At 33.7% G+C, this 57,671-nt stretch carries 49 protein-coding genes (2 of these 49 only partly in view); 15 read left to right on the top strand and 34 right to left on the bottom strand.

What is annotated here, in order from left to right; translation table 11 throughout:
• The 4 genes from ACIDC4_RS04120 to ACIDC4_RS04105 form a co-directional block, all read left to right on the top strand.
• A protein-coding gene (locus ACIDC4_RS04120) for a T9SS type B sorting domain-containing protein (RefSeq protein ID WP_412041868.1) crosses the window boundary here: on the top strand, positions 1-265 show its 3' portion. The gene continues 2,384 nt to the left of window position 1, outside the view; the window shows 265 of its 2,649 coding nt (coding positions 2,385-2,649); its start codon lies off the left edge, out of view; the stop codon is at positions 263-265.
• A gap of 32 nt (positions 266-297) precedes the next feature.
• On the top strand, positions 298-1,227 hold the full coding sequence (locus ACIDC4_RS04115; protein ID WP_412041867.1) for a PorP/SprF family type IX secretion system membrane protein: 930 nt from the start codon (positions 298-300) through the stop codon (positions 1,225-1,227).
• 10 nt (positions 1,228-1,237) lie between these two features.
• Positions 1,238-3,409 (top strand): OmpA family protein, encoded by a 2,172-nt coding sequence (locus ACIDC4_RS04110; RefSeq protein WP_412041866.1) that lies wholly within the window; start codon positions 1,238-1,240, stop codon positions 3,407-3,409.
• 382 nt (positions 3,410-3,791) lie between these two features.
• Positions 3,792-4,274, top strand: a complete 483-nt coding sequence (locus ACIDC4_RS04105) for a hypothetical protein (protein WP_230036462.1) — start codon at positions 3,792-3,794, stop codon at positions 4,272-4,274.
• A 393-nt stretch (positions 4,275-4,667) separates the two neighbouring features.
• Here ACIDC4_RS04105 and ACIDC4_RS04100 read toward each other — a convergent pair whose 3' ends face one another.
• Entirely contained in the window at positions 4,668-5,048 is a 381-nt protein-coding gene (locus ACIDC4_RS04100; RefSeq protein ID WP_065448298.1) for a DUF1573 domain-containing protein, read from the bottom strand.
• 266 nt (positions 5,049-5,314) lie between these two features.
• Here ACIDC4_RS04100 and ACIDC4_RS04095 point away from each other — a divergent pair, with 266 nt between their 5' ends.
• From ACIDC4_RS04095 to ACIDC4_RS04085, 3 genes are all read left to right on the top strand, one after another.
• Entirely contained in the window at positions 5,315-7,951 is a 2,637-nt protein-coding gene (locus ACIDC4_RS04095) for a valine--tRNA ligase (RefSeq protein WP_412041865.1), read from the top strand.
• Between the two features lie 219 nt (positions 7,952-8,170).
• Positions 8,171-9,226, top strand: coding sequence for a glycoside hydrolase family 18 protein (locus tag ACIDC4_RS04090; protein WP_412041864.1), 1,056 nt, complete (start codon positions 8,171-8,173; stop codon positions 9,224-9,226).
• Complete coding sequence (locus tag ACIDC4_RS04085; protein WP_412041863.1) at positions 9,186-11,462, top strand: hypothetical protein; 2,277 nt, start codon at positions 9,186-9,188, stop codon at positions 11,460-11,462. The genes ACIDC4_RS04090 and ACIDC4_RS04085 overlap by 41 nt, the downstream gene beginning before the upstream one ends.
• A 147-nt stretch (positions 11,463-11,609) precedes the next feature.
• On the opposite strand, the gene ACIDC4_RS04080 is transcribed toward ACIDC4_RS04085, so the two are convergent.
• The 6 genes from ACIDC4_RS04080 to ACIDC4_RS04055 all read right to left on the bottom strand — a co-directional run bounded on the left by ACIDC4_RS04080 (position 11,610) and on the right by ACIDC4_RS04055 (position 21,985).
• Positions 11,610-12,926 carry an APC family permease gene (locus tag ACIDC4_RS04080; protein ID WP_412041862.1) on the bottom strand — a complete coding sequence of 439 codons (1,317 nt, stop codon included), beginning with the start codon at positions 12,924-12,926 and terminating at the stop codon, positions 11,610-11,612.
• A 143-nt stretch (positions 12,927-13,069) separates the two neighbouring features.
• Positions 13,070-13,435 carry an HIT family protein gene (locus tag ACIDC4_RS04075; protein ID WP_412041861.1) on the bottom strand — a complete coding sequence of 122 codons (366 nt, stop codon included), beginning with the start codon at positions 13,433-13,435 and terminating at the stop codon, positions 13,070-13,072.
• Positions 13,436-13,647: 212 nt separating this feature from the next.
• Entirely contained in the window at positions 13,648-15,954 is a 2,307-nt protein-coding gene (locus tag ACIDC4_RS04070; RefSeq protein ID WP_412041860.1) for a TonB-dependent siderophore receptor, read from the bottom strand.
• A 271-nt stretch (positions 15,955-16,225) separates the two neighbouring features.
• Positions 16,226-16,951, bottom strand: coding sequence for a hypothetical protein (locus ACIDC4_RS04065; protein ID WP_412041859.1), 726 nt, complete (start codon positions 16,949-16,951; stop codon positions 16,226-16,228).
• 174 nt (positions 16,952-17,125) lie between these two features.
• Positions 17,126-19,555, bottom strand: coding sequence for a TonB-dependent siderophore receptor (locus ACIDC4_RS04060; protein ID WP_412041858.1), 2,430 nt, complete (start codon positions 19,553-19,555; stop codon positions 17,126-17,128).
• A gap of 108 nt (positions 19,556-19,663) precedes the next feature.
• On the bottom strand, positions 19,664-21,985 hold the full coding sequence (locus tag ACIDC4_RS04055) for a TonB-dependent siderophore receptor (RefSeq protein WP_412041857.1): 2,322 nt from the start codon (positions 21,983-21,985) through the stop codon (positions 19,664-19,666).
• A gap of 258 nt (positions 21,986-22,243) precedes the next feature.
• Between ACIDC4_RS04055 and ACIDC4_RS04050 the strand changes: the two genes are divergently transcribed.
• Positions 22,244-23,404, top strand: coding sequence for an MFS transporter (locus ACIDC4_RS04050; protein WP_412041856.1), 1,161 nt, complete (start codon positions 22,244-22,246; stop codon positions 23,402-23,404).
• 1,041 nt (positions 23,405-24,445) lie between these two features.
• Here ACIDC4_RS04050 and ACIDC4_RS04045 read toward each other — a convergent pair.
• From ACIDC4_RS04045 to ACIDC4_RS04020, 6 genes are all read right to left on the bottom strand, one after another.
• Entirely contained in the window at positions 24,446-24,922 is a 477-nt protein-coding gene (locus ACIDC4_RS04045) for a DUF6265 family protein (RefSeq protein WP_412041855.1), read from the bottom strand.
• 320 nt (positions 24,923-25,242) lie between these two features.
• A complete protein-coding gene (locus ACIDC4_RS04040) occupies positions 25,243-27,552 on the bottom strand; it encodes a type IA DNA topoisomerase (protein ID WP_412041854.1) in 2,310 nt (769 codons plus the stop codon).
• Positions 27,553-27,735: 183 nt separating this feature from the next.
• Entirely contained in the window at positions 27,736-28,809 is a 1,074-nt protein-coding gene (locus ACIDC4_RS04035) for an acyltransferase family protein (protein WP_412041853.1), read from the bottom strand.
• Between the two features lie 116 nt (positions 28,810-28,925).
• Positions 28,926-29,552 carry a DUF6934 family protein gene (locus tag ACIDC4_RS04030; protein ID WP_488381127.1) on the bottom strand — a complete coding sequence of 209 codons (627 nt, stop codon included), beginning with the start codon at positions 29,550-29,552 and terminating at the stop codon, positions 28,926-28,928.
• An 80-nt stretch (positions 29,553-29,632) separates the two neighbouring features.
• Complete coding sequence (locus ACIDC4_RS04025) at positions 29,633-30,061, bottom strand: copper resistance protein NlpE N-terminal domain-containing protein (RefSeq protein WP_412041851.1); 429 nt, start codon at positions 30,059-30,061, stop codon at positions 29,633-29,635.
• Positions 30,062-30,333: 272 nt separating this feature from the next.
• Entirely contained in the window at positions 30,334-30,570 is a 237-nt protein-coding gene (locus ACIDC4_RS04020; protein WP_078008293.1) for a helix-turn-helix domain-containing protein, read from the bottom strand.
• Between the two features lie 114 nt (positions 30,571-30,684).
• Here ACIDC4_RS04020 and ACIDC4_RS04015 point away from each other — a divergent pair, with 114 nt between their 5' ends.
• Complete coding sequence (locus tag ACIDC4_RS04015; protein ID WP_412041850.1) at positions 30,685-31,023, top strand: hypothetical protein; 339 nt, start codon at positions 30,685-30,687, stop codon at positions 31,021-31,023.
• Between the two features lie 321 nt (positions 31,024-31,344).
• Here the strand turns inward: ACIDC4_RS04015 and ACIDC4_RS04010 are convergent, their stop codons facing one another.
• The 6 genes from ACIDC4_RS04010 to ACIDC4_RS03985 form a co-directional block, all read right to left on the bottom strand.
• Positions 31,345-32,130: a hypothetical protein gene (locus tag ACIDC4_RS04010; RefSeq protein WP_412041849.1), complete on the bottom strand. Its 786-nt coding sequence runs from the start codon at positions 32,128-32,130 to the stop codon at positions 31,345-31,347.
• A 157-nt stretch (positions 32,131-32,287) separates the two neighbouring features.
• On the bottom strand, positions 32,288-32,932 hold the full coding sequence (locus tag ACIDC4_RS04005) for a hypothetical protein (protein WP_412041848.1): 645 nt from the start codon (positions 32,930-32,932) through the stop codon (positions 32,288-32,290).
• Between the two features lie 189 nt (positions 32,933-33,121).
• On the bottom strand, positions 33,122-33,679 hold the full coding sequence (locus ACIDC4_RS04000; protein ID WP_412041847.1) for a hypothetical protein: 558 nt from the start codon (positions 33,677-33,679) through the stop codon (positions 33,122-33,124).
• Positions 33,680-33,762: 83 nt separating this feature from the next.
• On the bottom strand, positions 33,763-34,239 hold the full coding sequence (locus ACIDC4_RS03995; protein WP_412041846.1) for a hypothetical protein: 477 nt from the start codon (positions 34,237-34,239) through the stop codon (positions 33,763-33,765).
• Between the two features lie 82 nt (positions 34,240-34,321).
• The gene (locus tag ACIDC4_RS03990) at positions 34,322-34,609 is read right to left on the bottom strand and encodes a hypothetical protein (protein ID WP_412041845.1); all 288 of its coding nucleotides are present in this window, start codon (positions 34,607-34,609) and stop codon (positions 34,322-34,324) included.
• A gap of 33 nt (positions 34,610-34,642) precedes the next feature.
• Entirely contained in the window at positions 34,643-35,494 is an 852-nt protein-coding gene (locus tag ACIDC4_RS03985; RefSeq protein WP_412041844.1) for a TIR domain-containing protein, read from the bottom strand.
• Between the two features lie 525 nt (positions 35,495-36,019).
• Here ACIDC4_RS03985 and prfA point away from each other — a divergent pair.
• Both prfA and ACIDC4_RS03975 read left to right on the top strand, forming a co-directional pair.
• On the top strand, positions 36,020-37,096 hold the full coding sequence (gene prfA / locus ACIDC4_RS03980; RefSeq protein WP_065449322.1) for a peptide chain release factor 1: 1,077 nt from the start codon (positions 36,020-36,022) through the stop codon (positions 37,094-37,096).
• A gap of 129 nt (positions 37,097-37,225) precedes the next feature.
• Positions 37,226-39,343, top strand: a complete 2,118-nt coding sequence (locus ACIDC4_RS03975; protein ID WP_412041843.1) for a DUF5723 family protein — start codon at positions 37,226-37,228, stop codon at positions 39,341-39,343.
• A gap of 265 nt (positions 39,344-39,608) precedes the next feature.
• On the opposite strand, the gene ACIDC4_RS03970 is transcribed toward ACIDC4_RS03975, so the two are convergent.
• From ACIDC4_RS03970 to ACIDC4_RS03920, 11 genes are all read right to left on the bottom strand, one after another.
• Complete coding sequence (locus tag ACIDC4_RS03970; protein ID WP_412041842.1) at positions 39,609-39,980, bottom strand: hypothetical protein; 372 nt, start codon at positions 39,978-39,980, stop codon at positions 39,609-39,611.
• Positions 39,981-40,002: 22 nt separating this feature from the next.
• Positions 40,003-40,386 carry a hypothetical protein gene (locus ACIDC4_RS03965; protein WP_412041841.1) on the bottom strand — a complete coding sequence of 128 codons (384 nt, stop codon included), beginning with the start codon at positions 40,384-40,386 and terminating at the stop codon, positions 40,003-40,005.
• 35 nt (positions 40,387-40,421) lie between these two features.
• Positions 40,422-40,706 carry a YtxH domain-containing protein gene (locus ACIDC4_RS03960; RefSeq protein WP_412041840.1) on the bottom strand — a complete coding sequence of 95 codons (285 nt, stop codon included), beginning with the start codon at positions 40,704-40,706 and terminating at the stop codon, positions 40,422-40,424.
• 45 nt (positions 40,707-40,751) lie between these two features.
• Positions 40,752-40,904: a lmo0937 family membrane protein gene (locus ACIDC4_RS03955; protein ID WP_109746162.1), complete on the bottom strand. Its 153-nt coding sequence runs from the start codon at positions 40,902-40,904 to the stop codon at positions 40,752-40,754.
• A 36-nt stretch (positions 40,905-40,940) separates the two neighbouring features.
• A complete protein-coding gene (locus ACIDC4_RS03950) occupies positions 40,941-41,588 on the bottom strand; it encodes a porin family protein (protein ID WP_412041839.1) in 648 nt (215 codons plus the stop codon).
• Positions 41,589-41,655: 67 nt separating this feature from the next.
• Complete coding sequence (locus ACIDC4_RS03945; RefSeq protein ID WP_412041838.1) at positions 41,656-42,177, bottom strand: DUF4142 domain-containing protein; 522 nt, start codon at positions 42,175-42,177, stop codon at positions 41,656-41,658.
• Between the two features lie 685 nt (positions 42,178-42,862).
• Positions 42,863-44,647, bottom strand: a complete 1,785-nt coding sequence (locus ACIDC4_RS03940) for a sensor histidine kinase (protein ID WP_412041837.1) — start codon at positions 44,645-44,647, stop codon at positions 42,863-42,865.
• A 10-nt stretch (positions 44,648-44,657) separates the two neighbouring features.
• Complete coding sequence (locus tag ACIDC4_RS03935; protein ID WP_055098384.1) at positions 44,658-45,107, bottom strand: response regulator; 450 nt, start codon at positions 45,105-45,107, stop codon at positions 44,658-44,660.
• 21 nt (positions 45,108-45,128) lie between these two features.
• On the bottom strand, positions 45,129-45,680 hold the full coding sequence (locus ACIDC4_RS03930; RefSeq protein ID WP_173970931.1) for a helix-turn-helix domain-containing protein: 552 nt from the start codon (positions 45,678-45,680) through the stop codon (positions 45,129-45,131).
• 157 nt (positions 45,681-45,837) lie between these two features.
• A complete protein-coding gene (locus ACIDC4_RS03925) occupies positions 45,838-46,023 on the bottom strand; it encodes a CsbD family protein (protein ID WP_055098382.1) in 186 nt (61 codons plus the stop codon).
• A 106-nt stretch (positions 46,024-46,129) separates the two neighbouring features.
• Positions 46,130-46,603 carry a Dps family protein gene (locus tag ACIDC4_RS03920; RefSeq protein WP_412041836.1) on the bottom strand — a complete coding sequence of 158 codons (474 nt, stop codon included), beginning with the start codon at positions 46,601-46,603 and terminating at the stop codon, positions 46,130-46,132.
• A gap of 162 nt (positions 46,604-46,765) precedes the next feature.
• On the opposite strand from ACIDC4_RS03920, the gene ACIDC4_RS03915 reads away from it, so the two are divergent.
• From ACIDC4_RS03915 to ACIDC4_RS03905, 3 genes are all read left to right on the top strand, one after another.
• Positions 46,766-48,949: a DUF5723 family protein gene (locus tag ACIDC4_RS03915; RefSeq protein WP_412041835.1), complete on the top strand. Its 2,184-nt coding sequence runs from the start codon at positions 46,766-46,768 to the stop codon at positions 48,947-48,949.
• 115 nt (positions 48,950-49,064) lie between these two features.
• Positions 49,065-49,922: an orotidine-5'-phosphate decarboxylase gene (pyrF, locus tag ACIDC4_RS03910; protein ID WP_412041834.1), complete on the top strand. Its 858-nt coding sequence runs from the start codon at positions 49,065-49,067 to the stop codon at positions 49,920-49,922.
• Between the two features lie 290 nt (positions 49,923-50,212).
• On the top strand, positions 50,213-51,013 hold the full coding sequence (locus tag ACIDC4_RS03905; protein WP_412041833.1) for an ABC transporter substrate-binding protein: 801 nt from the start codon (positions 50,213-50,215) through the stop codon (positions 51,011-51,013).
• Positions 51,014-51,251: 238 nt separating this feature from the next.
• Here ACIDC4_RS03905 and ACIDC4_RS03900 read toward each other — a convergent pair whose 3' ends face one another.
• The gene (locus tag ACIDC4_RS03900) at positions 51,252-52,172 is read right to left on the bottom strand and encodes a helix-turn-helix domain-containing protein (protein ID WP_412041832.1); all 921 of its coding nucleotides are present in this window, start codon (positions 52,170-52,172) and stop codon (positions 51,252-51,254) included.
• A 77-nt stretch (positions 52,173-52,249) separates the two neighbouring features.
• Positions 52,250-53,260 (bottom strand): aldo/keto reductase, encoded by a 1,011-nt coding sequence (locus ACIDC4_RS03895; protein WP_412041831.1) that lies wholly within the window; start codon positions 53,258-53,260, stop codon positions 52,250-52,252.
• Between the two features lie 1,025 nt (positions 53,261-54,285).
• On the opposite strand from ACIDC4_RS03895, the gene ACIDC4_RS03890 reads away from it, so the two are divergent.
• Positions 54,286-55,779, top strand: coding sequence for a catalase (locus ACIDC4_RS03890; protein WP_412041830.1), 1,494 nt, complete (start codon positions 54,286-54,288; stop codon positions 55,777-55,779).
• Positions 55,780-56,363: 584 nt separating this feature from the next.
• Here the strand turns inward: ACIDC4_RS03890 and purU are convergent.
• Together purU and ACIDC4_RS03880 are read right to left on the bottom strand one after the other, a co-directional pair.
• Positions 56,364-57,218, bottom strand: coding sequence for a formyltetrahydrofolate deformylase (purU, locus tag ACIDC4_RS03885; RefSeq protein ID WP_412041829.1), 855 nt, complete (start codon positions 57,216-57,218; stop codon positions 56,364-56,366).
• A gap of 105 nt (positions 57,219-57,323) precedes the next feature.
• A protein-coding gene (locus ACIDC4_RS03880; protein ID WP_412041828.1) for a DUF4197 domain-containing protein crosses the window boundary here: on the bottom strand, positions 57,324-57,671 show its end. 375 nt of this gene lie beyond the right edge of the window; only the last 348 of its 723 coding nucleotides appear in the window; the start codon falls outside the window, past its right edge — the gene reads right to left on this strand; it ends in the stop codon at positions 57,324-57,326.

Genomic DNA, 57,671 nt, shown 5'->3' with positions numbered 1-57,671 from the left:
TTCGCCAAATGGAGATAATGTAAATGATACTTTCAGAATTCCTGATATTGAATATTTATACCCGGATTATACGCTTGAAATTTTCAATAGATACGGAAATGTAATGTTTAAAGGAAATGCAAATAAACCCAATTGGGACGGAAGAAATTCTGAAGCTGCAGGTTTTGGAGACGGAATAGCGCCAAACGGAGTCTATTTTTATATTGTCAATTTTAATAAAGACAATAGAAAAGCACAGCAAGGCCGACTTTACCTCAATAGATAATTCCTTTTTATATTATTTAATATAATTTTCAAATGAAAAAAATACCACTTTTTATACTTTTTCTCTTTTATATAACATCAGCCTCAGCCCAGCAAGATCCGGAATACACACATTATATGTACAATATGAGTGTAGTAAATCCCGCGTATGCTACGGGAGTTCCTGCCATGTTAAATCTTGGAGGATTATACAGAACACAATGGGTTGGAGCCGTAGGAGCGCCAAAAACTTTTACCTTTTTTGGTCATACTGCTGTTACAGATAAAGTTGAAGTGGGTCTTTCGTTAGTTTCTGATGATATTGGAGACGGCGCTAAAAAGGAAAATAATTTTTATGCTGATTTTGCTTATGTCCTGAATCTTGGCGGAAAAAATAAACTTTCGTTAGGATTGAAAGCGGGTTTTACTTCGCTGCAAACCAATTTTAACGGATTCAAATTTACTGATACACAAACAGATTTGGCTTTCGCCGAAAATATAAACGTCACCAGACCCAACATTGGAGTAGGAGCGTATTATTTTAGAGATAATTTCTATGTGGGTTTATCGGCACCAAATTTACTGAGTTCTAAGCATATCGAAGAAAAGTCCGGAATCAACGCCTACGGATCAGAGGCTATTCATACTTTTTTAACTGCAGGATATGTTTTCCAGATCAATGATAGGGTCAAACTAAAACCGGCATTTATGTCGAAGTTTGTTCCCGGAGCACCAGTTTCTGTAGACCTTACAGCAAATGTTTTGTATAATAATAAATTTGAATTGGGAGCAGCTTACAGAGTAAATGATGCAGTAAGTGCTTTAATGAACATCAATGTTACGCCATCGCTTAGAGTAGGTTATGCATACGACCATACGCTTTCGAATATGGGACAGTTTAATTCCGGTACGCACGAAATTATGTTGCTTTTTGATTTGGATTTATTAGGAAAAGGATATGATAAATCACCAAGATTCTTCTAAAATGAAAAATATGAAAAAACTACTCGTTATTGTATTCGTATTTTCAATACAGTTTATAAACGCTCAGGATCTGGAATTGGCAAGAGCCAAACGATTTTTTGAGAAAACTTATTATAGTGAAGCAATTGTGCTTTATGAAAAATTAGCTCAGGAAAAACCATCACAAGAAGTGATTAAAAATCTGGCAGACTCTTATTTTTATACCAATGATTTAATAAAAGCGCAACGCTATTACAGACTTTTAATTCAAAATTACAGTAATAATTTAGATCGAAATTATTATTTCAGATACGCTCAAACCTTAAAAGCGAGCAATAGTAATGATGATGCCAACGCTGCATTAAAAGAATATTATGCGAAATCTGACAATGCCGATGCTATTGCCAATTTTGAAAAAGAGATTAAAACCTTAGAAAATGTTACCGCAATTGGAAAAAGATTCGAGATTAAAAATCTGGCGATAAATACACCAAATTCTGAATTTGGAGCGGTAAAATACAATGATAATCTGGTTTTTGCCGGAGTAAAATTAAAGCCGGGATTGTTTGATAAAAAGTTCAAATGGGACAATGAAACCTATTTGAATTTAGTCGAAATTCCACTAAAAAACATCAATTCGGCCGATTCTGCGGCGCATTATTTTGCTAAAGAATTAAAAACCGGAATGCATGAATCGAATGCTGTTTTTACAAAAGATGGCAAGACAATTTATTTTACAAGAAATAATTCTAAAAAAGGAAGCAAAAAGACGGACGATAAAAAAATCTCCAACCTTCAGATTTTTAAAGCGGAATTCGTTGATGGAAAATGGAAGAACATAACGTCACTTCCGTTTAATAGTGCCAATTATTCCGTAGAACATCCTGCGTTGAGTGCCGATGAAAAAGTATTGTATTTTGCTTCGGATATGCCGGGAACATTGGGATCTTTTGATATTTATTCGGTAAACATTAATAAAGGAGCATTTGATACACCAAAAAACTTAGGACCAGTTATTAATACCGAAAAAAGAGAGCAATTTCCTTTTGTTTCATCAGATAACAAACTTTATTTCTCATCAGACGGGCATTTAGGCTACGGATCGCTTGATGTTTTTGTTTCAGAAATTAACGGAAACGAATATTCTAAACCTGTAAATGTTGGTTTACCCCTAAATTCCAATCTGGATGATTTCTCCTTTACTATAGATTCAAATACCAAAGAAGGTTTTTTTGCATCGAATAGAGAAGGCGGAAAAGGAAGCGATGATATTTACTGGTTCAAAGAAACAAAAGAGCTAATTGTAGAAGATTGCAAGCAGTATATTGCCGGAACCATTACAGATATTGATACCCAACTGGTTTTAGAAAATGCCATTGTAATTTTACAGGATTCAGATAAAAAGATTTTGAATACGATTATTACAGCAGCAGACGGGAAATTCAGTTTTACGGTGGCGTGCGAAAGTTCGTTTACAGTTTTGGCTTCAAAAGAAAAATATACCAGCGAATCACGATCATTGTCTTCAGGAAAAACAAGAGAGGCAAGCCATGGCGCTTCGATGGCATTAAAATCTCTTGAAGCGATAAAACGAGAAGAACAGCAAATTGCCGAAACGAAAAAGAAAGAAGAAGAAATCGAATCAGCCCGCAAAAAAGAAAGAGAAGCTTTGGCAGTTATTGCTTTAAAAGAGGCTCAGAAAAAAGCAAAAGCAGATCAAATTGTAGCGGCAGAAATTAAGAAGAAAGAAAAAGCGGAGGAAATTGCAGCAACAGAAATCAAGAAAAAGGAAAAAATAAAACAGATTTTGATTGATGAAAAAGATGTTGTAAAAGACAAAGACAGACTGATCATCAAAACAGATCCGATTTATTTTGACTATAATTTGTGGTACATCCGTAAAGAATCTAAAGTTATTTTGAGTCGTGTTGTAGCTTTAATGAAGAAATATCCGGACATGGTTATTGAAATAGGTTCTCACACAGATTCAAGAGGAAATGAAAAGTTTAATGAAAATTTGTCTCAAAAACGAGCCAATTCGACGCGAGATTTTATCATAGAATCAGGGATTAATGCCAAAAGAGTTCAGGCAAAAGGTTACGGAGAATCTGTGCCAATAATCAAATGTAAAACAGATGATGCCTGTTCTGAAGAAGAACATGAATTGAACAGAAGATCTGAATTCGTGATTAAAAATTTATAGAATTTATTTACGTTCAGTAAGTTAACCTAACAATGCCCGAAGTCTAATGTCATTAAGTTAAGCTTTTAGAAAATAAAATTATTACAAATAAAATCCGTTTTTATCCGCGTTTTTACGAAGTAAATCTGTTTTATCCGCGTCAATATTAGACGCTGATTTTACTGATTCGCTAAAGCGAAAACGCTGATGAAAACGGATTTTTCTAATTGCTTATTTGATTAAACTGTTAAATGATTTTATAGATTTCTCCTTAACTTAATAGATTGCCAGAAGCCTCGGGATTAAAAACTGTTAGTTTTTTTAATTTTAATTAGGAAGCCTTTTTTTTTGGCTTCTTTTTTATTTAACTTTATAAAATAACATTAACCTAAAGATTTGATTTATGAAAAAACTAGCGATATCTTGTTTGCTTTTGTCTTGCATTGGATTTCAAAGCTGTAAAAATGATGAAAAACAAAAAGAAGCCGAAGCTGCTCAGGCCGAAGCTGAAAAAACTGTAAGTTCAGAATGCTATAAAGCAGTGTATGAAAAAGATACTATTCATCTAAAATTGAACACGCTTAAAAACGGAAAAATTGGCGGAGATATGGTGATGAAAGTGGCAAATGCACCAGAAAAAAGCGGAGAAATTAAAGGAGAATTTCGTGGTGATACTTTATTTGTAGATTATACTTTTAAAGAGGTAACAAGTAAAGATAGAACATTCAAAAATCCGATGGCGTTTTTAAAGAAAGACAAACAACTTATTTTAGGTAACGGAACAATGCAAACCACGATGGGAGTTACTTATTTAGTGAAAGATAAACCAATTGATTTTGATCGCGTAAAATATAAATTTGACAGTGTTGAGTGTTCTGAAAAATAAAAATATACAATCTTTGTAATGGTACGCGGATGACACGGATTTGCTTTGTAAAAACACGGATTTAGGCGGATTTTTTTATTGTTTGAAAGTAACATAAACAGCTCTGAATAAAATAAGTAACCACAATCTTGTCATCCCGAGGAACGAGGGATCTCCGCAAGTAACTCATCCTGCAAAATCGCCAATCTTTGTAGAGCTTCTTGCGGAGATCCCTCGTTCCTCGGGATGACAAAAATGAGGAAAACTGCGATCGTGACTGAAAACTGAGACTGAAAACTGAGACTAATTACTACGTCCGTTAGCTTGTCTCGCCCAAATTATGGTTATAGAAGTGCATAAAAAAAGCCGTTCCTTATTAAGAAACGGCTTTTACTATTTTTGGATTTTTATTTTTTATAGAACTTCTCCCTTGATTTTAAGGGCAACTCTACCATCAGGGTAGTTTACAGCATTAGTTTCAACGGTAATTGTTTTACGAATTGGACCTGAAACCATGTTGTATTTTACATCAATTTTACCTTTTTTGCCAGGCATAACTGCTGCTGCGGGTTTTGTAACAACGATAGAACTTACAGTAGATTCTGCGCCGGTAATTAATAACGGTGCATCGCCGGTGTTTGTAAATTCAAAAGAACGGAGTCCGTTGTCGCTTTTCGAAATTTTTCCGTAATCAATCGTGTTGTCTTGGGCTGCAAATTCAATTTTTGGGCCATTTTGTGCATAACCTATTGCGCTAAACAATACGACTGCAATAAAAGAGGCTACATTTTTCATTTTGAAATTGTTTTTAAGTTGTAAGTAAATATACATTCTTTTAATTAACACACAAATTATTAATTCTCTTTTTATAGTGTACTTAATTATTTACTTTTGCTGTCAGTTATAATTACAAAAATTGAACCACTTTTTTGTTTAATTGTTTAATCGTTAATTCGTTTAATCAATTGATGGTCTGCAAGCGGGATTCGCAAAGCAAAAACAGTTAAACAATAAAACGATTCAGCAATTAAACAAATTAACGATTAAACAAACCTATTTAAATGACAATTCCAGCACAATTTGACGCTAAGACGATTGAGAACAAATGGTATGATTACTGGATGAAAAACAACTATTTTCATTCAGAACCAGATCATAGAACGCCGTATACTATTGTAATTCCGCCTCCAAACGTCACTGGTGTCTTGCATATGGGACATATGTTAAATAATACAATTCAGGATGTTTTAATTCGTAGAGCCCGTCTTAAAGGTTTCAATGCTTGTTGGGTTCCGGGAACGGATCACGCATCTATTGCTACCGAGGCAAAAGTTGTAGCAAAACTAAAAGCAGAAGGAATCAATAAAAATGATTTGACCCGCGAAGAATTTTTAGCACATGCCTGGGAATGGACAGATAAATATGGTGGAGTAATTCTTGATCAGCTTAAAAAACTAGGTGCTTCATGCGACTGGGAACGTACCAAATTTACTATGGATCCTGATATGTCGGCATCTGTAATAAAATCGTTTGTAGATTTATACAACAAAGGCTTGATCTACAGAGGTTACCGTATGGTAAACTGGGATCCTGAAGCTAAAACAACTTTGTCTGACGAAGAAGTTATTTATGAAGAACAACAAGGAAAATTATTTTTCCTGAAATATAAAATAGAAGGATCTGAAGATTTCTTGACTATTGCAACAACACGTCCTGAGACTATCTTTGGCGATACTGCTATTTGTATCAACCCAAATGACGAACGTTTTGCACATTTAAAAGGGAAAAAAGCGATTGTTCCTATTTGTGGAAGAGTGATTCCAATTATCGAAGATGAATATGTAGATGTAGAATTCGGAACAGGATGTTTGAAAGTTACTCCGGCACATGATGTAAATGATAAAGCATTAGGAGAAAAACACAATCTTGAAATCGTTGATATTTTTAATGAAGATGCTACGCTAAATAGTTTCGGATTGCATTATCAAGGGAAAGATCGTTTTGTGGTTCGTACCGAAATTGCAAAAGAATTAGAAGAAATTGGAGCTTTGGCGAAGACCGAAATCCATTTGAATAAAGTAGGAACATCAGAAAGAACTAAAGCGGTAATCGAACCAAGATTATCAGACCAATGGTTCCTGAAAATGGAAGATTTAGTAAAACCGGCAATCCAATCTGTTTTGGTTGATGGTGATATTAAATTACACCCAAAACGTTTCGAGAATACTTACGCGCATTGGTTAAACAATATTCGTGATTGGAATATCTCTCGCCAGTTATGGTGGGGACAACAAATTCCGGCATATTATTACGGAGACGGAAAAGAAGATTTTGTAGTTGCAGAAAATATAGAAGATGCTTTAGTTTTAGCAAAAGAAAGAACTTCTAATAACTCACTTACAACGTCTGACTTAAGACAAGATGTTGATGCCCTTGACACATGGTTTTCTTCATGGTTATGGCCAATGTCAGTTTTTGGCGGAATCATGGATCCTGAAAGTGCAGATTACAAATATTATTATCCAACAAACGACTTGGTTACAGGTCCGGATATTTTGTTTTTCTGGGTTGCAAGAATGATTATTGCAGGTTATGAATATGCAGGCGAAAAACCATTTACGAATGTATATTTAACTGGTTTAGTTCGTGATAAACAACGTCGTAAAATGTCTAAATCATTAGGGAATTCTCCTGATCCTTTAGATTTGATCGAAAAATTTGGAGCTGATGGTGTTCGTGTAGGATTGCTTTTAAGTGCTTCTGCAGGAAACGATATTATGTTTGATGAAGAATTATGTCTACAAGGAAAATCATTCACAAACAAGATTTGGAATGCTTTTAAATTGATTAAAGGTTGGGAAGTTTCTGAAACAATCCCGCAACCGGAATCATCAAAAGTAGCGATCGAATGGTACGAAGCGAAGTTGCAGCAAACTTTAGTTGATATTGAAGATAATTTCGAAAAATACAGAATTTCAGATTCATTAATGGCGATTTATAAATTGGTTTGGGATGATTTCTGTTCTTGGTTTTTAGAGATGATCAAACCGGCGTACCAACAGCCAATTGATAAAGCTACGTTTGATAAAGCAATCGAAATGTTAGAAAGTAACTTGAAGTTACTTCACCCATTTATGCCGTTCTTAACAGAGGAAATTTGGCATTTAATTGCTGACAGAACTCCGGAAGAAGCTTTAATCGTTTCAACATGGCCAGAATTAAAACCTTTTAATGCAGGTTTGATTGCTGATTTTGAAAGTACAATCGAGGTGATTTCTGGAATCAGAACAATCAGAAAAGATAAAAATATTCCGTTTAAAGATACTATCGAATTAAAAGGAATTAATAGCGAGAATCTTTCGACTTATTTTGATACCATCGTAACGAAACTAGGAAATATTTCTGCTTTCGAATATGTTTCTGCGAAAGTAGATGGAGCGTTATCTTTCCGTGTAAAATCAAATGAATATTTCATTCCGATTTCAGGAGGAAATATTGATGTTGAAGCTGAAATCGCAAAACTAACTGCAGAGTTGGTTTACACACAAGGTTTCTTAAAATCTGTTCAGGCGAAATTATCAAACGAGAAATTCGTTGGCGGAGCACCGGAAAAAGTTTTGGCTAACGAAAGACAAAAAGAAGCTGATGCTTTGGCTAAGATTGCTACAATCGAGCAAAGTATTGCTGGATTGAAATAAGAAATAAGCCAGATTAAATAATAAGTATGATCCTAACAGGTTTCAAAACCTGTTAGGTATTAAGATAAAAACCCGATAAATTTTTAAAATTTGTCGGGTTTTGTTTTACAATAAATTCTCTGATTTTTTTATAAAAAAAATGTCTTATTTTTTGATTTTCATATCTTAAAATGATATAATTTTAATACGATTTTACGTTAAAACAAAAATCGCTTCGCAATGAAAAAAATCGTGTTATTTGTGTTTGTTTCTTGTCTTTTTTTGGGATGTTCCAATAAAGAAAATAAGGTTAAAAATGTCGAAAGAGCTTTCTATTACTGGAAGAATGGATCTTCTTTTAGTGAAGGAACGACTGAGGAACTGAATAAATTGCAAGTCAGGAAAATCTACTATAAATTTTTTGAGATAGATTATAATGAAGCGATGGGAAACTTTCCATATCAAAAAAATAGTCCTGATGAATATACGTTCCGAAAACTGGATTCGGTAAGCATCATTCCTACTATTTTTATCAAGAATGAAATCTTTCAATATAATAATGAAAAGTCATTAAATAAATTGGCTGATAATATTGTTTTTCTAATCAACAAATATCGTAAAGGCCGTTATCAATATAATGATAAAGAGAATTTCGACTATTCCGAAATTCAAATTGACTGTGACTGGACAAAATCAACCAAAGACAAATATTTTTATTTATTGAAGAAAATAAAAGAATTGTCAAAAAAGGAAATTAGCTGTACGCTTCGTCTTTATCCTTATAAATACCCGGATATTATGGGAGTGCCACCAGTTGATAAAGTGACTTTAATGTGTTATAACTTAATTAAACCATTATCTCAAAAAGATAAAAATTCTATTTTAGATATAAATGAATTAAAATCGTATTTAGATAAAAAGAGAAGTTATCCGGTGCATTTGGATGTAGCGTTACCTGTTTTTTATTGGACATTATGGTATCAAAATAATCGCTTTGCCGGATTGGTCAATTTTAATTCTGCAGATATTAGCGGGATTGCCAAACAGATTAAACCAATGTGGTATGAAATGACAGAAGATTATACTTTTGAATATGAATATTATTTAAAAAAAGGAGATCAGTTAAAGATTGAAGAGGTCGATTCGAAAACACTTAACGAGGCGATTTCGATTATTAAAAAAAATGTCGAATTAGACGCCACAACAACAATTTCACTATTCCATTTAGATGACAGTACTTTTAAAAAATACAATCATGAAGAAGTTTCTGGTTTTTACAGTTCTTTTAGTAAGTAGTTTTTACCAAAGTTTTGCCTGTGGATATTCTCCATATGGCGAAGATGTGAGATATTGTATATTTAGACCCAATTACTTTAATTATGCTCAATATAAATCATTCTTTTATAATGCAGATTTATGGGGATTTGATTATAGCAGAAATCCGGAGGATTATAAGTTAAATGTAGATTCTAATATAGCAGACTGGTATAATTACACAAATAAAAAAGTTGCCATTGATGATATTGAGGACTTCAATTTTAATTTGTCTTACACAGATATTCATTCTAATAGCGATAATAAGTTTATAAAATATCTTTATCAGAATAATAAAATTGCCGCTATTAACTACTTGAAAACGGCAAAAAATTGCGAATTGGCAAATGACTCTGATGATGTGTGGGAAAGAAATGAAGCAGTAAATACAGATAGAAGACTTGAATTGTTGCATAAAATTTCTCAGATTATCGATAAAGAACAGGATCAGTATTTTAAAAGAAAATATGCTTTTTTAGCGATTCGGCTTGCTTATTATTCGGGAGAAAAAGAGGTTATTAAAACTATTTTCGAAGCCAATTTCAGTAAAAACAAAAAAGATTATTTGTACTACTGGAGTTTATTCTTTTACACTTTTACAAAATCCAATCCCGGATATATGGTTGATGTTGCCAATTTAATGGCAAACTCTCCAGAAAAAAGTTATGCCAGCTATTACTATTTTCATCATGATTTTAAAATTCAGGAAGCTTTAAAGTATGCTGAGAATAAAGAGGACAGAGCAAATCTTTATGCTTATGCATCTGTACAGAAAGTAGATAAAAACCTGGATTATTTGAGAGAGATTTATAAAAATAATCCAAAATCTCAAATATTAGGTTTTTTACTTTTACGTGAAATCAATAAAATTGAAGACTGGGTTTATACGCCATATTATTCGAACTATAATCCCACGTCAGATTTTAATGATTTTTGGAATAATAAAATAAAAATTACAACCGAAACATTACGTAATCGTTCTGAAAAGGATAGATTGTATGCACAAGAAGTTTTAGATTTTATAAATACAATCGATGCCAACAAAACACAAAATCCGACCGTTTGGGAGGCTTCAAAAATCAACTTGCAATTTATTACAAGAAATTATACAGACTGTTTAAAAAATATTTCGTTGTTTGAAAAAAAGCATCCGTCTGAAAAGATAACTGAGGAAATAGAGAAAATAAAAGCACTTTGTATTACTGCAAATCAGGAGAATGGCAAAGCGATTATTAAACCGGAAACGGAGTCTGTTATTTTAAAATATAAAGATGATTCGCGCTTTATTTTTGCTTTAGGAAGAGAATTAGAATTTAAAGGAAATATTATTGATGGTTTGGCTTTGTTATCTCTAATTGAACAAAATACAGAGAGATCTTATGATTTAGATGATGTAGAGTGGAGGGGCAATCGAATAAAAACATCGGGTAATTTACAAGAGTTTAATCGTTATTTTGACTATCTTGATTTTGTTTATTCTGCTGCAGATTTGCAAATAATCGTCAATAGGATAGATAAAGGTTTTAAGACAGAATTTGAAAAGGTAATTTATATTAAGCTATTGAAAGATAAAGATTATCTTAAAGATTTACTAGGAACAAAATACCTGAGAGAGAATCAATTAAAGAATGCTTTATTAACTTTTAAATCATTAGACAAAAAGTATTGGGATGATAATTATAATGCTTGGGAAAGAGGAGAATATGATGAATATTATGCTTTTGATCAAAATCCTTTTTATGATTTTAAGCACACAACAAGTTTCATTGAGCATAAAGAAAAATATATTGTCACTAAACTTTCAGTAACAGAACATCTTATAGAATATACGAATCTGGCAAATAATTCAAAAACAGAAGATAAGGCATATTACTTTTTTTTGATTGCAAATTGTTATTACAATATGTCAGATTATGGTAACTCCTGGATGATGCGCCGTTATTCAAGCAGCAGTTCTTATTATGGTCAAAAAAGTGAAAATGAATCTTATGTAGATGAGATTGAATACCGAAATAAAGTAAAAGCTGTTGCTAATTATAAATTAGCTTATCAAAACGCAAAAACTGATAAATTTAAAGCGCTTTGTTTACGAATGATGGATTATGCAGAAAAGAATCAATATACTAATTCAAAAAGAGTTGATAAACAATTTCCTGAATTTAGTTCGGATTTGTCAGGATGCGAAAGCTTAGAAGAATATTTTAAAGCAAGGAGATAATTAAGACAAACCTAACAGGTTTCAAAAATCTGTTAGGTTTTTTATGCAAAAGATTCTACGCCCCGAATTCACGAATTATTTAACCACATATTGAAGAATTATTCGTGAATTAGTGGCTATTTTAAATTATTGTTTTTTTTCTAATCATTACTTTTTCTTTCGATTCAAAACCAAAAACAGCGGATAAGAAATTGCCGTAATAACAACAATAATGATAAAGCTTTTAGGATCGCTGTAAACAAAACCAATTAACAAAGCCAGCGAAGCAGCAATGGCGATAATCGTTGTCCAGGGATACCAGATCGAGCGATATGGCCTTGGCAAATCTGGTTCGGATTTTCTTAATTTTATCAAAGAACAATACGCCAATCCCCAAACGATAATAGAGGTAAAGGCCGCAAATGAAAACAAGACTTCGAATGAACCAATACATATTAAAAATAAACTAAATACAGAAGAAACCAAAAGGGCCACAATTGGAGTTCCGCCTTTATTAACGGTTGTTCCTTTTTCGATAAAAAAACCGTCACGACTTAATCCGTAGAGGATTCTTGGCGGAATCATCATAAAAGCATTCAGGATACTGATCAACGAAAAAATAGAAATAACGGTAACTATTATAGCGCCGTTTTTTCCAAAAATAATGTTTGCTACATCGGCAGCAGCCAGATTCGATTTGGCTACATTTTCGACGGGCATGATATATAAAAAGGCGACATTTATTAAAACATAAATAACCATTACAAGCAAAACACCGCTGTATAATGATTTCGGAATATTCTTGCTAGGATCGTCATTCTCTTCGGCAAAAAAGCAAACGCCATTCCAGCCGTTATATGTTCCGATAATAAGCTGAAGCGATTTAAAAAATCCAAATAATAAACCAATCTGGACTACAGTATTGTCTTTTGGAATAGGAGCCAGCTTAACACCTGAATACATAAAACAAGCGACAACCAAAGCAAAAAAACAAATCACCTTTAATAAACTCGTAATTTGCTGAATTACACTTCCATTTTTTACTCCGCTTAAGTGCAAGAATACAAAAGCAATCAATAACGAAATAGCCATTACGGTAGCGTAATTTCGTAGTCCGGGAAATAAAATAATAATATATTCACTGATTACTATACAGTAAAAAGCAGGCGGAATAGCATTGGTAATATAATCAAACCAACCCGAAAGAAATCCGGCATAATTGCCAAAAGCCCTTTTGATATAATTATAAGATCCTCCGGCTTTAGGAAGCATTGTAGCAAGTTCTGCGTAGGAAGTAGCGCCAATAAGCACAAACAATCCGCCAAAAAGCCACGACGCTATAATAAGCCAGTAATTATCTAATAATGCTGCAATCGTGCCTGGAGTTCTTAAAATTCCAACTCCTATGGTTCCTCCAATTAGTACGGCGATATTAAAACTTAGGCCTAGCGTTTTTTGTAATTGGTTTTTTGTGGAATCTGACATAAGTAGAATTTTTATTGTGATGGGATAGAAATACCCGTGCGGCAAAAGTAATACAATTAGAGACTTTTTGGTCGAAACAAAAAGCCTCATTTATGGCTAAATGAGGCTTAAAATTCTTTGAAGTATTTAGGATTTTGCTGCTATTATAAATTTGCTTTTATTTTTTCGATAACAGATTCGTATTCTGTATCGGATAAATATGTTTTTTGAGGATTCATTTCAAAAACCCCTCCAAATCCGTAACCCTCTTTATATTTAGGAACTATGTGAAAGTGTAAATGGGATAAAGTATCACTATAAGCACCATAATTAATTTTGGTTGGATTGAAAGCTTTTTCAATTGCTTTGGCAACAGTCGCGACATCTTCCATAAATAAATTACGCTGTTCATCACTTAACTCATAAAACTCAACAGCATGATTATTGTAAACAACATTGCAGCGTCCTGTATAGGATTGTTCTTTAAAAAGGAAAAGCTGAGAGACTTTTAAATCTTCAATTTTGATCATTAACTCCTGCAATTTGTCATTGTTTTGACAGTACAAACATTCTGAAACCGGACTAGGCATATTTTCTAATGTATTTTATTAGTAAAACTTTTTTTACAATTTATGTTCTCTTGCAAAAATACTTTTTTATTTTAAAAACCAAAGCTTCTTCTGTTTTTTCAAAAAATGAAATACAGAAAAAGCTTTGTAAACTAAAATCTAATTCAAAAATTTTAGAACTTATATCTTAAGCTTGTCATAACCTGACGAGGCGCAATTGGGTTTACACTATAATTTTCGTGAACAGTATAATTCAATTCATTTGTGATGTTTGATAATCGGCATAAAATCGAGAATTTTCTCCATTCGTAACCTAAAGAAGCATCAACAGTAGTATAACCTTTCAATGGAATGTCTCGGTCTCTGATTGTTATAGTATACGCAGGATCTGGCTTAGGATTAGCAGGCGTTGGTTTAACCTCTGTCCATAAATAATCATCATTCCAGCCTCCGGTACGGTCTCCAACATAGTTTGCAATCGCTCCAAAAGTTAATCCTTTTAATAAACCAGCTGGCAGTTTGTAGAAAAAGCTCAAATTGGCTGTGTTTTTAGGAGTTCTTGCCAATACATCGCCTACTACAAGACTTCCGTTTGTTCCGGACGATTTCGATACTTTAGTTTCATTAAAACTATAACCCGCCAAAATATTCAAGCCTTCAACAGGATTTGCAGTTATGTCTATTTCGACACCTTTTCCTTTTGTAGCACCTACTAATTCTTTGAAATTGCTGTTCGCATTTTGTGTTACACCATCTGCTAAAAATTGCGCAGTTTGTGCCAGATTGTTATTTGATATTTGATAAACAGTAACGTTTGTACTCAAAAGACCTTTCCAGAAATCTTTTTTGATACCCACTTCATATTGGTCAATAATCGAAGGATCCAATGGTTTTGAATCTACTGTTGTTCCCGTATTTGGTGTAAAAGAGTTCGAATAACTTGCAAAAAGCGATAAATCGGTCGTTGGCTGAATTACTAATCCTGCTTTAGGCGAAAAAGCCCTGTTTAAGGTTTTGGCTCCGACAACAGGAAGCGCATTTTCGTAAGCAGTTGTAATGACATTTACATTGTTCTTCTTCTCGATTACTTCTTTTGTAGTTGTAGCTTCTCCTTGTTGCCACGACCAACGTAATCCTGCTAAAACTTTTACATATTGATTGATAGAAACCAAATCCTGAAAATAAGCTCCAAAACGTTGTGTTTCTGTACTTGTCAATTGAGTAGTTCTTGTAGGGTAAGGAATAACATTACTTTGCGTACCGTAATCGTAAGTATATAAGTTTATCGCTGTAGCTTCTGTTGTTAAAAGATCTGCAGGTTTTGCAGGATCATAGAATCCAAAAGTATAACTTGGAGCCAGAGAATTTTCGTAGTCAACTCCCGTAAATATCTGGTGTTTGATGCTACCGGTATTAAAAGTTCCCTGTAAGCTCAATTGGTCACCAAATATTTGTTCGGCACCATCAGCTTTTGTTAACCCGCGTTTCCAGTTTCCGTTGGCATCAATTGTACTTAGTTGTGCTGTAGAAGTCTGAGTTCTGCGGTAAGACTGGTAAGAAGAATTAAAATTTAATTTCCAGTTTTTATTAAAATCATGATTAAACAACATCGAAGCACTGGCAGATTTGGTATTGGCAGTTGACCAAAGTGACCCGAAAAATTCGTTACGAGGAAGATCCAGAATTGTTTTACCGTAGATTCCTGTACCAAAATCAGGAGTCCAGTCGGCACTTAAATAATCTCCTTGTACTGTAATTTGTGTTTTGTCTGAAAGATGAAATAAGAACGAAGGGTTGATATAAATACGTTCGTTTTTTACGTAATCCCTAAAGCTTTCTGAATTTTCGTAGGAAGCAATAAATCTATAGGCAATAGATTTGTTTAAAGGCCCGTAAATATCTAATGTTGGTTTGTAAAAAGAATAACTTCCTATTTGCATGGATAGTTCGCCGCCTTGCGTAAATTTTGGTGTTTTGGTAACCAAATTCATAATTCCGCCTGGTGCCACATTTCCGTATAATAAAGCTGAACCTCCTTTTAAGAATTCTACTTTTTCTAAAGATGAAACTTCTGGTATTGATCCGGCATTATAGCGAAAACCATTTTTAAACATATTATTGGCAGACATATCATATCCTCTCGAAAAGAATGATTCCTGTGCACCACCACGAGCAGATCCTACATAAACTCCGTTAAGGTTTTTTACCACTTCGCTTAATCTGATAGCTTGTTGTTCCTGTATTATTTCGCTGCCAATGATTTGAACACTCTGTGGCAAATCCATTACTTTGATTCCTGAACGTGCAGCTTCAATGGGTTTCTTGGGTTTATTTGCTGTAATTAAAACTTCATTTAGAATTTCGCCCTTTTTATTTTTTACAGTATCATTTGCTGTTGAGGTATTTTCTGCCTTTGCATAGTCCTGACTATAAGTAGCAACACTTATAAAAGATAAAACGAGTAGTAAAGTAGATCTCATGGTATTTATTTAGATTGAATAAAAATAAGTTTTTGCAAATATAAGTGCAGTTAGATGTTTTAACAAAATTTATTGATAGATTTTCTTACTTAAAACTTGATTAGTTTTGTCTTAAGATTTGCTTAAGATTTTGTTTTATTAGATTTAATTATTTATAAATAAAGTGAGTATTTCGGTTTGAATATTGCTGTTGTAATGATTATCAGGCATAAAAAAAACCTTGCTCAAAAGAACAAGGTTTGTAATAGTATAATAAGTTGACGTAAATGAACTATTTTACAGTAATTAAGTACGTAGCCATTTTCCAGATTTCGTCGTATTTTTTACCGTTATGTTCTCCGGCAGCTTTTTCTGTATAAGCAAATTCTACCATGTAATTTCCTGGCCAGATTGGTGTAAATGAAATTTCTCCGTTTTCATTACTCCATAATTCTTTTTCCCAGCCATTTGGAGCTATTACTTTCATTTTTTGCTCTTTCGCAACCTTAGCTTCGTACAAAGCATTTACATTCACTTTTATTTTTTGTTTTGCAGTTGTAGCATCTTTAGAAAATAAACTAATCACGTTTGTGTTTGCAATAGCTTCGTTTCCTTTTGCAGCATTTCCTACTGTAACAGTTGCACTTGAGTTGTAATCTAAAACCATAGTTCCGTACACATCTTTTACTTTGTGGTGCATCACGATAGTATAAACTCCATCTTCATCCGGAGTAAAAAATGCCTGGTATTTATTATCTAATGCTTTAGAAGTAAGTTTTGTTTCTTTTTTTGAAGGAGAAACCAATACTAAAGTAAAATCTTTTAAATCAGAAAACCATTTGTCTGCTTTCGTAATGTCATTATCTGAAAATTCTCCAAAATAAACTGAAATTTCCTGAGCTTTTCCTTTTGTACCAGTCGCTTTAGTTTCGATCCAAAGTGCGTGAGCAAATAATTGTGGACTTGCAACTAACATTAAAAGTAAAAATGTTATCGTTTTTAAAGTTTTAGATTTCATAAGATGAAGTTTAAATGTATTAGTATTAATATTTTTTACAAACTTAAGTCTTATTTAGAATAATTAAAAATAAAACTTAATAAAAAGACTTTTAAATTGGAATAATCTGAATGTAGGGATAAAAATAAAGGAACTAATTTTTACCATTAGTTCCTTTTTGAGGTTATGTAGTTATTAAAATTTATAAGCAAAACTTGCTACAAGATTTCTTGGTTTTTGCGGATTCAATGTCGACCATCCACCATTAAAATAATCTTTGTTGGTAATGTTATTGATATTTAAGCTTACGCGGAATTTATTTGAATTATAAAAAACCGAACCATTAATAACAGTGTAGGCAGGTAAAACAAATTTTCCGGTTACGGCACCGTCTAAAATCGCATTTTCGCTGGCGTAATTTCCTCCAAATCCAATTCCGAAGTTTTCTAAAGTACCTTCATCAAATTTGTATGTTGCCCATAAGTTTGCTAAGTTTTTTGGACCGGACCAGAAAGGTCTTTTTCCTTGCTCAAGCCAAACATTTCCAACATCTCCTTTTGTAATTTTACTGTCGTTATAACTGTATCCGGCAATAATACTTAAACCTTTTATTGGTGAAGCATTAAGGTCAAATTCAAAACCTTTGCTTCTGGCTTCACCTCCTTGAGAGCTGAACGTTTGGCCGCTTGTTACTAAATTGGCCACATTAATATCGTAATAACTTACAGTTGCATTTAGTTTATCTGCAAAAAGATCTGCTTTTACTCCAAATTCTAATTGATTGGCATGTTCAGGCTCAAAGGTTTGTGATCCTAATAAATTACCATCGGGATCGTAGTTTAAGGCAGGAGCGACATTTCTGAAACCATTCATATAATTAGCAAATACAGCCAGTTTATCCTTTATGGGCTGATACAGCAAGCCAAATTTTGGTGAGAGTGCAGTTTGTGTATAATCATCATCGTCATTATTGATATTACCTTCGGTATCAAAATAGTCTACCCTCAAACTTGCCATTGCTAACAATTGTGGGGTAATATTAAGTACATCTGAAGCATAAGCACTATAAGTTGCATCTTTTGGCTGGTAATTTCCGGCAGGTTTATTGGCAAGAAGTTTATCTACAGATGTCTGAGTCAGGTAATAAGGTGCATCAGGATCTAATTGTCTCACTTCGCCCTGAGCGGTAAGATTATACAATTGACCATAACCTGAACCTCCATACATTACATTTCTTTCAAAGTAGTCAAGACCTACAACCAGACGATTACGCATTGATCCGATTTTGAAATCGCCAATAAAATTTTGTTGAATATCGGTTACAATTGTTTGAGATTGTTCTTTTGTAATCCATAAGGCAAAATCCTTATTTCCGTCTTCATTATCATAAATATAAGAGTAGTATCCGCTTGATTTAGAAGAACTTCTTGATAATACCGTTTGCGAAGTCCATTGATCTGAAATCTTATATGTCATTTGACCTTGCAAATTAAATCTGGGATTCTTCATGGATAAATCGTTACTGTAAAAAGACAACTTTGTATTGTAATTTAGTTCAGCTAAGTTGGCGTATTGCAAGGGCGCATCTCTTCCTAAAAACAACATCGACGGAGTTGTTTTTTCTTCCTGCATAAATTCAGTATTAATTACAAAAGAAAGTTTATCGTTTACTTTATAAGAAAGGGAAGGGGCTACAAAAAGCGAAGTACGAAAACCTGCGTCCTGAAAACTATTTTCTGTTTGATATGCCGCATTAATTCTAAAAGAGATATTATCTGCATCGTCCAGTGGTGTGTTGACATCTGCAGTAACCCTGTTTAAACCAAAACTTCCTGTGATATAGGAGATTTCGCCACCAAAACCACTATAAGGCTTTTTGGTAACGGTATTGATAAGTCCGCCGTAACTCACTAAACTGCTCCCGAATAAAGTTCCTGATGGTCCTTTGATTACTTCAATACGTTCTACATTTGCAGGATCTAAACTTCCGTTTGTTAAACCCGGTAATCCGTTTACAATATTGGCCTGAACTTCAAAACCACGCAATGTATAATACGATCCGCCATCGCCGCCACGTCCTGTAGATTCCCATAATTTTTGAATTCCGGGTACGTTTTTTAAGGCATCTTCATAATTGGTAATGGCTTGTTCTTTGATCAATTCAGAGGATACGATATTGTAAACCTGAGGATTTTCAACATTTTTCAAGGGCATTTTAGAAACATAAACACTTTGTTTCGGGAATGCTTTTCCTCTGTTTCCGGTAATGATAACCTCTTTTAATTGTTTGTTAGAAACCTTCAATTGCAAATCAAGCGTTGTGGTTTCATTGATGGCAACAGTTACTTCCTGTTCCAGTGTTTCGTAACCGGTTAAGGAAACCTGCAAGGTATAAGTGTTGGCTTTTACGCGGTTAAACTCAAAAGCACCATCTTCATTGGTAATAGTCCCGTACTTTGAATTTTTGAGGATAATGTTTACGCCAACCGCCAATTCGCCATCTGAGGTTGTTATCGTTCCTTTAATTTTTCCTGTGTTTTGCTGGGCCAACATCGCGTTTGTGGCCAACAGAAAAAAACATAATGCAAAAGCGAAATGCTGAATGCGAAGATTAAGATATTTCATTTTTTTTTGGTTTAGTTAATTTGTTCCTATTTATATTCAAAAAGACTTTTTTTTGAAATACTGCTAAATAAAAAGCACCTCCGGATAGAGATGCTTTTGATAACGTTTTTAAAACTTCAAGGTTAAGTTTACTAATATGTTTGACGGAGTCTGAGCCATTCCGTAAGAATCCCAGTATTCTTTGTTGCTGATGTTATTAAATTTTACACCAAGCCTCCATGTTGGCTGATCATAAAATACAGTTGCATTATAAATCATGTACGATGGAGCATAAAAACTTTCATCTTCAAATTTATATTGTTTGTCTACATAATTACCTCCAAAACCAAAACCTAAATCTTTTAGTTTGTTTTGAAATTTATACGAAACCCAAAAGTTTACGACATTCTCCGGAGCACTACTGGCTTTGTTTCCTTCGATAGCAGCATCTGATGATTTTATGATACGATTATCATTATAAGCATAACCAATCACAGCGTTTAAACCTTCGACAGGATTAGCAATAAATTCGAAATCCAGACCTTTACTGACTTGTTTACCATCCTGAATACTAAATCCGTCAGGAGTTGTTCTTGTCGCATTATCGATAGTAATGTTGTAATAACTTAATGTAGTGCTTAATTTTTTATTGAATGCTTCTACTTTTACACCCCCTTCGTATTGGTTGGCATAAACTGGTTTTAAGATTAACAAGCTTCCGTCTGGCTGATTTACCGGACCTGAATTTTGAAAACCATTCATATAATTTCCAAATAAAGAAACCTGATCTTTAACCACTTCATAAACCAAACCTAATTTTGGCGATAAAGCAGTTTGGTTATATCCTTCGACATCTACAAGTTTTTTCTGAACAAAGTTGTCCAGACGAAGACTCAACATAGCCGATAAACGATCTGTAAAACTGATCACATCTGAGGCATAAACACTAAATATTTGCTCGTCCGGAACTGGCCATGTAAGTTGAGACAAAGCAGCATCAACTTGTTTTTTACGAATAGGCGCAAAAGGTTTTGTTACATCAATAGTGTCCAGAACCGGTGTTGCACCATAATTGAAAGTACCTTTTGAAAATCTGTAATTTACACCTAACAATAATTTATGTTTGATGCTTCCGGTAGAAAACTGGCCATTAATGTTTTCTTGTATGTTGGTAAACTGATTGGATATTGGTCCAAAACGAGAAACACTTCTTTGTACTTCTGTTGGCGAACTCCATAAGGTATAGTACTGATAACTGCGATCTACATTTTCGTCTATAAAAGAGTAAAGTGTGGTAGATTTCCAGTTTTCTGCCAATTGATATTCTGCCTGAACAAAAACTTTTGACGATGAGGTTTTGGCATCAAGATCATCGTGAAATAAACTTTTTCTGTAGTCTATCTGTAAATCTGTCGGGTTTGTAATTCCCGGAGCATAAGAACGTCCGTAAGTAGGGCGTGTGTTGTTTACATTGTAGACTTCAGTATCAATGCTTAAGGTTAGTTTATCTGTTGCTTTATAAATAATACTTGGCGCAATCAGGAATGTTTTATTAAAACCATAGTCTAAGAAACTTTTTTCAGTATTTACCGATGTGTTTAATCGAAACAATACTTTATTATCCTGTGTTAATGGAGTATTGATGTCAAGCGCAAGTCGGTTCAATCCAAAACTTCCTCCGGTATACGATACTTCTGTTTTTTTACCTTCAAAAGGTTTTTTGGTAACTAAATTGACAACCCCTCCAAAAGACGAAACAGAAGATCCGAATAAAGTTCCTGATGGTCCTTTTAGCACTTCGATACGTTCTGCATTATCAATAGAAATAGAGCTTCGGCCTGTCATGTTTTCCATTCCGTTTCGGGCATTAACTCCCGTGCTAAATCCTCTAAAAGAAATTTCAAGTCCGCCTGAAGGATAAATCTTTGTGGTTACACCAGGTGAATTTACAACTGCGCTCCTAATGTCAATGGAAACCTGTTCCTGCAAAAGTTCTTTCTGAATCACGCTGTAAACCTGCGGATTTTCCAGATTTTTAAGCGGCATTCTTGCAACGTAATCTGTTTTTTTAGATAAGATGCTTTTCTTTCCATTTACCACAACTTCGTGTAATTCCTTATTAGAAACTTTCAGTTGAAGAGTAATGGTTGAAGTTTCACTTTCTGCTACAATAACTTCCTGTTCAGTAGTTTCGTAACCCGTTAGAGATATTTGTAGCGTATAAGTATTCGCTCTTACTCTGTTTAGTTCAAAAGTCCCGTCATCATTGGTAGTTGTACCGTATTTGGAGCTTTTTAGAATAATATTTACACCGGCAGCCGCGTCGCCGTCAGAGGTTGTTATTGTTCCTTTTATTTTTCCGAAATTTTGTTGTGCAAATGAACAAAAAACCGAGAATAGTAAACTGATTGTGAATAGAAAACGAGAGGTTTTCAGAGTTGTATATTTCATTTTAAAATTAAATTTGGTTAAGGTTTTGTTTTTATTTAGAATGAATAAAAACAGTGCAAATGTAGAAATTAATATTTCTTTAACAAATTTTATAAAGAATGATTTAATGTACTTTTTGTTATATTTAGATAAATATTTTTTACTAAACATGAAGAAAGAGAAGCAATTGACTTAAATTTCTCACTTTTATTAAAAAATCTGAAAAGGGTAGAAGTTACACTTCAAAAGACTTAATTTTGCAGTCTGAAAAAATGCTTCATGATTTTACCTTTCTTTAAAAAAATACAAAACACGCCCAGAGGATTTAGAATAGCTAATACTGTATTTTTTTTCCTTTCCGGATTTGGATATTCTTCCTGGGTTTCGCGAATCCCTCATATTAAAACACAATTACATTTGTCCGAAGCTGAATTTGGAACTGTTTTATTCGCTTTTCCTATTGGTTTAATGCTAACCATGCCTTTTACAGGAAAATTATTGAATAAATACAGCAGCCGTTATATCATGTTGTTAGGAGCAGTAATGTTTAATATCGTACTGGCTCTCCCGGGTTTGGCGGGTTTTGTATGGCAGCTGGTCATTATACTTTTAATTTTTGGAGCATCCCGTAATATTTTCAATTTGTCTATTAATGCACAATCGCTTGAGGTTCAAAAGTTGTATCCGCAATCGATTATAACCCGTTTTCATGCTGTTTGGAGTATTGCCGTTTTTGCGGGTGCAGGTTTGGGTTATGTTATGGTCTCAAGACATATTGCACCATCGCATCATTTGTTGGGTGTAAGTGTATTTATGATGGGACTTACGGCTTGTTTTTATCCGCTAAGTATCCATAATCAGCCGGTACCGGTAAAAAAGAAGTTCTTTTCGATGCCGGAAAAAAACCTGATCAAGTTTGCCATTATTTGTTTTGTTTCTATGGCTTGCGAAAACACCATGTACGATTGGAGTGGTATTTATTTTGAAAATATATTACACGCTTCGCCAAAGCTAACCAGTGCTGCGTTTGTATTTTTTGCTACAGCAGTAACCTTAGGGCGTTTGTTTGGAGATTATGGCGTAATGAAATTCGGTACAAAACGAATCCTGCTTTACAGCGGTATTTTTATCACAATAGGATTTTTAATTTGTTTTCTGCTGCCTTTTATTTATCCCACGATTTTTGGTTACGTATTAATTGGTGTTGGGGTTTCCTGCGTAGTTCCGTTAGTATTTAGCATCGCCGGAAGATCATCAAAACTAAGCAGCGGCTCTGCCTTAACCTCTATATCTACAATTGGTTATTTGGGATTTTTATTGGTGCCACCAATGGTGGGGTTTATCTCTGAATATTTAAGTATGAAATGGGCGTTTTTAGTAATGGCGCTTTTAGGTATACTGATGATTTTTATGGTGAATAAGATTGGGGAGAATGAGTAACGAGGGTTTGCCAGGAGGGCGCTGATTTTTTTGCCACGAAGGCTCGAAGACGCTAATTTTTTTGCTGCTAAGTCGCCAAGTTTTTTGCCAATAAGACTCGAAGACGCTAAGTTTTTTTTGAAATATTTTGTCAGTAAGTCGCTAATTTTTTTGCCACTAAGGAGCTAAGACACCAAGTTTTTTTAAAATATTTTGTCGGTAAGGCAGTAATTTTTTGCCACTAAGGCTCAAAGACGCAAAGTTTTTTTTGAAAGATTTTGTAACTAGGGTGCTAAGGTTTCTTTTTTTGACCGCAAGATGCAATAAGTATTTTAAAATTTTGCTCTGAAAGAGCCTTAGCAATAGCATAGTGCGAAGCACTATGATGAAAAGTGACTATCGTTTTGCCCTGTAAGGGCAAAAGCCCAATTCTAAAGAAAAAACTAATAATATTTTTCTACGAATGTTATCTATTTTACCAATCTAGAGGTCTGTTTGCTTTTGCCCTTTCAGGGCAATAGTCACTTTGCTTTAGCTCGTAGCACTGCGCACTACGCTTATGATTTTGGGCTTTCAGCCCATTTTTAGGATTTTCGAAAACTATGTGAATATTTTTTTATTTTAAACTGGACTGAAGTCCAGCTCTACAAAATGAATCGAACCTAAAGTTCTTTAAATACCAGCTTTCGCTTGAATAATAGTAATTAGAAGCTTTTTATAAGGCTAATTAAGACGTAGCTTTAATATAATTCTTTCTAAGAAATTACAAGATAATCCCAAAAAAAGAACCGTAGGTTCAACCAATATTGCAGGGCTAAAGTCCAGCTCTACAAAATAAATACAACCTAAGGTTCTTTAAATACCAGCGTTCAGTGGAAATAATAGTAAAAAGAAGCTTTTTATAAGTATAATTAAGATCTAGCTATAATATAATTCCTCCTAAGAAATTATAAGACAATCCAAAAAAAAGAACCGTAGGTTCGACCAATATTGTAGGGCTGGACTTTAGTCCAGTCAAAAAAAATCGATTATAATTATAAACGCTAAAAAATTCGAGAGATCTTATTTCTTCACCATAATAAAATGCTCCGTAGTCAATTTCCCTTGTAAATTTCCGGTAGCTTCCGCTGTTATAGTATTATTTGCACCTTTTGTATAAGTAATTTTTTGAGGATAATCGTGTTTTGGATTTTCGAAAATCAATTGTTTATCAGATTCTGTGGTTGAAGGAAATGCAACAGATTTATCATCATTCTGACCTTTTACAGTAGCAAAATAAGTTAAGGTTTCTCCTTTTTGAGCTAAGACAATGCTTTCAAAATGTAAAGTATCTTTTCCTTTAATGAAATAAGATGCCCCGCTAAAAGTACTATCGTTTAGTTTGGTCCAGTTTTCGGTTAAAGTACCATCAGGAGATGTATTTTCCCAGTTTCCGATAAGCCAGTCTGCAATTTTGATTTTATCTTTTTCTACAGATTCTTTTTTCTGGCAAGAAACAACAAGTAATACAAGTGCTAAAAGAGTAATTTTCTGAAACATATTTATGGTTTTTGATGTTAAATTGAAAAGCTAAGATATTAAAAAAATGGTTGCCACTAATTTCACAAATTAGCACGAATTATTATTCAAATGCTAAATGGAAAATTTGTCTTGAATTGGAGGATTAAAATGATTTTTGTTTCACGCAGATTTAAAAAAGATCTAAGCAGATTCTCGCAGATTTCTTAATCTAAATCAAAATTAAATCAGCCATAATCTGCAAAATCTGCGTGAAAAAAATTAGCGCTAATTTGTGTAATTTGTGGTTAGAAAACTTTGTAAAAAATCATTTTAATCCTTTAATCTGTGGCTAAAAAATATTAAACACTTTCGCCTAAAATAGCATAAACCAGTTCTTTAGTCGGTTTCTGATCTTTTAGTTTTGCTCTGACATCATCAAAAGTCACTTTAAAATCACAACCCAATTTATAATCGCCACAACCATAAGCGGTTTTTCCTTTCATGATCGTTCCTTTTTTGCATTTTGGGCAAGTCAAGGCATCAGAATCAGCTGTTGCTGCTGGTTTTGCTTTTGGAGCCGTTTTTTTGACTTCTAATTTTAGTTTGTAATTTTCTTCAAAACGAATCAAACCTTCTACAGTTCCTTCCTCGGTTTTAAAACCTTTTATGTTTACGGTCGATCCTTTTTGTACCAATCTTAGATATTGATTTTCGGATATTTTTTTCTCTGCAAAAACATTTGGCAATAGAAAATCGCAACCAGCTTTATAATTTCCACATCCGTAAGCTGATTTTCCTTTTATTAAAGTAGCTTTCTGGCATTTCGGACACGTTTCTGCCAAAATTCCTGCGGCTTTCTTTTTCTCGACTTTTACCACTTCTTTTTGAGTTGCAGTTGCATGCGAAATGTTGGCGTGTCGGGTTTCACTTCGAACTTCGGTAACCAAAGCCTCGACCATTCGCTTCATGTTTTTGATGAATGCTCCGGCGGTAAAAGTACCTTTTTCGATATCTTTCAGTTGTTTCTCCCAGGAACCTGTGAGTTCAGCCGATTTAATCAATTCATTCTGAATCGTATCAATCAACTGAATCCCGGTAGGAGTTGGTAAAACCTGTTTTTTATTTCGAACAATATACTGACGTTTAAAAAGTGTTTCGATAATATTCGCACGCGTAGACGGACGGCCAATACCGTTTTCTTTCATCAATTCCCGTAAATCTTCGTCATCGACCTGTTTACCTGCGGTCTCCATCGCACGCAGTAAAGTTGCCTCAGTAAACTGATTGGGTGGTTTGGTTTCTTTTTCTAAAAACGATGGTTCGTGCGGACCTTTTTCGCCCACCACAAAATTGGGTAATAAATCGGCTTCTTTTTCTTTGGCGTTCGGGTCTTCAAAAACAACACGAAAACCTTTTTTCAAGATCACTTTTCCGGTAGTTTTAAACATGACTTCGGCTGCTTTTCCTATTACTGTGGTGTTGGCAACCAGACAATCATCATAAAAAACTGCAATAAAACGTCTGGTAATAATATCGTAAACTTGCTGCTGATTGAACTGCAAATTGCTTTCTATTCCGGTTGGAATAATCGCGTGGTGATCTGTAACTTTTTTATCGTTGAAAACCTTAGGCGATTTTTTTATTTTTTTGCCTAAAAGTGGTTGGGTTAATTCGGCGTATTTGGATAATTTTTGCAGAATTCCCGGTACTTTTGGGTAAATATCATTAGGTAAAAAGGTGGTATCGACTCTGGGATACGTCACTACTTTTTGCTCGTACAAAGTCTGTACAATTTTAAGCGTTTCATCTGCCGAAAATCCAAACTTGGTATTGCAATACACCTGTAAACCTGTTAAATCAAATAGTTTTGGTGCGTATTCGTTTCCGTTCTTTTTATCGACCGAAACAATTTCGAACTCACTTTCTTTGACCTTATTGGCCAAAAGTTCTCCGTCTTCCTTTTTCAGGAAACGGCCTTCTTCATAACTAAAAAGAGTTTCTCTGTATAAAGTTTGTAATTCCCAGTAGGGTTGAGGTTTAAAGTTTTCGATTTCTTTCCAACGATCGACAACCATTGCCAATGTTGGCGTTTGCACACGGCCAATAGACAATACCTGTTTGTATCCGCCATGTTTTACGGTGTACAAACGTGTGGCATTCATACCCAATAACCAGTCGCCAATGGCTCTGGAGAATCCGGCGTAGAATAAATTATCGTAGTTTTCAGATGGTTTTAAGTTTTCGAAACCTTCTTTTATCGCTTCGGTTGTTAAGGACGAAATCCATAAGCGTTGTACTTCGCCTTTGTAATTCGCTTCGTTCATAACCCAACGCTGAATCAGTTCTCCTTCCTGCCCGGCATCCCCGCAATTGATGACCAATTCGGCTTTGTCGAATAAGCTTTTTACAATTTTAAACTGTTTTTGAATTCCTGAATTCTCAACGACTTTGGTTTCGAATTTCTCCGGAAGCATGGGTAAGTTGTTCAAATCCCAGCTTTTCCAGTGCGGTTTATAATCGTTGGGTTCTTTTAAAGTACATAAATGCCCAAAAGTGTAAGTCACGGCATAACCGTTTCCTTCAAAATATCCATCGTGCTTGGTATTGGCTCCCAAAACGGATGCGATTTCGCGTGCTACACTTGGTTTTTCAGCAATACATACCTTCATTTTTCTCCTTCGTTGTTTAAAAAGCGAAATTAGGGATTTAGAATTTGGTATCGAAATTATAAAGGGAGAAAGGTTTTTTTTTAATCGCGCAAAGTCGCAAAGTTGCCAAGTTTTTGTTTGTTAAGTTTTTGAACTTTGCGTCTTTGCGCCTTTGCGTGAAATAATATGCTACATCACATTTTTTTAATCTTTCTTTCTCCTGTCCGTAAGATATTTTCGAATTGGAATATCATAGAAAACCATCGTTAAATAGGCGATACCCACCAGAAAAATTGTTCCTGTAATGATAACAAAAGTCAATTGAGGTGTTTCGGGTTTGTATTTGGTGTAATAATTGGCGAATATCCACATAGCAGCGTAATGCGTCATGTATAGGGGATAGGATATTTTTCCGAAGAAGATACACAGTTTTTTGAATCTAGGTGCAAGAGTTGCTCCGGCACCCAATACGATCAATAACGGGAAATAAAATACAACAACCAAAGGTTCTGTAAGCCAATTAAAATCTGAAAAAGGCAATACGAAAGCTAAAAGCAGTAATACCGATAAACCAATAAATCCTAATTTCGATTTAATAATCCAATTTGAACGGTAAATGAGCATTCCTGCTAATAACGAATACGAAATACGACCAAAACCATCCCAAAAAGTTTCTCCGCTCCATCCGCCCATTAGCGAACCTCCCGCACGCTGACTGACGAAACAAATTCCCGCAGCTGCCAAAATCGTTAATACAAATAGAGAACGACGACTTAGTTTGTAAAGGAAAAGTGCATAAAAAATATTAGCCACATATTCCCAAAACAAAGACCAGCCCGGCGCATTTAAACCAAATATATTGAAATAACGATCTGCCATAACCGGAAACGGAATCAGGAAAACCGAAGCTAAAAAAATCAGAATTAGTTTGCCGGTTTCGTAGGTTTCAGGATGACCGCCAAACGGATCAAAAAGAAAAGCCAATAAACCCAATACAGAACCGAAAACAACCAAAGGATGCAATCTGATTAATCTTAATTTAAAAAAGTCAGTCAGTTTCATTTTACCAATCCGGTCATGATAGGCGTAGGCAATAACAAATCCGGAAAGACAGAAGAAAAAGTCAACCGCAAGAAAACCATGCGCAATAAAATTCTCGTTTGGCGGATGAATAATTTCCATAAAATGAAAAATGACAATCGCCACAGCGGCTATTCCTCTTAATCCGTCGAGTATTTCAAAATGTTGTTTTGGTTTTAAGGTTTCGGTTTGGGACATTGTTTTTTGCTTTTCGATAGGAATCTAAATAAAAGTTATAAATAAAAAACCGTTAAAGAATGTTCTTATAACGGTTTGATTAATTCTAAAATAAATACTTTTTAAAGCAGAACAATTTATTTGAAACTTAATTTAAATTCAACTTTTTTTATTTCTTCAGGCTTGTTAGATGTAAATTTTATATTTTTTATCTTATCTAATTTTTCATCTACTTTTACTGTAGAATTTACTTTTGCGCGTTTAGTAATCTCAATATTTTTAGTTAGTGTTTTCATATTATTTTCGTTTAATAATAAATCCGTAAAAATCACCATTTGAATCAAATGGAACATCAAAAACATCTCCATTTTCATCTTCCATTGCACCAAAGATATGAAATGTTTCTGACAACTCTTCCAGATTAAGTGAGATAGCTCTTCTGTATAATCTGGTTCTTGCTTTAGTACTGCTTTAATAAAAATATTTCTCTCAGGATATATTTCTGAAAAAGTATAAGCAGATTTGGCGACTGTAGCTAAAACTGTATTTCTGTCCCCGTTATGACTGACAGCTAAATCATCAATGATATATCTGTTTTGGATTGGGTCAATAATTAAATCTCCAAAACCTAAATTGTATAATGTTTCATCTTTTGTTACTGTGTGAGCAATGCCTTTAGATATTTCACCATTACTTCCAATGCTTTCAAATCTAAAAAGGGTTGAATCTGTATTTGTAAGCAAATCATATTTTGGAATATTCATTCTTAAAAATTAATATTGCGAAAATATGTAATTTTTTTATAAATATTTACTTACAATATTTTTTTAATGTTTTAATGATTTTACACTTTAAAAATATCAATTCTTTCCATCCAGAAAATTCCTGATTCTAAAAATTGAAGTTTTGTCTTCACGATTTTGTCACTTTTATCTCTTGGATTTTTGGTTATGAATCTCGCTGTTGACTTATTAAAATCTAAAGTGTACTTCTCGTCAAAATCTTCTTTTTTGTTAGAAGAAAAAGTAATCATATCGTCTTTTGCGCTCCATTTTCCTTTTCCGTATGTATTGACTTCCGGTGGAGTTCCGCCCTGCATTTTCGAATACGAATGAAATTCAAATGTTCCGTCCTGATTTAAGGTCAGTTTATATTCTATGATATGTTTTCCTTCTGCGCTAAGTGAGCGTGTATAATCCCCAGCGAAATTGTTCGATTGTGCGAATAGAGTTAGGTTGGAAATTAAAAGTAAAGTGGTAAGTATTTGTTTCATTGGTTTGAAAATAGATTAGAAGTTTTAGTAGAAGATCTTAAATTTTTCTTTGAATTAATAAAATAACCCAAATTATGATTCCGAAGATTATTGAGAATACAAAATTAGCTTTATCAAAATTGCGAGAGTTAAATAAGTAACTAATTAGCACAACACCACTACAACTTACTAAGAGTTTTAAAAACTTATTTTTTAAATTTTTGTCTTGGTATTTCCAGTTCAGTTTCTTTATCATGTTTTTCATTTACCCGATTGATAATTAAAGATTAAGTTTATAAATCTTTAATTAAATCACCAGGATTTATTTTTAAAGATTTAGCAATTTTGAACAAAGTACTTATTTTCATTTCCTGAGTACCCTTGATGTATTTTCGTAAATTTTCTACATCCAATTCTGCATCATGAGCAACCTCTCTTTGTTTGAGTTGATTTGCTTCGATTGTCTCTTTTATCTTAATTCCTAATTGTATTACAACTTCTGGAATTTCACTTTTTCTTGTTTTATTCATGGAGATGAAATTACAAGTAATAGATTGTTTTTGTATGATTGAATATAATCGGTTGTTTATAACCGATTATTTCTTATTTTTGTTTTTCTAATTATAAAAAAAAACAATCCAATCATGGAAATACAACATACAAAACAAGTCGCAGAATTTTTAGAATCAATGAATAGAATCAATAAATTCGACAAATTAAAATCAGAGAATAACATTGATAATTCGTTCAGTGTAACGCTAAAGGTTTCTGGTTATAACGAACTTAATCTAATGGTTTCGGATCTTCTAAAAGCGAGTATCGTTTTAATGAATAAAGAAGCCCGTAGTTTGGCTGTTTTTGAATCAGATACAGATATTAATGTGGTGACTTTGCTTGAAATTGCATTGCAGCTTTTACCTGATCAGGAGATGGAGTTGTTGGATGATTTACATAAGATTTTTTTGGAGTCTGATGCATTATAAGATTTTCTATTGCTATCAATCTTACGTATTAAAAATAATTAAGAGAAGTATAAGTGCTCCCAGGAATATAACTCCAATCATATGATTTAAAGAGCTGTTTCCTTCCTTCTTTTTGTTACTGCCCGTTGGTGACCATATACCTGAAAATGTTGTAAAGTCATTGTCGTTTAGTAAACATCTTAAGTTTACATACAGAAACCTAACTGATGCTCCTAAATACTCTAATGAAATTCGACCTACCATTATTTGTAAAAAATCCATTTGTATGAATTCTTGTTTAGGATTAGCGTAATGATTGAGTTTTTTGTTCAGTTTTTGTGTTTACGATGCAGCTGGAACTATACTATTAATTACTGTTAATAATTCAATTCTAATTAGAGAGCATTGATTTTTAACCTCATCATCATCTAAATTCTGAATATCATTCATAAATTTTTTAATTGATTTTATTTTCTCTTTAAGTATTTCTTTCTCTGCATTAGAACTGATTTTTTTTAAATTTTCAGATGCTAAATTTAAATTATTTTTACAAGTTTGATAATGTTTTTTATCTAAATCATGTTCAATATTTAATTCTTTTTTTTCTTGAGAAGATTCTCCGTGACTTTTTGCAGCTGATATATAATAATAAAATGCACTAACAAAATCTTTCTTTTTTTCAAAATGGAGCGCTATAGATGTAGATAAATTAGCTTTTGAAGATTTTAATTCCGTTTTAGTTTCCTCTAGATCTTTTTTAAATTCACTAATTTCATTTTTATGTTTATTTAATTTTTTATCAGTTTGTTTATGTAATTTTCTAATTTCATATTTAAATGCTCCGAAAGAGATTATTGAAAATAAAGCAATTATTCCTGAAACTATTATTGTAAATCTATTTCCCTGATCGGCAAGAGCAGTTGAGTAAAAATCTTCCTTAACCCTGTAATACAAAATTTCTTTATTAAGAGAATCACTTTTATGACTTATTAATTTTTCTAAATCATCAAGTTTATTATTAATTTCTAAAGTACTATTCAACGTAGTTTCTTTTTTTAAACTTAAATTTTTAGAATAGATAGAGAAAGAGAATGATAGTAAAACTAACAAAAGGATTTTTTTTTTCATTTATTATACTTTAATTATGTTCTTTAATTTTTTAATTTCTTATGGCTAGCACGCTGTCCCAGTCATGATTATTATTTAGTAATAGTTTTTAAAGTTTTTTTATCTGCATAGCTTGTTATAACAAGCGGGACGCTCACGCTAGCAAAGAAGCAGAATTTTATTTTACTAATAAGTTTGGCAATTTAATATTGTTTTCAGATGCCGTTTTTTCGAGATCCTTAATTATAACTTCATAATCTTTTCTATCTTTCATTAATGCCCATTTTGATTTAAATAACTCTTCTTTTTGTTCGTCGATATATGGTGATAAAGTATTGATTTGCTGGTTGAAAGATGTGTTTAATTGTAAATCAATGAAAATTATAAAAAGGATTGTAGTAGATAAAAAACAAATTGTAATATTCATTAAAATAACAATAAATTTAAATTTTTGAATATGTCTTTCTAAAAATGCCTTAGCCTTATAATTTTTGAGTATTTGATTTTCTCTCTTTTTAATTTCAGATTTTTCTTGTCTCTCAATTTTTATATCATTTATCATTTCATTAATTTTTAAACTTTTTTTAAGCAATGAATAAATTATAATGTATACTAGAAGACTGAACGATAAAAAATCAATCCAATTACGTTGTCCTAAAGCAGCATTTAAATAGATACCATCAATAAAACCTGAGTAAGTATTGATCGAAAATTTTAGTAAAGCTTGCCATAAATAGAGACCGATTGATTGCCCAAAAAATAAAACTATTGATACAATTGCTCCCGAAATTATTTCTCTTTTAATATTTTGTATTTTCAGCATGATTTTTTAGATGGATTATTGGTAAATTTTACTTAGCGCCTTGGTGTTACAGGAGGTTATTTAGAAAGTTTTTATTTCCTCCGCTAACGAGAGCGTCCCGCTCGTGCCTGCACAGTATTTTTTATTTTGTTCTTGATATGGATTGCGTTCACGAGCAGCACGCTCGCGTCAGCTAGGGGGTAATAAGAGTTATTCTTCATTTTCTTGTTCTTCTTCCTGTCTTTTTTTTTCTTCTTCAGCTTGTTTTTCTTCCTTTTCCTCTAATTGTTTTTTTTGATATTCATCTTCTTCATCCTGTCTTTTTCTATCTTCTTCATATTCGTTGTTTTCTTTTTGTTGAATTAAATCATCCTCATCTTCTGCATATGAGCTTGTATTACAATTTCCTTTATTTCCAATAATTTTTATTGTGTAATCAACACCACGGTCACTTGTAAATGAAGCTTCGCCACTTGAAATATCTGGAGGAGTAAAGTGAGAATCATCAAGCCAACCACCATTTGGCCAATGAATTTCAGTTAATTCATTATTTTCAATTTCAACAAGTAAAGTGTATGTTGAACTAGTTCCGGTCTCTGAATAATAATAATCTATTTCTGCACAATAAGTTCCGTCAGGATAACCGTCTTCTTCAAGATTACCTAATGTGTATTCTTGAGGATTATAATTATTTGATTTTTTACACTCAATAAACAAAAGGGATGATACTACTATTGATGATATTATTAAAAATTTTTTAAATTTCATTTTTTTTATTTGTTATTGATATGCTTTGTGTTCACGAGCGGGACGCTCGCGCCAGCTAAAGGGAATTAATATTTTTATGAAATTTATACTACTTTAATAATCAGATAAATTAAACATCCAACTGAAAGAAAAAGCGATAGCATTGATAGTCTAGTTTGCTTTTCTATTTTTTTACCATATGCCTCTCTCTCCACATCATTCCATTCTTGTTCACCAGCAGCATATCTATGAATTTCCATTTGATTTATATCTATATAAATCATGAATACCATATTTAATATTGGGAAAATAATTGTCCAAAGCTTTACATGTGGCGCATCATTTGGAAATGTTCCTAAAACTAAAAATGCACCAATTAAAATATTATTAAAGTTGAAGATTTTATCATGCACTCTATCAAAAGTATTTTGAATTTGATTTGTCGCATATTCGACTCGTCTATCTGATTTATCAAATAACTTATTTGTTTCTTCCATTATTTCGGAAGTTTGCTCTCGAGCATTTATTTCATTGAGAGTTTTATTAATTTCTTGAAGTAATTTTATTGCTTCGTTTTCCATTATTTTTTAATTGCGTTGCTTCTTAGTTTTACTTGCTTTTTAATAAAATGATTATTTTAAGGTGCAGAAAATTTCATGAAATTTATGAATTAAGCAAGTTTATGCAAGCAGATGTAGAAGCTTGCATTACAATAGCAATAAGTCGGTTCTTTAAATCTACAATATGTAATGGATTGGGATGTAAATATTTTTCCGCAATTATTACAAGTTTTGGAGTTTCATTTTCTGCAAATTCTTGTGTTATTTTTGCTAGATCAGTGTCTAATAATAATCGAATTTTATAAGATTTAGCAAGTTCTCTTGCCTCATTTGAAATTTCTATTGTTATTGCTTCTAAAAAAGTTCTTTGCTCTTCTTTTAATTCTAACATTTTCTACTGTTTTTCAATTGTTAAATTTGCATTCTATAATTCTTTTAGGGAATTTACAATATCTTGAATAGTATGAATTGAAGTATTTAGAGCCATTTTGTCGGCTAACGTTGGGCTAAATTTTAAGACTTCATCTTTTGAAATTTTGTGCCAAATAGGTAAGATAACCTTATGGCCGTTCATTTCCCTTGCAACCATTCCGTTTAATTCATATTCAGTCCAATTCTTTTTGACAAATGAAGGGGAAATAATAACTATTCCGAATTTAGATTTTGAGAGACCATTATCTATTTTTTTTCTTAAACTATCTCCAATTTTCAATTCAAATTCGTCGTACCAAACTTCAAAGCCATTTTCTTTCATAGCCTCGGCTAGATCACGTACAATTTCTTCCTTATCTTCAGAGGCATGAGAAATAAAAAAGTCGAATTCTTTATCTTCATCTTTATCTTCGATAGTATTAATTTTGGAAGAATAATTTTGATTAACTAAAAATTGCAATTGATCTTTTTGAATTTGAATATCTTGTTCAAGTTTTTTCTGAAAATCTAGTTGCTCTTTTTTAAATTTCTTTTGTTCATTTTCTTCAGTTTTTCTTAAATCTTGTTTTTTTCGACCTAATTCTACTGATTTGCTCCCGATTTGTTTTTGATATTCTGCAATTTTCTTTTTACAATTATAAATATCATTTTGATATCCTTGTATTTGTTTTTGTTTACTTTGTAAAGTTGAAACAGAGGTACTTTTGTTTATTGATTTGTTAACGTTATCAATTTGTTTAGTCTTATCATTTTCTTTTTTATTTTCCTCAGCAATTTTTTTCTGCAAGTCAGCGATATCCTTTTCAATTTTACTTACTTGATTTTGATAATAAGATGAATTCATATTTAATTTATTTTTTTTTAGATTATTGGGATAGTTATTACCAATAAATAACCTTTTCAAATTTTGAATTGTTATTTTATTTACATCTCATAAATTATCATTGAAAAATTGCGATTTCATAAATAGTATTCAATAAGTAAATTTTTATAAACAAACATCGCTTTTATTTTAAACTATTCACTACGTAAAAACACCTGATTTTATTTAAAATACTTTTTGCTAAAAGTAACTCACTCCACTTAAATAATTTTACGGAAAACCATAAACGCTAAAATAAAACCAAAATACACTAGCCCTGATAGAAGTGAAAATCCTTTTGTGCCGGTGTTCGGCACAAAAGATTGGAACGGATAGCAGGAAACAGCTCCTAAAAAGATATAGCAAATAGACAGTCCCGATAGTTATCGGGATCCAAAAAACCATCCAAATCCCGCCAAATTTCCCCTTCAAAAAACACAAAAAATCAATACTAGAATTTTCAACAAAAATTTCGTAAATTTGCACTCCAATAAAAGGAATTAGAAAATGTTAGATAGACTTCAAATAGTAAAACAACGTTTCGACGAGATTTCGGATTTGATTATCCAGCCGGATGTTATTTCTGATCAGAAACGTTATGTGCAATTGAATCAGGAGTACAAAAACCTGAAAGCATTGGCTGAAAAGCGTGATGAATATGTACTTGTGATGGCTAATATAGATGAGGCAAACGAAATTATTGCTGATGGAAGTGATGCAGATATGGTTGAAATGGCCAAAATGCAACTAGATGAAGCAAAAGAAAGATTGCCTGAACTTGAGGAAGAAATCAAGTTTATGTTGATCCCTAAAGATCCTGAAGATGCTAAAAACGTAATGGTCGAGATTCGTGCCGGAACGGGTGGGGACGAAGCGAGTATTTTTGCAGGTGATTTGTTTAGAATGTATACTAAATATTGTGAGAACCAGGGTTGGAGAACTTCTGTAGTAGATATGAACGAAGGTACTTCGGGTGGTTTCAAAGAGGTTATTTTTGAGGTTTCCGGAGAGGATGTTTACGGAACTTTGAAGTTTGAAGCCGGAGTGCACCGTGTACAACGTGTTCCTCAGACTGAAACTCAGGGTCGTGTGCATACATCTGCAGCTACGGTGATGGTTTTACCGGAAGCGGAGGAGTTTGATGTACAAATTGATATGAACGATGTTCGTGTGGATTTCTTTTGTTCATCAGGACCTGGAGGACAATCTGTAAATACAACGAAATCTGCGGTACGTTTAACGCACATTCCTACGGGATTGGTGGCGCAATGTCAGGATCAGAAATCACAGCATAAAAACAAAGATAAGGCGTTGAACGTGTTACGTTCTCGTTTGTACGAACAGGAATTGGCTAAGAAAGAGGCTGAAGATGCTACAAAACGTACATCGCAGGTGAGTTCTGGTGACAGATCGGCTAAAATTCGTACGTACAACTACGCTCAGGGTCGTGTAACAGATCACAGAGTTGGTTTGACACTTTACGATTTAGGAAATATCATGAATGGTGACATTCAGAAAATTGTTGCCGAGTTACAATTGGTAAACAATATGGAGAAACTGAAAGAAGCAAGCGAGGTTTTCTAAGCTTAAAAAATAGATTAAAATAAAAAAGACTTAATTGTAGGACAATTAAGTCTTTTTTTTATTTTTGCATTTCTTAAAAGTAAGTTAAATCTTATTTTTAATGATTATGTTTAAATAAAATTAATTTTAATGAAAAAATTATTATTCGCCTTAACTTTTATCTCGGCTTTTTCTGAAGCCAATGCGCAATCCTATATTGGATACACGCCAGATAATTATGCAGGGGTTCAAAGTGTGTTATTTAACCCGGCATCTATTGCCGATTCTCGTTTTAAAGCTGATATCAATTTGTTTTCGATAAGCGGAATGGCAGGAAATGATTTGTACGGAGTGAAATTGCTTGACGTTTTTAAAAGTGATTATGATTTTAATAATCAATCGAGAAAATCATTTTCGTTAAATAATCATGGTATTGTAAATGCTGATATTATGGGGCCGTCTGTAATGTTTAATATTGCGCCTAAACATACGCTGGCAGTTTTTACAAGAGCAAGATCGGTTTCTAATTTTTCTAAAATAAACGGTTACATTATAGATCAGGTGAATGATGGTCTTGATGAAGCAAGTAATTTTAGTTATGCCAACAATAATCCAAACGGAGCTTCGAATTCGTGGGGTGAGGTTGGAATTTCGTATGCTGCAGTTTTATATCAAAGAGGAGAGCACTTCTTAAAAGGGGGTATCACGGCGAAATATTTGCAAGGTGGTGCAAACGGTTATGCGCAAGGAAAAAATCTTGATTTCGCCTATGTAAAAGATGCTGTACATCCGGAGGATGCAAGATTAAACACGGTAAGAACTACCGGCGAACTGACTATTGGATCAAGTCAGGATTTTGAAGCAAATGATGAATACAAATTCGATTCTAAAGCCAACGGCGTTGGTTTTGATTTTGGTTTGGTGTACGAGTGGAGACCTGATTTTAAAGCAGATGATGTAAAAAATGCAAAAGCAGGAGATAACTATTACAAGGATTTGAATAAATATAAAATCCGTTTTGGGGTATCGGTTACAGATCTTGGTGCGATCAACTACAAAAACAGAAAATTAGATACTTATGATATGACGGGTGTTGTGTCTCAGGAGAAATTTGATGATATGGGCGATTTCTATGAATTTATGAACGCTAACTATACCAAAATTGCATCGTCGAGAGGTGTAAAAACAAATTTGCCAACGGCATTTCATGCTGACGTAGATTATAATGCTTACAAGAAATTCTACATCAACCTAAACGGTGATTTGAATTTGGTCAACAGAGATAAGATCAACGCTATTAGTATTGGTAACAGAGTAAGCCTGACTCCTCGTTATGAGAGCAGATGGTTTAGTTTTTATGTGCCTGTAACCTGGATGGAGTATAGCGGAACAGAGGTAGGAGCAGGATTGCGTGCGGGAGTATTTTTCCTTGGCTCAGGTTCTGTGGTGTCTAATTTGGTTTCTAAAAATTCTCAGGCTGCAGATATTCATTTAGGAGTTAAGATTCCGATCTATCAAAAGAAACTGAAAGATACAGATGATGATGGTGTTCTGGATAAAGATGATGCATGTCCTACAGTTGCGGGTCCGGTAGAGAACAAAGGTTGTCCTTGGCCTGATACTGATGGAGACGGTGTATTAGATAAAGATGATGCTTGCCCTAATCAGGCTGGTCCGGCAGAAAATAAAGGATGTCCATGGCCGGATACAGATGGTGATGGTGTATTAGACAAAGACGATGCTTGTCCTACTGTTCCGGGACCAAAAGAAAATAAAGGATGTCCTATTCTGGATGCAGACAAAGATGGTGTTCCGGATAATATAGATGATTGTCCTACTGTGCCGGGACCTGCAAGTAACAGAGGTTGTCCTGAGGTTACAAAAGAGGTTTTACAGGAGCTTAAAGTTCAGGCGAGAGCTATTTACTTTAATACCGGAAAAGCAACTTTTAAAACAGGCGATTTGGCTACTCCTGCAAGATTGGATGCGATCAGGGAAATTATTAGAAACTATCCAAATGCGAAATTTAGTATTGACGGATATACCGATAGTACCGGATCTGCAAAAATTAATCAAAAACTTTCTGAAGACAGAGCAAATGCTGTTAAGAAGGCTTTGATCGAAAGAGGGGTAAGTGCTGATAACCTGGAAGCGCACGGACATGGTGCAGCTGATCCTGTGGCAACTAATAAAACTGCGGCAGGAAGAGCAGAAAACAGAAGAACCGAAATAAAACACATTGGTTCTAATTTTGAAGGTAAGTTTTAAGTAACAATATACCGCATACAAAAAAGCCTGGTAAACATTTAGTTTATCAGGCTTTTTTTTATAAGGCTCTAATTAATACATTAGATTTATAGTGAAGGATATTAACTCTTTAACCGTTTGTTTATAAAACGTATAAAGCAAGTTAGATACCTAGAAATACTCTTGTATATTCAAAACATTTATATAGATTTGAGTACATGTACACACCATTTTTTAATACTATTTCGCTTAACTTTTCCATAATACATAAATTTGAGTTAGACAATTACTCTCTTGATGGTTCTTGTTGTAATGATTCCTCGTTTGGGGATTCATGATGTGGTTTCGAAACTAAATTAGTTACGACAAGTTGTAATAAGGATCCAAAAATTCCTTTGAACACTGATGTGCTTTTACCTACTACAAATCGCTTTGCGAGATAACCAATCCCTATGCTTATGGCAGATTGTGCCAGATTACTTTTGAATCCTACAGTTTCGTTGATTTCTTCTACTGTATTCCTGATGAGGTTAAGCGGTTTTAAATTGTGCTTAATTTCGTCGATTTCATCTTTTATAGCGCACCATTCTGCGTCCTGTCGAATTTCTAATTGTTGAATCGTCTGATTTAATCCATCAATAGTGTAAATAGTTTCCATAACAGTCTTTTTTAGTTATTAATTAATTTAAATCAGCTTTTGTTTCATCCTTTTTAGTTTCTTTTAAAATACTGGAAATAATCATATTTCCAATAGGTGTTTTTATGATCTTATGCTGCAAAGTATGCATCAGGATCGCTACAATAAGGTAAAAAAGGGCTACAATAAAAAAACCGTAATAATACTCTCCAAGTACTTTTCCAATCCATAAACTAATCCCTATATTCAGGAACAAGGTAAAAAATGCAACAACAGCTCCAACTGCTATTCTTGATGTTAATGTTGATAAAACATCGGCCGCTGCTGCTACCGTTTTAAGCTTAATTAATTCTAAGCTAGTTTTGGTATAGTTTTCAGCTTTTTCATAAAGATTTAAGTTCTCCTCTGTTGTTGCATTTGATTCCATGATATAGGGTATTTATGGTTTAAAAATTTCACTCTTTAGTAGTTCGTTTTTACACTTTTTGCTTCATCTTTGATAGTGTTGAAGTCTTCTTTTGCCTGGTTGAATTTTGCTTTTCCTTCTTCGATAATATCTTTACCGTTTGAAGTAATAGTGCTTACAACTCCGTCAAATTTTGTTTTTAAATTATCTCCGTAATCTTTTGATTTATCTTTGATTTTTTTTCTAGTATTTGACCCTTTGTCCGGTGCAAATAATACTCCTAAAAATGCTCCTGCAGCTGCAGCTCCTAAAATTCCTAATAATGTGTTACTCGTTTTCATAATATTTGATTTAGTGATTAAAATAATTTTTTATAATGTTGATTTTTAAACTTCACGACCTTTGATCAGTCTGAATAGTATTGCAATAATTGCAATTACCAGTAATATGTGGATGATACTTCCAAGGCTATAAACAAAGAACCCAAGAGCCCAAAGAATAACCAGAATTACCGCGATTGTATATAATAAATTTGACATGGTTTTTATATTAAGGGGTTAATAAATGTTTTTTTTCTAGTTTAATTTATACGATAAGTATACTGTTAAGTTGCTGTTTTTTGCATCTGGAACTGTAATTGTTGTTCCTGCAACAGTTCTTTCTTTTCCAACGGTAGTTAAACCATAGTTGTAACGAACACCAATGCTTATTGGGTCAAAGTCTACACCAACACCTGCTGCGATACCGGCATCAAACTTGTTTAAATCGTCTCTGTCAACTTCTTCGTCAAAATCAAAAGTTCCTTCACCAGTTACTTTAGAACTTACTAGGTAAGATGCATAACCACCGGCATGAATATTAAAGTTTTTAGTAACATTTACTCTTACTAATAACGGAACTTCGATATAGTTCAATTTAAATTTTGTATTTCCTGATGCAAAAGCATTGTTGTATTCAAATTCAGCTCCTTTTGTCGTAAACAAAATCTCTGGCTGAATGGCGATGAAATCTGAAATAGGTAAAGTGGCATAAACCCCGGCATTGAATCCGTATAATACATTGTTGTCATCTACGTCATCTCCGCTACCGTATAGATTAGACATGTTGAATCCTCCCTTTACACCAAACTCGGTATTTACATTATTGTCCTGAGCGTGTAGCATTCCAAATGAAGCTGTTAAAAAAAGTGTTAAGGCGCATAAAAAATTTGATTGCATTTTCATAGTTAAAATAATTTAGTTGTAAAATAATTTAGGTCTCAATTTTTAATAATAATAGATATATAGGCATTTAATTAATCTCTTTACTGATCCGCTGCATTTCGCGCAGGATTTGATATTGTTCAGGTAAATATTGTAACACTAATTTTAATATCGTTTTGTCATTTGTTTGTTTCGAAATAGACTCAAACAATCCAATTTGCTCTTTTAAGGATTCTGTCATCGAATCCAGATACGCTTTATTAAAATCGGCACTACCGGCATCAATCAGTTCGTATAAATCGAGTTTATTATGTGTCGCATTGATTTCTGTAATAATAATGAGCTTTTTAGTGGCCATTTTAGAAATATCCTGCAACAATTGATTCTGATTGATTTCTATTTTTCTACTCCACTCCTGTAAGGTAGAATCTGAACTTTTTTGTTGTGCAATTTGACTTTTTGAAATAATTGATTTTGTTACATTGGCAGTCGCAATAAAAAAAAAGGCTTCTATTTCTTCTTTTTCCGTTTTAGCAAAAGTTTCATTTTTTAGTGATGTTTCTATCGGATTATTTTTCTTGCACGACGTGATGCAAATTAGAATTGTCAATAAAAAAATTAGTCTAAAAATTGTCGCTTTTAGTTGTTGCACTGCTATCATTATTACTTCATAAAGTATTACATTACAAAGATGCTAACGAAACAAACATTTTGCTTTACAGCATAAAAAAGAATCTTTATATAATTCCCATAATCGCTCTATACGGGCATTTTATCCTTTAATTTTCAAGGGTTTATTAATTAAAGTTTGGAGCAAAAAAAAAGAAACCACAGTTTTTTTGTGGTTTCTTTTTTATGTTTAGTATTAATTTAGAGGTAATTTCTTTTCTTACAGATTTCTTTTAAGTTTACAGTCTCAGTCTCAGTCTCAGTTTGCAGTCTCAGTCTCAGTATTCAGTATTCAGTATTCAGTCTCAGTGTTCAGTATTCAGTCTCAGTCTTCGGTCTCAGTATTCAGTCTCAGTGTTCAGTCTCAGTGTTCAGTCTTTCCTAATAATAATCGGGATAAGTATTAATCAGTTTTAGTTTTCAGTTTTGTATTTACTGTTAAACTGCAAACTGTGACTGTAAACTTTTTTAAAACTGCAAACTGCGACTGCGACTGTAAACTTTTTTTAAAACTGTAAACTGCGACTGCGACTGCAGACTTTTTTAAGAACTGCAAACTGTGACTGTAAACTTTTTTAAAGCTGTAAACTGCGACTGCGACTGCAGACTTTTTTAAGAACTGAAAACTACTCCGGCAGAAACACTGTAAAAACAGATCCTTGATTAGGAGTACTGTCGGCTATGATGTGACCTTTGTGGTTGTCGACTATTTTTTTGCAAATTGCCAGACCAATTCCGGTTCCGGGATAATCTGTTTTAGAATGCAAACGCTGGAACAAAACAAAGATGGTTTCCTTAAACTGAGGATCAAATCCCATTCCGTTATCGGTAAAGGTGATTTTATGAAATTTTTTAATATTAGGTTCTAATAAATCAGGATAATCGGCAGAGTTTACTTTTTCGCTTTCGATCTTAATTTCGGGCGTAATATCAGGCTGACTGTACTTTAATGAATTTCCGATCAGGTTGATGAAAAGCTGCTCGATCTGATAAGGTATAACCGCCAGTTTCGGCAATTTCGACACGGTAATAACAGCATGTTTTTCCTCGATGATTTCTGCCAATTCCGATTCGGCATTTTCAAGCAGTTCGTTTAAGCTTAATTTTATAAATTCTTTTTTGGTTGTATTGGTTCTTGAGAATAAAAGTAAATCGTCGATTAAGACACGCATTCTTTTGGCCGAAACTTCAATTTTCGAAATATAAGATTTTGCACTGTCTGACATAACTGCTTTATCTGCTTCCGGAATTCGGGAAACAAAAGTCTGAATTTTTCTTAAAGGTTCCTGCAAATCATGACTTGCAACGTGGTTGAAAGAAGCTAGCTCTTTATTGCTTTTTTCTAATTCTCTGTTACGTTCCTGAAGTTCTATATTCAATAGATGTTCATCGGTAATATCAAAATTGATTCCCAGTAAAATTTTACTTCCCTGTTGATCCGTCAATAATTTTCCGGTAGATTTAAAATAGCGTATTTCGTAATCCGGTCTTGTAATTTTATAGTATACAAAAGGCAATTGTTTTTTCTCAACAATACCTTCCATGGATTTTGCTACAGTAGCTTTATCATCAGGATGTACAAATTCAAGAAAAGTTTCTTTTTCAGGAACAAAGGCATTAGGTTCAAAACCCAGTAAACGAAACTGATTGTCTGAGTAATCTATTTTATTAGAATCCAGATCCCATTGCCAGGTACTGAATTTACCAATACTTTCAGATTCGGCCATTAGTCCGCTGGAGATCAAAAGTTTTTTATTGTAAATTTTCAATCGTTCAAAGTCACGACTAATTTGTCTGTAGGCCAATAAAATAAAAGTTAGCGCTACCAGAAATAAAGAAATAGAAAATAGTGGACTTAAGGAGATTTCGGCAGCATAAATTTTGAGTCTTTTTGCCAGATAATTTTTCTCGATGTCGTTCATTTCGTCTACCTGAAAACGAATGTTTTCCATCAGGATTCGACCGCCAAACATATGATTGTCGAGTTTTCTCTTATCATATGTTTTGGGATCGCTGTATTTTAAACAATTTTCGAAAGAAACAAAACGCTGAATAATTAGTTTGAATAATTTTTCAAGGTTTTTTTGCTGCTTCGGATTATCGGCAGTAAGTTTTTTTAAGGTAATAAACGAAGTATTTACCTTATCGCGCGAATAAATATAAGGCGTTAGAAATCGGGCATTTCGTGTTATAATATAACCACGCTGCCCAGTTTCAGCATCCTTAATTGCCGACATTAATCGCTCTAATTGAATGTTTATTTCATACGTATGCATTACCACTTTACTGGATTCGTCTAAATCCCGATTGTGTTTGTAAGCAATAGAAGAAAGAAATAACAGAATGAAAACCGCGATTACAAAAATAACTCTCAATGAGTTTGAAGAATTAAAATTTGGTATCCATTTCATTGGTATGCTATTATTTTAGTCGAAGCAGGAAATTATCACGATTTAAACCTGATGTATGATAGTGCCAGTTTACTGTCACGACTTCATTGATGATTTTTTTAAGCGTATTAAAATCGCTTGGTTTTTTAATGTAAATATTAGCTCCCTGAATAAAGGTGTCCTCTATATCTTCTTCAGATGATGAAGTAGAATAAATGGCAATAATAATATTTTTAAGATGTTCTGTTTTCTTAATTTCGATCAAACATTCTTTACCAGTTTTTTTAGGCATGTTCAAATCCAGAAATAAAATATCAGGTAATTTGGTTTCAGGATCCATCAAATGATCCATCAACTGCATTCCGTCATGAACAAAATCAACTTTTGTCTGAATTTTTATTTCTTCAAAAGCATCCTTAAAAAAAAGACGATCATCTTCATCATCATCAGCCAATAAAATGTATAATGCGTTTTTTTGCATTTTAGTATGGTATTATGGGTTTTATTTTAAATTTTCTCTACGTTTCTTAATTATCCTCTGAAAAGCCGATGGCGTAATTCCTGTTGTATTTTTAAACTGCGTACTCAAATGGGCTACACTAGAGTAGTTTAGTAAAAAAGCAATTTCGGTCAAACTCATTTCGTTTATAATAATTAATTGTTTGGCTCTTTCAATTTTTTGTAAAATGATAAAGTTTTCAATAGAAGAGTATGTTACTTCTGAGAAAACATTAGACAAATAACCGTAGCTGTGATTTAATTTCTCAGCTAAAAACACAGAACTTTTATAATTATTGCTGTCTTCCATGAAAACAAGCTCAATTATTGCATCCTTTATTTTTTGAACAAGAACACTTTTCTGATTTTCGACAACTTCGAAACCACAAGGTAGTAAATTATTTTTTAAAGATTCGAGCGCATCAGCATCAAGATTGTCCGCAATTTCAATTTCGCCAAATCCAAGAGTCGTAAAATTTACATTTTGTTGTTCCAGGTTTTGTTTCAAAAAAAGTGAGCAAATGGTGTTAATATCGAACTTTATGAATAGTTTCATTTTGTAGAAATTTGGTTAAAGATAATTAATTTATTTTTGGTTATAGAGTTTAATACTTGATAGCAATTTAGAACAGCGAAAAAATTAAATAAAATTCTCAAAAAAATACCGTCTAATATGTTGTACTAGACGGTATTTATAGTTGATTTAGAAGGTCTTACAAATCAGCAATGATTTTGCGAACTTCATCTTTTGTTTTACCTAATTTTTGTTGAAGTTTTCCGTACATTTCGTCTTCTTTTCCTTCATCATACAACAAATCATCATCTGTTAGATCTGCATATTGTTGTTTCAATTTTCCTTTCAACTCGTTCCAGTTTCCTTTTATCTCTGTAGTATTCATGATATTTTTTTTAAATATTAATAGTATTGTAAAATTCGAATTTATGGCCGAGGTTCTTGTTACATTTATTCCTAAAACCTTTTCATAATTCACATTTTGATCTTTTTTAAACCTGATAGCGACGTAAAACCCACGCCATTTTTTCGTGTTGTTGCAGTAATCCTGTCACAAAATCAGCAGATCCTATATCATTATTGTCTTCTTCAAAAGCCGGAATGTAATCTCTGAACTCTGTAACTAGCTGCTCATGGTTTTCTAGTAATTCTACCAGCATGTGTTTTTGCGAAGCATATTCTTTTGGAGATTCTTTTAGGGTCGAATTGTCGATGAATTCCTTCATGGTTCCAATCGTTTTTTCTCCAAGCTGGCTGATGCGTTCTGCAACTTCATCGATATTGGCTTCTAAAATTCGGTATTGCTCTTCAAACAATTTGTGCAGTTCCATAAAACTATTTCCTGAAATATTCCAATGAAATTTTCTGGTTTTTACATACAGCGTCATTTCGTTAGATAAAATCGTGGCTAATATGGCAGTACTCTTCTTTAAGTTTTTTGGCGTTATACCGATATGTGGGGTCATAATTGTTTGATTTAATGTTGTTTATCAAAAATAGAATAGAAGCGCTTCGTTTTTCTTACACAATTTGTTGCAGATGTTACATGAATTCAATGTTGCGGTAACACGTTTGTAATTCTAAAAGTGTAGTTTTGCCCCCGAATTTATCTAAAAAACCAAATTTTAATGAAAAAAACTTTACTTAGTTTATTACTTATTACCATTACTTTTTCGGCCAAAGCCCAATCTTATTTAGGGTATACGCATGATAATTATGCAGGTATTCAAAGTGTACTTTTCAATCCGGCTTCTATTGCTGATTCGCGTTTTAAAACAGATATCAATATCTTTTCTGTTAGCGGAACTGTAGCAAATGATTTGTACGGAGTAAACATTTTTGATACCTATAAAAAAGGATATGATTTTGACAAAGAGTCTAAAATGACTCCAAAAGCTGCCAACAACGGTTTAGCTAATTTCGATATTATGGGGCCGTCATTTATGTTTAACATTGCACCTAAACATACGATTGCGGTATTTACAAGAGCAAGATCTGTGAGCAACGTAAGAAACATCAACGGAAATCTTGTAGATCAGGTAAAAGATGGTCTGGATCAGGCAAGTGATTTTAATTTTAATGCAGGAAATGCCAATGGCGCTTCGAATACCTGGGCAGAACTTGGACTTTCTTATGCAGCAGTTTTATACCAAAAAGACCAACACTTTTTAAAAGGAGGTTTGACCGCCAAATATTTGCAAGGTGGTGTAAACGGATACGTAAAAGGCAATAATGTAAATGTTGCTTATAACGAAAACACAGTAAATCCTGAACAGGGAACTCTTGTATCAAGCGGACAAATTTCTGTGGGTACAAGCCAGGATTTTGAAGCCAACGAAGATTATAAATTTGACTCGAATGCAAACGGATTCGGTTTTGATTTTGGATTGGTGTACGAATGGAGACCCGATTATGATCAATATGATTTGAGCAGAGCAAAACCGGCAGATAATAACTTTAGAGATCTAAACAAATACAAAGTACGTTTCGGATTATCAGTTACTGATATTGGATCAATCAATTACAAAAATGGAAGACAGGATACTTATAATGTAAACGGTACCATCACACAGGAAATGATTGATGATGCAGATAATTTCTACGATTTCCTTAACGAACATTATACCAAAACATCTTCTAAAAAAGGAATGAAAACCAATTTACCAACAGCGCTTCATGCTGATGTAGACTGGAATATTCACCAAAAATTCTATTTGAATCTTAACGGAGATATCAATATGGTATCTGCCGATAAAATAAATGGTTACGGAATCGCTGATCGTGTAACCCTTACACCTCGTTACGAAAGCAGATGGTTCAGTTTTTATGTACCAATGACGTATATGGAGTACAGCGGAATGCAGGTAGGTTCAGGATTAAGACTAGGAGCATTCTTTATTGGCTCAGGTTCTATTTTGACCAATTTAGTTTCGAAAGAATCAAAAGCAGCTGATTTTCACCTTGGGATAAAAATTCCGGTGTATGAGAAGAAGTTCAAAGACACAGACGAAGACGGAGTAATCGACAAAGAAGATGCCTGCAGAAAAGTAGCCGGTCCGGCAGAAAACAAAGGTTGTCCTTGGCCGGATACAGATAAAGATGGCGTTTTTGATAAAGATGATGCTTGTCCGGATGTAAAAGGTCCGGCAGAAAATAAAGGCTGCCCTTGGAAAGATACTGATGGCGATACACTTTTAGATAATGTAGATGCTTGTCCAACAGTGGCAGGGCCGGTAGAAAACAAAGGTTGCCCATGGCCGGATACAGACGGAGATGGTGTTTTAGACAAAGACGATGCGTGCCCAACAGTTGCAGGTTTAGCAGAAAATAAAGGCTGTCCGGTTCTGGATGCTGACAAAGACGGCGTTCCTGATAATGTAGATGATTGTCCTTTAATCGCTGGTCCGGCTGAAAACAAAGGTTGTCCTAAAGTGACGAAAGCAACTTTAGAAAAACTAAAAGTAGAAGCCAAATCGATCTTTTTCGTTACCGGAAAAGCAACGTTAAGCGATGCCAAAAAAGGAGTAACTTCAGGAAGATTAGACGCTATCAAAGAAATCCTGAAAAATTATCCAAACGCTAAATTTGCGATAAACGGACACACAGATAATGTTGGAAATGCAAAAGCAAACCAAAAATTGTCTGAAGCCAGAGCAAAAGTGGTAATGGACGCGCTAATTGCAAAAGGAGTAAATCCGGATAATTTGAGTTCACAGGGATTTGGAGCTTCAAAACCTGTTGCAACAAATAAAACAGCTGCAGGAAGAGCAGAAAACAGAAGAACAGAAATTGTTTACTTAGGTAATTTATAAGCCTAAACTGAATATAAAACCAAAAAGCCATTCGTAATTGAATGGCTTTTTTTATTTTTGCGTACTTCTAAAAAAGAATCACTTTTGATGTATTAGAAGAACTAAAAAAACAAGAATGACAACACAACAACTACACGAACAAATTCTTTTAAAAAAATCATTTTTATGCGTGGGGCTAGATCCTGATCTCACCAAAATTCCGCCTCATTTATTAGAAACCGAAGATCCTATTTTCGAATTCAATAAAGCTATAATCGATGCGACTCATGATTTAGCTGTAGGTTATAAACCCAACACAGCTTTTTTTGAAGCGTATGGTATAAAAGGATGGCTTTCATTGCAAAAAACGATCAATTACATCAACGAGAATTTCCCTGAAATTTTCACGATTGCCGATGCAAAACGCGGTGATATAGGGAATACTTCAAGCATGTATGCGAAAGCTTTTTTTGAAGATTTGAATTTTGATAGTGTAACCGTTGCGCCTTATATGGGTAAAGATTCGGTTGAGCCGTTTTTGGCTTTCGAAAACAAACATACAATCATGTTAGCTTTAACTTCTAACGAAGGTGCTTTCGATTTCCAAACCTTAACTACCAACGGAACCCGAGGCGAAGCCGAACAGAGCGGAGCTAAAGAATTATACAAACAAGTTTTAGAAACATCTAAAACATGGAAAAACAGCCATAACTTAATGTATGTGGTTGGTGCTACCAAAGCAGAGTATTTCGCCGATATAAGAAAAATTGTTCCGGATAGTTTCTTATTAGTTCCCGGAATTGGCGCTCAGGGCGGAAGTTTATCTGAAGTATGCAAATACGGAATGAACGATAAAGTGGGTTTATTGGTAAACTCAGCCAGAGCGATTATCTATGCCTCAAAAGGAACTGATTTCGCAGAAAAGGCTAGGGAAGAAGCTTTATCTGTTCAACAAGAAATGGAGGGGATTTTGAATTCCAGGTTTCAGGTTTAAAGTTTCAAGTTTTACTTTGAACATAATTTTACCACAGAGTTGCACAAAGTTTTTTCACAGAGTTACACTAAGAAGTTTTACCGCAAAGTTCGCAAAGAATTTTTAATTGCTGTTTAATAATAAGTAGTCAAAGTTCACAAAGCTTTGCGCATAGCTTTGTGAGCTTTTTTCGATAGAAAATAACTTTCCGCAAGGAGTATAAAACTTTGCGAATCTCTGTGCAGAACTTTGTGTAACTCTGTGGTAGAAAAACACAATCCAACAACTTGAAACAAAAATAAACCTGAAACATGAAACAACTCACAGATCAGCTCGGTACTTTACATTCTTTTGAGAAAACTCCAAAAAGAATCATTTCGTTAGTACCTTCTCAAACCGAATTATTATACGATCTGGGTTTAGAAGAAAAGATCATCGGGATCACTAAGTTTTGTGTACATCCTTATCATTTAAAATCGACTAAGAAGATTGTTGGCGGAACCAAGAAAATTCATTTCGAAAAGATAAAATTATTGCAGCCTGATATTATCATTTGTAATAAAGAAGAAAACACGCAAGAAATCGTCGAACAATTAAGTACTATTTGTCCGGTTTGGGTAACGAATATTATTACTATAGAAGATAATTTCCAAATGATTTCAGACTTCGGTCAACTCTTTAATTGCAGAACCGAATCTCAAAAATGGAATGACAAACTGACTTTCGCTTTAAGCGATTTCAAAAAATATATGACAGATATTCCGCTACAAAAAGCAGCCTATTTTATCTGGAAAAATCCATTTATGGTGGCCGGAAAAGATACCTATATAAATGAGTTATTAAAACTAAATCATTTCACGAATATCTACGAAGACAAAGGACGTTATCCTGAAATCGAACTCAAAAAAATGCGTATCGAAGGCGATCCTGATATTGTCTTTCTTTCCTCAGAACCCTATCCGTTTAAAGAAGAAGATGCTTTCGAAATTGGACGTTTTACACATCATGCCAAAACAATCTTTGTCGATGGCGAAATGTTCTCCTGGCACGGAAGTAGATTGCTAAAGGCATTTCCATACTTTAAAATATTGCACGAAAGATTGAAAAACTAAATTCCAAGTTTGCTGGATCGTGGATTTAACCGCAAAGGCCGCAAAGTTTTTTTAGTATTAAGTTTTTATAAAAGGCAAAGTTCGCAAAGCTTTGTGTTGATTTAGCTTTGCGAACTTTGCCTACTTATTATTAATATGAAATAAATCTTTGCGAATCTTTGCGTGCTTTGCGAAAAATCTTTGCGGCCTTTGCGGTAAAATTATGCTCAAAGTAAAATATTCCGTTTTTATTTAAAAACTAATTAAAAGAACTTCTAAATTCTAAAGGAGAAACATTGGTTTTGCTTTTGAATAATTTATTGAACGACTGCGGATATTCAAAACCCAATTGATACGCTGTTTCGCTCACACTCAAAGAAGTAGTGGTAAGCAATTCTTTTGCCTTTTCGATTATTTTATTATGAATGTGATGTTGTGTACTTTGCCCCGTTAAAGAGCGTAACATATCACTCAGATAATTAGGAGAAACATTGAGTTCATCTGAAAGATAAGCAACTGTCGGTAATCCGAATCGTTGAACTTTATCACCTTCAAAATAATCAGACAACAAAGTTTCTAACTTCGTTAAAAGCGTATTATTAGCACTTTTGCGCGTAATAAATTGGCGGTTATAAAAGCGATTACAATAATTAAGAAGCAATTCGATATGCGAAATCATAACATCCTGGCTAAAAGCATCGATTGAAGAGCGATATTCCTGCTCGATGTTTTTCATAATTCCTGTAATCATTGCTTGTTCTTTATCAGAAAGATGTAAAGCTTCGCTAACGGCATACGAAAAATAGCCATATTCTTTTATGTTTTTGGCTAAAGCGTAGTTCTGAATAAAATCAGGATGAATGACTAACATTGCACCATAAACTGCCGTATCAACAGTAACTTCTGTTGAGATTACTTGTCCCGGTGACATAAAAGTCATCACGCCTTCATCAAAGTCATAAGTATTTTGTCCATATTTCATCTTTCCGGTAAAGCCTTTTTTGATGCAAACGGTATAAAACGAATAAACAACACTTTTTAGGTTGTCATCAAAATGACAGCTTATTTTGCTTAAATCTACAAAACTTACCAATGGATGTTCCGGTTTCGGAATTTTAAGCAAAGAATGCAACTCTGATATGGATTGAATTGTATAAGGAATATGAACTTCTTTTTTCATAACAAATATTTAAAGCAATATATAAAGAGGAAAAGCTATCGTAAAGATAACTTTTCCTGAGTAATTAGTTTAGTAAATTATTGATCGATTCCGGCCATATTAGCAGCATCATATCTCGCACCAGTTGGAGTACCAAGCGGAATAATGGTTTCTAATCGATTCATTTCTTCCGGACTTAAAATCATTTGTGCTGCAGCAATATTTTGTTCTACATATTTAACACGTTTTGTTCCCGGAATCGGTAAAATATTTTTTGATGTAATCCACGAAAGTGCCAATTGAGAGGCAGTAATTTGTTTTTCGTTTGCAATCTTCTCTATTTCATTTACCAATTCTATATTTTTATAGAATTGTTCTCCCTGAAAACGCGGAATTGCCTTTCTGAAATCAGTATCATCAAAATCATCCGGACTTTTTATATCTCCAGAAATAAAACCTCTTCCAAGTGGAGAATAGGCCACAAAACCAATTTCTAATTCAGTAAGTGTATCCAGAATACCGGCTTCTTCAGCAGTTCTTTCAAATAAAGAATATTCTGTTTGCACAGCAGTCAATGGATGAATTTTGTGTGCTTTCCGTATTGTTTCAGACGAAACTTCAGATAATCCGATATAGCCCACTTTTCCTTCTTTTACCAATTCAGCCATTGCTTGTACGGTTTCTTCAATTGGTGTATTTGGGTCTAGTCTGTGCAGATAATATAAATCGATATAATCTGTTCCTAAGTTTTTTAGGGAACGTTCCACAGCTTTTTTTACGTACTCTTTTTTACCATTAAATTGCCACGTGAGTTGCTCGTTATCGTCAATTTCATAACCAAATTTTGTAGCAATACTATAAGCATTACGGTTGCCTTTTATGGCTTTTGCAATTAACCTTTCGTTATGTAAAGGTCCGTATAAATCTGCGGTATCTAAAAAATTACCTCCCAATTCAAGCGAGCGGTGAATGGTTGCAATGGCTTCTTTTTCATCGGCTTTGCCATAAATATCCATGCCCGCAATTTGAGTCATTCCCATGCATCCCAAACCAATATTGGGAACAATAAGTCCCTGATTTCCTAATTTAATTTTATTGATCGTACTCATAATTTCTGTTTTAATTTTAGTTTGAAAATTATAAGACAAAGATCCGTGAGTATTATTTTTTTAAAGTATCTAAATCTCGTGTAGTTGTATCCAAAATGGGGGAAGAGTTTTTAGATTATAACTTTGAGTTTAGTTTTACCACAGAGTTTCACAAAGTTTTTCATAGAGTTTCACAAAGCTATGCGCAAAAAATATCCCATAGCTTTGTGTTGGATTGTGTTTTCTACCACAGAGTAACACAAAGTTTTTTACAGAGTTTCACAAAGCTATGCGCAAAAAATAACTCCATAGCTTTGTAAACTTTGGCAGCTTATTAAAAATAAAACTTTGCAGAACTCTGTAAAAAAAACTTTGCGAAACTCTGTGAAAAACTTTGTGTATCTCTGTGGTAAAATTATACTCAAAGTAGATCCTTGCAAAACTTTAAACCTGAAACAAAAAAAAAGAATGGATAAAAAAAAGAATGCCGGCATCTCGAAGACGCCGGCACTATTTAACTAACCAAAACCAAAATAATAAATAACCAGTTTATTACATTACAAAGATCCGGCTTATATCAATCTTATGTTGTTAAGGTCTTGTTATTACTTTGTTGAATATAAGTTAATGTCCAAGTTTTATCATTTTGTATATAGTTTTATATAAATAAGGCTTACATTTTTTAGGTAAAGCTAACCATAAAGTAAAGCAACCTGAAACTTTAAACCTGAAACAAAAAAAACTAAAATTGATATAAAAAAAGAATGCCGGCATCTCGAAGACGCCGGCATCATTTAACTAACCAAAACCAAAATAATAAATAACCAGTTTATTACACTACAAAGATCTAACATATATGAATGTTTTGCTGTTAAGGTTTTGTTATTACTTTGTTGGACATAAGTTAAGATTTTTTAATACTGGATTCTGAGCTTTCTGTAGCGTTAAATAACTTTTGGTTATTAAAATATAATAACAATCAATTTTGTTTATGAATATCATAAGGATATCTTCGTATATTTGATAAAACATTAAATATCAGCATTATGGATTCAAACAAAAAATTAACAACTGCAACAGGAACTCCCGTTCCGGATAATCAAAACATACAAACTGCAGGCCCTCGTGGACCCGTTTTATTACAAGATTTTTGGTTTTTAGAAAAAATGGCTCATTTTGACCGCGAAGTAATTCCGGAAAGAAGAATGCACGCCAAAGGTTCTGGAGCTTATGGGACTTTTACTGTAACTCATGATATATCAAAATATACAAGAGCAGATTTGTTTTCGGAAATTGGTAAAAAAACAGAAATGTTTGTACGTTTTTCAACCGTTGCAGGTGAAAGAGGTGCTGCTGACGCCGAAAGAGACATTCGTGGTTTTGCCATGAAATTTTATACCAACGAAGGAAATTGGGATTTGGTAGGTAACAATACACCGGTTTTCTTTTTCCGTGACCCAATGAAATTTCCGGATTTAAATCACGCTGTAAAACGTGATCCAAAAACCAATTTAAGAAGTGCTGATAACAATTGGGATTTTTGGACTTTATTACCCGAAGCTTTACACCAGGTTACTATTGTAATGAGTGATCGTGGAATTCCGAGATCTTACAGACAAATGCACGGATTTGGAAGTCATACTTTTAGTTTCCTAAATGCTCAAAACGAAAGACATTATGTAAAATTTCACTTTGTATCTCAACAAGGAATCGAAAATTTATCTGATGAAGAAGCAGCTTTATTAGTAGGTAACGACAGAGAAAGCCATCAAAGAGATTTATTCGATGCTATTGAAGAAGGGAACTTCCCAAAATGGAAAATGTTCGTTCAGATCATGACCGAAGATCAGGCAGCGAATTATCGTTTTCATCCTTTCGATTTGACTAAAGTTTGGTTAAAAGGCGATTTTCCTCTAATTCCGGTTGGAGAATTCGAATTGAATAAAAACCCGGAAAACTATTTTGCTGAGGTAGAGCAAGCCGCTTTTAATCCAGCGCACGTTCCACCGGGAATTAGTTTCTCACCGGACAAAATGTTACAGGCCCGTTTATTCTCTTACGGAGATGCACACCGTTACCGTCTTGGAGTAAACAATTACCAAATTCCGGTAAACTCATCAAGATGTCCTTATAATACTTTCCACAGAGACGGAGCAATGCGTGTTGACGGAAATAACGGAGGACGTAAACATTACGAACCAAACAGCTTTGGAGAATGGCAGGAACAACCAGAGTTCAAAGAACCGCCATTAAAACTTCATGGTGATGCATATGCACATAATTTCAGAGACGATGATAACGACTATTTCACCCAGCCAGGTTTATTATTCCGTTTATTAACCGACGAGAAAAAACAATTATTATTCAAAAATACTGCAGCACAAGTAGGAGGAGCACAAAGATTTATTCAGGTGCGCCACATCAGAAACTGTTATAAAGCCGATCCGGCATACGGAACAGGTGTAGCAAACGCTTTAGGTTTAACCATGGACGAAGTAAATAATTTTTCAGATCCAAGATTATTAATCGAAGTGAGATAGGTTTTTTTTGGAGGTTCAAAGGGACAGAGTTGCAAAGGCTCAAAGGTTCTCTTTGATATTAAATAGTAAACCCGACAAGTTTTTAAAACTTGTCGGGTTTTGTTATTTGATACAAATACAAATCTTTTAAATCTTTCAAAATCTTTATGTAAACTGGACTGAAGTCCAGCTCTACAATATAATTCGTTCCTTCGGAACTATTAACAGCCTTTGGCTTTATGCGTATTATAGGGCCGGGCTTTAGTACGGTTTAAGAAACCAGTGAAAACCCGTTTAAATCCGCCTAATCTGTGGGCCAATCTGGACTGAAGTCCAGCTCTACAATATAATTCGTTCCTCCGGAACTATTAAAAAGCCTTTGGCTTTATCGATATTGTAGGGCCGGGCTTTAGTCCGGTTTAAGAAACCAGCGAAAACCCGTTTAAATCCGCCTAATCCGTGAGCCAATAATTATACCCAAAGCTTTGCGATCTTCGCATCCCTTTTACATTGCAAGAATAAAACTTAGCGACCTTTGCGTAACCCTTCGCGCACTTTGCGGTAAAAAAAAAACTTAGAACCTCAGAATCTTAGCATCTTAGTAACTAAGAGAAAACAACCGTCTTATTACTATAAACCATTGTCTTACGTTCCGCATGCAGTTTTATAGCTCTAGCCAGAACAATACGCTCCAGATCACGCCCTTTCATAATAAAATCATCAACCGAATGTATGTGAGAAACCCTCGCAATATCCTGTTCGATAATTGGGCCTTCATCTAATTCAGCCGTAACATAATGACTCGTTGCCCCAATAATCTTAACACCACGTTTAAAAGCCGAATGATACGGTTTCGCACCCGGAAAGGCAGGTAAAAACGAATGGTGAATATTGATAATTTTATTCTCGTAAAGCGCAATTAAATTTGGCGTAATAATCTGCATATAACGCGCCAAAACAATAAAATTGATTTGGTATCGCTGCAATAATTCAATTTGTTTCGCTTCGCCTTCTTCCTTATTATCTTTTGTAAAAGGCACACAGTGAAACGGAATATCAAATCGTTCCGCAATCGATCTTAAATCGTTATGATTGCTTATAATAACCGGAATTTCAACATTCAGTTCTCCGGCGCTGTAGCGGCCTAAAATATCAAAAAGGCAATGATCGTATTTCGATACAAACAAAGCCATTTTTGGTTTCTGTTCCTGATTGTACAAATCCCATGACATATTAAAGTCGGTTGCGATCGTTTTGTCAAAATCAGTTTTTAGGTTTTCAATTGTTATGTTATGATTGGTCAGTTCACATTCCAATCGCATAAAAAATACATTTTGTTCTACATCAACATGCTGATCGATGTAAGTAATATTTCCTTCTACTTTAGCAATAAAAGTAGTCACTGCCGCAATAATTCCTTTTTGGTCTTTGCAGTGAATCAGAATGGTTATTTTTTGCATTTCAAGGTTTAGTTTTTTGGGTTAGTTACAAAGTCACAAAGGTTCAAAGTTGCAAAGGCTGCTTTGTACCTTTGTAACTCTGAACCTTTGAGCCTTAAAAAAAAATTATTTTTTATCCTGCATAGCAAATACTTTTTTTAGTAAAGGCGTAGTTCTTGCATTAATATTGGTACGAATATCTTTTTCTTCAACAGCAATCATTTTAAAAACACCTGCCAAAGCCTGATTCGTTGTATAATCAGTCAAATCCGGATTTACTTTCTTTACTAACGGAATCGTGTTGTATTTGTTGATGATATTTTTCCAAACCACATCGGCACCCACTTTTTCGAAAGAGGATTGAATCACCGGATTGAATTTTGCGTACAAAGCAGTATTAGTACCCTTTTGCAAATACGTAGTTGCAGCACTTTCATTTCCTAATAAAATATTTTTAGCATCTGTAAACGACAT

This window comes from Flavobacterium sp. C3NV (assembly GCF_046825355.2).
Lineage (GTDB): Bacteria > Bacteroidota > Bacteroidia > Flavobacteriales > Flavobacteriaceae > Flavobacterium.
This window is presented reverse-complemented; position numbering and strand designations above follow the sequence as displayed.

What these genes read in the sequence shown, in the direction of transcription:
- ACIDC4_RS04075 (WP_412041861.1), bottom strand. Translation starts at nt 13,435, where the DNA reads ATGATCAAAATTGAAGATTTAAAAGTCTCTCAGCTTTTCCTTTTTAAA.
- ACIDC4_RS04085 (WP_412041863.1), top strand. Translation starts at nt 9,186, where the DNA reads ATGAAGAAGTTTCTGGTTTTTACAGTTCTTTTAGTAAGTAGTTTTTAC.
- ACIDC4_RS04105 (WP_230036462.1), top strand. Translation starts at nt 3,792, where the DNA reads ATGAAAAAACTAGCGATATCTTGTTTGCTTTTGTCTTGCATTGGATTT.
- ACIDC4_RS03930 (WP_173970931.1), bottom strand. Translation starts at nt 45,680, where the DNA reads ATGAAACTATTCATAAAGTTCGATATTAACACCATTTGCTCACTTTTT.
- ACIDC4_RS03900 (WP_412041832.1), bottom strand. Translation starts at nt 52,172, where the DNA reads ATGAAAAAAGAAGTTCATATTCCTTATACAATTCAATCCATATCAGAG.
- ACIDC4_RS04040 (WP_412041854.1), bottom strand. Translation starts at nt 27,552, where the DNA reads ATGAAGGTATGTATTGCTGAAAAACCAAGTGTAGCACGCGAAATCGCA.
- purU (WP_412041829.1), bottom strand. Translation starts at nt 57,218, where the DNA reads ATGCAAAAAATAACCATTCTGATTCACTGCAAAGACCAAAAAGGAATT.
- ACIDC4_RS03925 (WP_055098382.1), bottom strand. Translation starts at nt 46,023, where the DNA reads ATGAATACTACAGAGATAAAAGGAAACTGGAACGAGTTGAAAGGAAAA.
- ACIDC4_RS04000 (WP_412041847.1), bottom strand. Translation starts at nt 33,679, where the DNA reads ATGAAATTTAAAAAATTTTTAATAATATCATCAATAGTAGTATCATCC.
- ACIDC4_RS03965 (WP_412041841.1), bottom strand. Translation starts at nt 40,386, where the DNA reads ATGGAATCAAATGCAACAACAGAGGAGAACTTAAATCTTTATGAAAAA.
- ACIDC4_RS03990 (WP_412041845.1), bottom strand. Translation starts at nt 34,609, where the DNA reads ATGTTAGAATTAAAAGAAGAGCAAAGAACTTTTTTAGAAGCAATAACA.
- ACIDC4_RS04015 (WP_412041850.1), top strand. Translation starts at nt 30,685, where the DNA reads ATGGAAATACAACATACAAAACAAGTCGCAGAATTTTTAGAATCAATG.
- ACIDC4_RS03905 (WP_412041833.1), top strand. Translation starts at nt 50,213, where the DNA reads ATGAAACAACTCACAGATCAGCTCGGTACTTTACATTCTTTTGAGAAA.
- ACIDC4_RS03960 (WP_412041840.1), bottom strand. Translation starts at nt 40,706, where the DNA reads ATGAAAACGAGTAACACATTATTAGGAATTTTAGGAGCTGCAGCTGCA.
- ACIDC4_RS03935 (WP_055098384.1), bottom strand. Translation starts at nt 45,107, where the DNA reads ATGCAAAAAAACGCATTATACATTTTATTGGCTGATGATGATGAAGAT.
- ACIDC4_RS04010 (WP_412041849.1), bottom strand. Translation starts at nt 32,130, where the DNA reads ATGAAAAAAAAAATCCTTTTGTTAGTTTTACTATCATTCTCTTTCTCT.
- ACIDC4_RS04020 (WP_078008293.1), bottom strand. Translation starts at nt 30,570, where the DNA reads ATGAATAAAACAAGAAAAAGTGAAATTCCAGAAGTTGTAATACAATTA.
- ACIDC4_RS03895 (WP_412041831.1), bottom strand. Translation starts at nt 53,260, where the DNA reads ATGAGTACGATCAATAAAATTAAATTAGGAAATCAGGGACTTATTGTT.
- ACIDC4_RS04080 (WP_412041862.1), bottom strand. Translation starts at nt 12,926, where the DNA reads ATGTCAGATTCCACAAAAAACCAATTACAAAAAACGCTAGGCCTAAGT.
- ACIDC4_RS04060 (WP_412041858.1), bottom strand. Translation starts at nt 19,555, where the DNA reads ATGAAATATCTTAATCTTCGCATTCAGCATTTCGCTTTTGCATTATGT.
- ACIDC4_RS04055 (WP_412041857.1), bottom strand. Translation starts at nt 21,985, where the DNA reads ATGAAATATACAACTCTGAAAACCTCTCGTTTTCTATTCACAATCAGT.
- prfA (WP_065449322.1), top strand. Translation starts at nt 36,020, where the DNA reads ATGTTAGATAGACTTCAAATAGTAAAACAACGTTTCGACGAGATTTCG.
- ACIDC4_RS04115 (WP_412041867.1), top strand. Translation starts at nt 298, where the DNA reads ATGAAAAAAATACCACTTTTTATACTTTTTCTCTTTTATATAACATCA.
- ACIDC4_RS03955 (WP_109746162.1), bottom strand. Translation starts at nt 40,904, where the DNA reads ATGTCAAATTTATTATATACAATCGCGGTAATTCTGGTTATTCTTTGG.
- ACIDC4_RS03950 (WP_412041839.1), bottom strand. Translation starts at nt 41,588, where the DNA reads ATGAAAATGCAATCAAATTTTTTATGCGCCTTAACACTTTTTTTAACA.
- ACIDC4_RS03940 (WP_412041837.1), bottom strand. Translation starts at nt 44,647, where the DNA reads ATGAAATGGATACCAAATTTTAATTCTTCAAACTCATTGAGAGTTATT.
- ACIDC4_RS03920 (WP_412041836.1), bottom strand. Translation starts at nt 46,603, where the DNA reads ATGACCCCACATATCGGTATAACGCCAAAAAACTTAAAGAAGAGTACT.
- ACIDC4_RS03915 (WP_412041835.1), top strand. Translation starts at nt 46,766, where the DNA reads ATGAAAAAAACTTTACTTAGTTTATTACTTATTACCATTACTTTTTCG.
- ACIDC4_RS04035 (WP_412041853.1), bottom strand. Translation starts at nt 28,809, where the DNA reads ATGTCCCAAACCGAAACCTTAAAACCAAAACAACATTTTGAAATACTC.
- ACIDC4_RS04005 (WP_412041848.1), bottom strand. Translation starts at nt 32,932, where the DNA reads ATGCTGAAAATACAAAATATTAAAAGAGAAATAATTTCGGGAGCAATT.
- ACIDC4_RS03890 (WP_412041830.1), top strand. Translation starts at nt 54,286, where the DNA reads ATGGATTCAAACAAAAAATTAACAACTGCAACAGGAACTCCCGTTCCG.
- ACIDC4_RS04070 (WP_412041860.1), bottom strand. Translation starts at nt 15,954, where the DNA reads ATGAGATCTACTTTACTACTCGTTTTATCTTTTATAAGTGTTGCTACT.
- ACIDC4_RS04095 (WP_412041865.1), top strand. Translation starts at nt 5,315, where the DNA reads ATGACAATTCCAGCACAATTTGACGCTAAGACGATTGAGAACAAATGG.
- pyrF (WP_412041834.1), top strand. Translation starts at nt 49,065, where the DNA reads ATGACAACACAACAACTACACGAACAAATTCTTTTAAAAAAATCATTT.
- ACIDC4_RS03975 (WP_412041843.1), top strand. Translation starts at nt 37,226, where the DNA reads ATGAAAAAATTATTATTCGCCTTAACTTTTATCTCGGCTTTTTCTGAA.
- ACIDC4_RS04030 (WP_488381127.1), bottom strand. Translation starts at nt 29,552, where the DNA reads ATGAATATTCCAAAATATGATTTGCTTACAAATACAGATTCAACCCTT.
- ACIDC4_RS04110 (WP_412041866.1), top strand. Translation starts at nt 1,238, where the DNA reads ATGAAAAAACTACTCGTTATTGTATTCGTATTTTCAATACAGTTTATA.
- ACIDC4_RS03995 (WP_412041846.1), bottom strand. Translation starts at nt 34,239, where the DNA reads ATGGAAAACGAAGCAATAAAATTACTTCAAGAAATTAATAAAACTCTC.
- ACIDC4_RS04025 (WP_412041851.1), bottom strand. Translation starts at nt 30,061, where the DNA reads ATGAAACAAATACTTACCACTTTACTTTTAATTTCCAACCTAACTCTA.
- ACIDC4_RS04045 (WP_412041855.1), bottom strand. Translation starts at nt 24,922, where the DNA reads ATGTTTCAGAAAATTACTCTTTTAGCACTTGTATTACTTGTTGTTTCT.
- ACIDC4_RS03970 (WP_412041842.1), bottom strand. Translation starts at nt 39,980, where the DNA reads ATGGAAACTATTTACACTATTGATGGATTAAATCAGACGATTCAACAA.
- ACIDC4_RS04090 (WP_412041864.1), top strand. Translation starts at nt 8,171, where the DNA reads ATGAAAAAAATCGTGTTATTTGTGTTTGTTTCTTGTCTTTTTTTGGGA.
- ACIDC4_RS03985 (WP_412041844.1), bottom strand. Translation starts at nt 35,494, where the DNA reads ATGAATTCATCTTATTATCAAAATCAAGTAAGTAAAATTGAAAAGGAT.
- ACIDC4_RS04065 (WP_412041859.1), bottom strand. Translation starts at nt 16,951, where the DNA reads ATGAAATCTAAAACTTTAAAAACGATAACATTTTTACTTTTAATGTTA.
- ACIDC4_RS04050 (WP_412041856.1), top strand. Translation starts at nt 22,244, where the DNA reads ATGATTTTACCTTTCTTTAAAAAAATACAAAACACGCCCAGAGGATTT.
- ACIDC4_RS04100 (WP_065448298.1), bottom strand. Translation starts at nt 5,048, where the DNA reads ATGAAAAATGTAGCCTCTTTTATTGCAGTCGTATTGTTTAGCGCAATA.